At 76.0% G+C, this 43196-nt stretch carries 24 protein-coding genes and 1 riboswitch (1 of these 25 only partly in view); of the genes, 8 read left to right on the top strand and 16 right to left on the bottom strand.

All coding sequences use genetic code 11. The features are described from left to right. The 4 genes from BJP25_RS13990 to BJP25_RS14005 all read right to left on the bottom strand — a co-directional run. Positions 1 to 2189, bottom strand: partial view of a lantibiotic dehydratase gene (locus tag BJP25_RS13990; protein WP_075975375.1) — the 5' portion only. It extends 151 nt beyond the left edge of the window; only the first 2189 of its 2340 coding nucleotides appear in the window; the start codon lies at positions 2187 to 2189; the stop codon falls past the left edge of the window. A 94-nt stretch (positions 2190 to 2283) separates the two neighbouring features. Beyond that, positions 2284 to 3216, bottom strand: coding sequence for an ornithine carbamoyltransferase (locus tag BJP25_RS13995; RefSeq protein ID WP_075975332.1), 933 nt, complete (start codon positions 3214 to 3216; stop codon positions 2284 to 2286). Between the two features lie 11 nt (positions 3217 to 3227). Further along, a complete protein-coding gene (locus tag BJP25_RS14000; RefSeq protein WP_075975333.1) occupies positions 3228 to 4316 on the bottom strand; it encodes an aminotransferase class III-fold pyridoxal phosphate-dependent enzyme in 1089 nt (362 codons plus the stop codon). Between the two features lie 5 nt (positions 4317 to 4321). Then, on the bottom strand, positions 4322 to 7462 hold the full coding sequence (locus tag BJP25_RS14005; RefSeq protein ID WP_075975334.1) for a non-ribosomal peptide synthetase: 3141 nt from the start codon (positions 7460 to 7462) through the stop codon (positions 4322 to 4324). A gap of 169 nt (positions 7463 to 7631) precedes the next feature. Here BJP25_RS14005 and BJP25_RS14010 point away from each other — a divergent pair, with 169 nt between their 5' ends. Continuing rightward, the gene (locus tag BJP25_RS14010) at positions 7632 to 7829 is read left to right on the top strand and encodes an MbtH family protein (protein WP_075975335.1); all 198 of its coding nucleotides are present in this window, start codon (positions 7632 to 7634) and stop codon (positions 7827 to 7829) included. A gap of 287 nt (positions 7830 to 8116) precedes the next feature. On the opposite strand, the gene BJP25_RS14015 is transcribed toward BJP25_RS14010, so the two are convergent. After that, positions 8117 to 8722 (bottom strand): helix-turn-helix transcriptional regulator, encoded by a 606-nt coding sequence (locus BJP25_RS14015; protein WP_075975336.1) that lies wholly within the window; start codon positions 8720 to 8722, stop codon positions 8117 to 8119. A gap of 237 nt (positions 8723 to 8959) precedes the next feature. Here BJP25_RS14015 and BJP25_RS14020 point away from each other — a divergent pair, with 237 nt between their 5' ends. From BJP25_RS14020 to BJP25_RS14030, 3 genes are all read left to right on the top strand, one after another. After that, positions 8960 to 11857: a type 2 lanthipeptide synthetase LanM family protein gene (locus BJP25_RS14020; protein WP_075975337.1), complete on the top strand. Its 2898-nt coding sequence runs from the start codon at positions 8960 to 8962 to the stop codon at positions 11855 to 11857. 47 nt (positions 11858 to 11904) lie between these two features. After that, positions 11905 to 12129, top strand: coding sequence for a hypothetical protein (locus BJP25_RS14025; RefSeq protein ID WP_075975338.1), 225 nt, complete (start codon positions 11905 to 11907; stop codon positions 12127 to 12129). A 91-nt stretch (positions 12130 to 12220) separates the two neighbouring features. Next, the gene (locus BJP25_RS14030) at positions 12221 to 15130 is read left to right on the top strand and encodes an ATP-binding protein (RefSeq protein ID WP_075975339.1); all 2910 of its coding nucleotides are present in this window, start codon (positions 12221 to 12223) and stop codon (positions 15128 to 15130) included. On the opposite strand, the gene BJP25_RS14035 is transcribed toward BJP25_RS14030, so the two are convergent. From BJP25_RS14035 to BJP25_RS14050, 4 genes are all read right to left on the bottom strand, one after another. Beyond that, a complete protein-coding gene (locus BJP25_RS14035) occupies positions 15113 to 15838 on the bottom strand; it encodes a hypothetical protein (protein WP_143219062.1) in 726 nt (241 codons plus the stop codon). The two genes, BJP25_RS14030 and BJP25_RS14035, sit on opposite strands and share 18 nt — an antisense overlap. A gap of 471 nt (positions 15839 to 16309) precedes the next feature. Continuing rightward, a complete protein-coding gene (locus BJP25_RS14040) occupies positions 16310 to 16519 on the bottom strand; it encodes an MbtH family protein (RefSeq protein WP_075975341.1) in 210 nt (69 codons plus the stop codon). Further along, positions 16516 to 32016, bottom strand: coding sequence for a non-ribosomal peptide synthetase (locus tag BJP25_RS14045; protein WP_075975342.1), 15501 nt, complete (start codon positions 32014 to 32016; stop codon positions 16516 to 16518). Before BJP25_RS14045 ends, BJP25_RS14040 begins: the two co-directional genes overlap by 4 nt. Positions 32017 to 32077: 61 nt before the next feature. Continuing rightward, on the bottom strand, positions 32078 to 33082 hold the full coding sequence (locus tag BJP25_RS14050; protein WP_075975343.1) for an ABC transporter substrate-binding protein: 1005 nt from the start codon (positions 33080 to 33082) through the stop codon (positions 32078 to 32080). 151 nt (positions 33083 to 33233) lie between these two features. On the opposite strand from BJP25_RS14050, the gene BJP25_RS14055 reads away from it, so the two are divergent. The 3 genes from BJP25_RS14055 to BJP25_RS14065 all read left to right on the top strand — a co-directional run bounded on the left by BJP25_RS14055 (position 33234) and on the right by BJP25_RS14065 (position 36246). After that, positions 33234 to 34286 (top strand): FecCD family ABC transporter permease, encoded by a 1053-nt coding sequence (locus BJP25_RS14055; protein ID WP_233158072.1) that lies wholly within the window; start codon positions 33234 to 33236, stop codon positions 34284 to 34286. Further along, the gene (locus tag BJP25_RS14060) at positions 34283 to 35380 is read left to right on the top strand and encodes a FecCD family ABC transporter permease (RefSeq protein ID WP_233158073.1); all 1098 of its coding nucleotides are present in this window, start codon (positions 34283 to 34285) and stop codon (positions 35378 to 35380) included. Before BJP25_RS14055 ends, BJP25_RS14060 begins: the two co-directional genes overlap by 4 nt. Before the next feature lie 71 nt (positions 35381 to 35451). Beyond that, entirely contained in the window at positions 35452 to 36246 is a 795-nt protein-coding gene (locus tag BJP25_RS14065) for an ABC transporter ATP-binding protein (protein ID WP_198943483.1), read from the top strand. Positions 36247 to 36356: 110 nt separating this feature from the next. Here the strand turns inward: BJP25_RS14065 and BJP25_RS14070 are convergent, their stop codons facing one another. From BJP25_RS14070 to BJP25_RS14080, 3 genes are all read right to left on the bottom strand, one after another. Then, complete coding sequence (locus BJP25_RS14070) at positions 36357 to 36671, bottom strand: DMT family transporter (RefSeq protein WP_075975344.1); 315 nt, start codon at positions 36669 to 36671, stop codon at positions 36357 to 36359. 30 nt (positions 36672 to 36701) lie between these two features. Then, positions 36702 to 36767: riboswitch (guanidine-III (ykkC-III) riboswitch) on the bottom strand. A 15-nt stretch (positions 36768 to 36782) separates the two neighbouring features. Then, positions 36783 to 37898 carry a hypothetical protein gene (locus BJP25_RS36195; protein ID WP_075975345.1) on the bottom strand — a complete coding sequence of 372 codons (1116 nt, stop codon included), beginning with the start codon at positions 37896 to 37898 and terminating at the stop codon, positions 36783 to 36785. A gap of 67 nt (positions 37899 to 37965) precedes the next feature. After that, entirely contained in the window at positions 37966 to 38544 is a 579-nt protein-coding gene (locus BJP25_RS14080) for a TetR/AcrR family transcriptional regulator (RefSeq protein ID WP_075975346.1), read from the bottom strand. Between the two features lie 94 nt (positions 38545 to 38638). Between BJP25_RS14080 and BJP25_RS14085 the strand changes: the two genes are divergently transcribed. Beyond that, the gene (locus BJP25_RS14085) at positions 38639 to 39775 is read left to right on the top strand and encodes an FAD-dependent oxidoreductase (protein WP_075975347.1); all 1137 of its coding nucleotides are present in this window, start codon (positions 38639 to 38641) and stop codon (positions 39773 to 39775) included. A 27-nt stretch (positions 39776 to 39802) separates the two neighbouring features. Here the strand turns inward: BJP25_RS14085 and BJP25_RS14090 are convergent, their stop codons facing one another. The 4 genes from BJP25_RS14090 to BJP25_RS34150 all read right to left on the bottom strand — a co-directional run. After that, a complete protein-coding gene (locus BJP25_RS14090; RefSeq protein WP_075975348.1) occupies positions 39803 to 40930 on the bottom strand; it encodes a hypothetical protein in 1128 nt (375 codons plus the stop codon). A gap of 188 nt (positions 40931 to 41118) precedes the next feature. After that, entirely contained in the window at positions 41119 to 41529 is a 411-nt protein-coding gene (locus BJP25_RS14095) for a hypothetical protein (RefSeq protein ID WP_075975349.1), read from the bottom strand. 153 nt (positions 41530 to 41682) lie between these two features. Beyond that, entirely contained in the window at positions 41683 to 42225 is a 543-nt protein-coding gene (locus BJP25_RS14100) for a phage tail protein (RefSeq protein WP_075975350.1), read from the bottom strand. 12 nt (positions 42226 to 42237) lie between these two features. Beyond that, positions 42238 to 43196, bottom strand: a 959-nt coding sequence (locus tag BJP25_RS34150; protein ID WP_158075649.1) for a discoidin domain-containing protein, incomplete at its 5' end; no start/stop codon positions are given.

A 43196-nucleotide genomic window follows, 5' to 3' on the forward strand; every position in this document is an offset into this window, starting at 1 on the left:
GTGAACCGGGCGCCCGGGTCCTTGCGGGCGAGCCTGCGCACCGCCTTGGCCATGATGTTGACGTAGACCGGGCTGTCGAAGTCGACGAAGAACGGCCGCGGCTCGGCGGGCGAGACGACGAAGGCGAACCGGGGCAGCCCCAGCTCCTCGCGCCACCAGCGGGCCCGGACGAACCGGCGGGCCTCGTCCTTCTCCTCGGTGAAGCCCACCCCCGCCGCGTCGAAGCGCCACGTCTCGCGGGCCACGACCACCCGGTCGATGGTGATCCGCGGGGAGTGGTCGGCGTCGCCGCGGATGCTGAAGCGGTCCATGACCTTGTTGGTCAGCGCGTTGCCGAACACGTCGAGCACGTCGAACTCGGTGCCGTCGGGCAGCACCACCACCAGCTCCTCGCCGCGCGGCTCGACCACCGCGTCGGCGGCGGCGACGTTGCGGTCGTGCGCGGGGTCGCCGGTGTGGTCGACGTTGCCGACGAAGTAGTCGACCGGGCGGCCCAGGGCGGGCCTGCTGCGGGCCGACCAGCGCGGCGGCAGCTCCTTGGGCAGCATCGGCATCACCCGCGGCAGCGGGAAGTCCCGGTCGGTCTCGGCCAGCAGCGAGGCCTGGTCGGGGTGCTGGAGGACGAACAGCGAGGCGCCGATGGTGTTCATCGCCACGTGCATCTCCCCGACCAGCAGCTCGAAGTCGCCGCGCTCGACGTCGGCGGCGTCGCGCGCGACCACCAGCAGGTCCGGGCTGATGTAGCGGGCGATGTTCCAGCCCCGGGCGGGCTCGGCGAACAGCTCGCGCACCCGGTCGGCGATGTCGGCGCTGCGCAGCCGCACCCGCCGGGTGCCCTCCGGCGCGGCGATCAGCTCGGCCCACTTCGCGCGCAGCTCGGCCTGCACCTGCTCGACGTCGGCGGCGGTGTCCGGGTGCGGCACGGGGATGCAGGCGAACCACAGCGCGGCGATGTCCACCCGGCCGCGCTCGGCCAGGATGGCGTCGTAGGCGGTGCGCAGCCGGGCGCGGACGCGGTCGGCGACCTGGTTGGTCATCCAGCGCGCGGAGGTGAGCAGCAGGCCCAGCGGCTCCAGCTGGGAGTGGATGGCGGTGCCGAGGGTGGCCGTGGCCGAGCGGCGGGTGTCGGAGTACACCAGCGAGCGGCAGGGCGCGGTGCGCGCGCCCTTGGCGCGGGCGGCCGAGGAGTGGGTGACCTCGGCGAAGGTGGCCTCCATGGCGGCCATGGCCGCGGCCAGCGCCTCGGGGTCGCGGCCCGCGGCGGCGACCCGGGAGCGGGCGGCCTCGACCGCGTCGAGCTTGGCCAGCGCCCGCTCGCGCGCCCCGGCGTCGCCGATGCCCGCCAGGAACCGGCGCAGCCACCGCTCGGGGTGGGCGATCACCGGCACCTCGATGCGCCGCACGACGAGCCTGCGCTTGACCAGCTCGTCGACGGCCGCCTCGACGTCCTCGGCGGTGGTGCCGACCTCGGCGGCGATCGCCGCGGTCGTGCGGAGGCCGTCGGACAGGTCGAACACCCGCGCCGCCAGGCCCACCAGCGGCTGCGGCGGCCTGCCGGGCAGGACGACGGTCTCGCCGTCGCGGCGGACGTAGGAGAGCCGCCGCGGCGGCACCCAGGCCCGCACGGCCGGGTCGGCCTCCACCGCCTTGGCCACGCCGTCGAGCGCCCAGCTGGAGAAGTACACTGTGGACTCCGCGATGAACCCCTCCCCCGGGTCCACCGCCACGCCGCTGGTGCCCAGGTCCCACGAGCCCCAGCCGACCGGGCCGAAGAAGCCGATGGTGTCGTTCTTGACGCAGAACCGCTGCCAGTAGTGCGCCACCAGCTCCTCGCGCTGGCGGGGCATGCTGGTGCGGCCCGCCGCGGTCGGCGCCCAGTCCAGGAACGGCTTGATGCCGGAGGTGAGCACCTGCCGGTTCTGCCAGGCGACCGCGGCGCGGAAGCCGGGCAGCCGGGCGATGCGCTGCAACTCGTGCGCGGTGGCCACCGCGGCGTCGCCGAACAGCTCGGTGAAGGCCTCCCAGTCCGGGCCGCTCAGCGCGGTGCCCTCGTCGAACTTGTCGGCGGCCTCGGCCAGGCCGTCCGGGGCCAGCGCGAGCACCCCCTCGGCGGGGAAGCCGGGGCCCCGCAGCGCGAACTGGTTCCACAGCCGCCAGCCACCGGCGGCGAGCTCGACGTTGTCGGACATGGCCATCTCTCTTCTGCTCTGGGGCTTGTTCCACGAGTGGTGGGCGCCTGCCCGGGTGTCGTCGGGCCGGGTCGCCCCGTGCGGGGCGGGCTGGTCAGGCGGGGAGGCGGCCCGCGCACCACTCCAGGACCGCCCTGGCGCTGTGGTGCTTGTTCTCGGCCTGGGTGAAGGCGATGCTCAGCGGCCCGTCGAGGACCGCGGCGGTGACCTCCTCGCCGCGGTGGGCGGGCAGGTCGTGCATGAACACCGCGCCGGGGCAGGCGGCCATGACCGCGTCGTCGACCTGGAACGGCGCGAACACCGAGCGCCAGTCCGGGTCCGGCTTGCTGGTGCCGGTGGTCTGCCAGCGGGTCGTGTAGACCACGTCGACCTCGGGCAGCTCGGCCATGTCGTGCCGCTGCTCGACCAGCGCCCCGGTGCGCGCGCCGTGCACGGCCGCGCGCCGCAGGAAGTCCTCGCCGACGCCGTAGCCGGGGGGCGTGCGCAGGTGCAGCTCGGTGCCCGCGAAGCGGGACAGCGCGAGGGTGAGCGCGGTGGCGGTGTTGTTGCCCTCGCCCACGTAGAGCACCCGGATGCCCTCGACCCGGCCGAAGTGGCGCTGGAGGGTGGTCAGGTCCGCGAGGGCCTGGGTGGGGTGCTCCTCGGCGCTCATGGCGTTCACCACGGCCATCCGCTTCTGGTCGGCGAAGGCGCGCAGCTCCGCCTCCGGGCCCGCGGTGCGCGCGACGAGCAGGTCGAGCATCGACGACAGCACCGCCGCGGTGTCCTCCGTGGACTCCCCGGTGTTCTCCTGGAGGTCGTCGGGCCCGTAGGCGATGGTGTTGGCCCCCAGCCGCAGCGCCCCGGCGGTGAACGCGGTGCGGGTGCGGGTGGAGGTCTTGCGGAACAGGGTGCCCACGACCAGCCCGGCCAGGGTGCGCTCGCCGTCGGCGGCGCCCGCGGCGAACCGCGCGCCGCGCTCGACCACCGCGCGCAGGTCGTCGGAGCCCAGGTCGTCGATGGAGATGAGGTGCCGCCGCTCGGTCATGTCGTGTCTCCTCACGGGTGGTCGGGTCGGGTGGCGAGCAGGGCGCGGTGCAGCACCCGCAGCCCCCGGTCGAGGCGGGCCAGGTCGGTGGCCGGGGCGGGGGTGGCGGTGAGCACCGCCCCGCTGCGGCCGACGAGCACGCCGCCGGTGAAGGCCGCCGCGCGCACCGCCTCCGCGCGCACCGGCCCCAGCTCCAGGCCCAGCAGCAGGCCGCGGCCGCGCACGGCCACGCCGGGCAGCGCGGCGACCTCGGCGCGGAACCGCTCGACCCGGCGGGCGACGACGCGGCGGTCGGTGCCGCCCTCGGCCCACAGCTCGCACCCGGTGATCGCCGCCACCAGGGCCAGCTGGTCGCCCACGCCGTCGCCGAGCGGGGTGGCCCCGGGCAGCGCGCAGCCGCCGCGCAGCAGCAGCAACGCCAGCGGCGGGCCGTAGCCGCCGGTGGGGGCGCTGGTGATCACCACGTCGGGCAGCGCGCCCGAGTGCTGGAAGGCGAAGTACGGGCCGGTGCGCCCGCCCGCGGTGGCCGTCTCGTCGACCACGAGCAGCGCACCGGTCTCGTCGGCGGCCGCGCGCAGCCCCGCCAGCCAGCCCGCCGGGCCCTCGTGCAGCCCCTCGGCCTGCACCGGCTCCACCACGACCGCCGCGGGCGCCGGGTGGGCCAGGCGCGCCAGGTCGGCGCGGCCGTGCTCGATGAACACGGTGCCGGGCGCGCCCGCCAGCCGGTCGTGCGAGCCGGTGAAGGCGACCACGCCGTCGCGGCCGGTGCGCTCTGCGGCGAACCGCAGCGCCGTGGCCAGCGGGTCACCGCCGACCGGGTGCACGTCGAGGTCGAGCCCGGCCGGGGCCAGGACGGTGCGGGCGAAGGTGGCGCGCAGCTCGCGCTCGGTGCTGGTGGGCAGGCCCGCCCCCGCGCCGACGGCGTCGGCGGCCAGGTGGGCCAGCAGCCGCCTGCGCAGCCGCGGGTGGTTGTGCCCGGGGGTGAGCAGGCCGCCCGCCCCGGTGAGGTCGACGAACAGCCTGCCGTCCTCGGCGCGCAGCTCGGCGCCCCTGGCCCGGTCGAAGACCGGCGCGCCGGTCGCGGTCGTCGCAGCGGTCACCGCGCTCACCTGACCCCGGCGCGGCGGCGGGCGGTGAGCGCGGGGACCGCCGAGCGCTCGGCCACCGCGGGGTAGCCGCCCAGCGCCGCGGCCAGCGCGGCGACGGTGCTGTGGTCGAACAGGCCGCGCACCGGCACGTCCACGCCGAGCCGGGCGCGCAGCCGCACCGCGACCCTGGTGGCCAGCAGCGAGTGCCCGCCCAGCTCGAAGAAGTCGTCGTGCGCCCCCACCCGCTCGACGCCCAGCACCTCCTGCCACACCTGCGCGACCGCGCGCTCCTCGGGCGTGGCGGGCGCGGTGGCGACCTCGGCGGCCCGCGCGCGCGGCAGCGGCAGGCGGGCGTGGTCGACCTTGCCGTTGGGGGTCACCGGGAAAGCGTCGAGCACGACGAACGCGGCGGGCACCATGTAGTCGGGCAGCCGGTCGAGCAGGGACGCGCGCAGCTCGTCCACCACCACCTCGCCGCGCGGCACCACGTACGCGGTCAGCTGCGGCTCCCCGGTCGGCGTCGGGGTCGGGCGCACGACGGCGGCGCGGACGGTGCCGTGGCGCAGCAGCGCGGCCTCGATCTCGCCGGGTTCCATCCGGTGCCCGCGGATCTTCACCTGCCGGTCGGCGCGGCCCAGGATCTCCACCGACCCGTCCTGGCGCCTGCGGGCCAGGTCGCCGGTGCGGTAGAGGCGGCCGCCGGGGGCCGTGGCGTACGGGTCGGGCACGTAGCGGTCGGCGGTGGCGGCGGGCCTGCCGCGGTAGCCGGTGGCCACGCCCCGGCCGCCGATGTAGAGCTCCCCCACCGAGCCGACGGGCACCAGCTGGAGGTCGGCGTCGAGGAGGTGGATGGTGTAGTTCGCCAGCGCGGACCAGTCCGCGACGGTGCCGTCGGCGCGCATCCTGGCGGCGCTGGCCCACACCGTCGCCTCGGTGGGGCCGTAGAGGTCCCACACGGTCGCGCCGCCCGCGGCCAGCCGCCGCACCAGCTCGGCGGGCAGCTTCTCCCCGCCGGAGAGCACGCGCATGCCCGCGCGCGGCAGCCACCCGTTGTCGGCCAGCATCCGCAGCGTCACCGGGGTGGCCTGCAGGACGGTGGGCCGCTCCCGCTCGACCAGGGCGATCATCCGCTCGGGGTCGCGGGCCTGCTCGGCGTCCGCCAGCACCACGGTCGCCCCGACCAGCAGCGGCGAGTACAGCTCCAGCACCGACGGGTCGAACGAGATGGTCGTCAGCGCCACCACCCGGTCCGCGGCGGTCATCCCCGGGCGGGCCGTGGCGGCGGTGGCGAAGGCGGTGAGCGCGGCGTGGTCGACCACGACGCCCTTGGGGGTGCCGGTGGACCCGGAGGTGTAGATGGCGTAGGCCGGGTCGTGGCCGGTGGGCCGGTGCGCGGGCGGGGTGGCCGGGCGGGCGGCGATGGCGGCGCGCTCGGCGTCGACCAGCAGCACCCGGGCGGTGGTGGCGGGCACCCGGTCGCCGAGCCCGGTCTCGGTGAGCACCAGGCGGGCGCCGGAGTCCTCGACCATGAGCGCGACGCGGCCCGCCGGGAAGTCGGGGTCGACGGGCACGTACGCGGCGCCGGTCTTGAGCACGGCCAGCAGCGAGGTCAGCAGGTGCGGCCCGCGGTCGAGCAGGACCGCGACCAGCTCGCCCGGCCCGGCGCCCAGGGCCGCGAGGTGGTGGGCGAGCCGGTTGGCGCCCGCGTCCAGCTCCGCGTAGGTGGTGTCGCCCGCGGCGCTGGTGATCGCGGTGGCGCCGGGGCTGAACAGCGCCTGCGCGGCGACCAGGTCCACGATGGTGCGGTCCGGCAGCGCGGTGGTGGTGTCGTTCCACTCCCCCAGCAGCTTGTCCCGCTGGCCCTCGGGCAGCAGGTCGACCACCGCGGCGAGGCTCTTGGCGCTCGCGCCGGGCCGCTCGACCGCCGCGGCCAGCACCCGCACGAACCCGTCGGCGATGCGGGCGGCGCGGTCGTGGTCGAACAGGGCGGCGGCGAAGTGCAGGCGGGCGTTGACCGTGCCGTCGCGGCGGACGTTGACGTCGAAGAACAGGTCGGTGGGCGTGCCGGTGGCGGGCGGCTCGACGAACTCGGTGGCCAGGCCCGGCAGCGTGGTCGGGGCGCCGACCTCCAGCAGGGAGAACGACACCTGGTAGACGGGGTTCCTGGACAGGTCCCGCTCCGGGGACAGGGCGTCGACGACGCGCTCGAAGGGCGCCTCGGCGTGGGTGAACGCGCCCAGCGCGGCCGCTCGCACCCTGCCCAGCAGCTCGTCGAAGGTCGGCGCGCCGGACAGGTCCGCGCGCAGCGCCACGGAGTTGACGAACAGGCCGATCACCTTGTCCGCGCCCGCTTTGAGCCGCCCGGCGACCGGGGTGCCGACGGCGAAGTCGTCCTGGCCCGCAGCCCGGCCGAGCACGGCCTGGAGCGCGGCGAGCAGCACCATGTACCGGGTGCAGCGCCGGGAGCGGGCGAAGCGGTCGGCGGCGGCCAGCACCTCGGCGGGCAGGTCGAAGTGCACCACGCCGCCCGTGCCGTCCCAGGTCGCCGGGCGCGGCCGGTCGGTGGGCAGGTCCAGCGGGGGCACGCCGTCGAGGGTGGTGCGCCAGTAGGCCAGCTGCTTCTCGCTGCGCGCGCCGCTGAACCGCTCGCGCTGCCACCGCGCGTGCTCCACGTAGGACGGTGCGGGGGCCAGGTCGGGGGCGGTGCCGGTGGTGTGCGCGCGGTAGCCCTCGGCCAGCTCCGCGGCGAAGATGCCCCAGGAGGTGCCGTCGAAGGCGATGTGGTGGACGACGACGATCAGCAGGTGCTCGTCGTCGGCGACCCTGGCGAGGGTGGCGCGCAGCGGCGGGCCCGCGGCGAGGTCGACCGGGCGGCGCACCTCGGTGGCGAGCGGGTCCGGGTCGTCGCTGCGGTGCAGCACCACCTCCACGCGCTCGTCCACCACCGCCACCGGGCCGCCGTCCACGGCGGCGAACCGGGTGCGCAGCGCGTCGTGGCGGTCGACGACCCCCTGCAGGGCCGCGGTCAGCGCCGCGACGTCGAGGTCGCCGCGCACCCGCACGGCCAGGGTCAGCAGGTAGTCGGGCGCACCGGGCTGCAACTGGTCGAGGAACCACAGCCGTTCCTGCGCGAATGACACCACTCGTGCGCTGTCCACCGGTGCACCTCCACGGATCTGTCCTGCTGTGGCACCGAGCGTCGCCCCTGGGCGGGCGCGCGGACAGGGAAGGAGCCGCAGTGGCCGGACTGCGCGTTCGTCCCTACGACCCGCCCGGGCGGCGGGGGACGCTCGTGGGGCCAGGAACCCCAGCCGCAGGAGGACAGACATGACCGACGACGGTGTCTACCGCGTCGTGCGCAACGACGAGGACCAGTACTCGATCTGGTGGGCCGACCGCGACCTGCCGCTGGGCTGGACCGCCGAGGGCACGACCGGCACCAAGCAGGAGTGCCTGGACCACATCAACACCGTGTGGACGGACATGCGCCCGCGCAGCCTCCGCGAGCAGATGGCGGGCGCCTGAACCACGACCACCCTGGGGCGCGCGTCGCGCCGGGGAGCCGGGGGTGAGGGGGACAGGGGCGCGGACCGTCCCCCTCATCCGCCCCCGGACCAGGTAAGCACCGAGGAAAGCAGCCGAGCACAGCGGAAGGGGCGCACCGGATGTCCAGCACGCCCCTCCCGGCCGTGTTCCCACGACCCGCCGCCCACCCCCTCGTCCCCTTCCGGCACCGTCCCCGACCCGGCGCCGGGGCCGCCCGCCCCGCGCACCGGCGGACGAGCGGGCGCCCCTCGCTGGGTGAACGGGTCCTAGAGCAGACCCGCCCGCAGGGCGTAGGCCACCGCGTGCGCGCGGTTGCGCAGCCGGAACCGGTGGGTGATGCCGTGCACCACGCCGGTCACCGTGCGGGCCGAGTAGCACAGCCGCTTGGCGATCTCGCCGGTCTCGCAGCCGTCGGCCACCAGCCGCAGCACCGCCCGCTCCCGGTCGCTGAGCCCGCCGCCCGCGGGGTCGGCCAGCGGCGCCGCCCGGTGGGTGAGCAGGGCGGCGAGCAGGTCGGGCGGGGCCGTGCAGTCGCCGGACGCGGCGGCCAGCACCGCCCGCGCCAGCCGCGGCCGGTCCGCCTCGCGCCTGCGCAGCAGCCCGGACGCGCCCGCCACCACCGCGCGCACCGCGTCGGCCGGGGCGAGCTCGGTCGCCACCAGCACCACCTCCGGGGCGTGCGCGGCGGCGCGGGTGGCGCGCACCAGGTCGAGCACGCGCTCGTCCACGGCGTCGACCACCACCACGGCCACCCCGGCGGGACCGCCGGGCGCGACCACCTCCAGGTCGGGGGAGCCGCGCAGCGCGCCGACCGCCCCCACCTCCAACACCGGGTCCAGGGCCACGACCCCGACCCGCACCAGACCGGACATGCGTCCTCCCGCCTCGCGCCTACTGGGCGGCCCCAGCCTCGCCCGCGGTGCCGAGGACCCGCATCCGCAGCGGACCCGCACATTCCAGCGGCGGCCCGCAGCCGCCCCCACCGGCCCCGACACCACCGCTGACCTGCGCAGACGACACCGGCCCCGCACCAGCGCCGCGGGCCGGTGGGCAAATGTGCGGGCATCGCACGCATGACCCGCGGGTCGCGCCGCGGATACGTTCCCGCCGTGAGTTCAGCGACTTCGACCACCGCGGCGGACCGGCCCCAGGCCCGTCCCACCCAGGCCTGGTGGGCCTGCGGCCTCGCGGTGCACGAGCGGGGCACGGCCCCCGGCGACCCGGCCACCGGGGCGGGCAAGCCCGCCTGGGCCGAGGTCACCGAGCGCGCCGTCGAGCGCGCCCGCTTCGCCCTGGTGGGCGAGGTCGAGTGGCGCGCCGGGTTCGCCGAGCTGCTGGCCCCCTTCGCCGACCTCGCCGCCGAGCGGGTCAGCGCCGCCGCGGGCGCCGACGTCGACGCCGCCGCCGTCGCCGGTGGGGTGCGCGCCGAGCTGTCCCGCCGCCTGGTGGCCATCGCCGCCCGCACGCTGGTCACCGAGCTGCACCGGCTGCGCGCCGAGGGCGCCCTCGACGGCGCCGACGGGGCCGCCCGCTTCCAGGACTTCCTGCGCCGCACCGGCACCCCGGACGGGCTGGCCGGGCTCTTCGGCCGCTACCCGGTGCTGGCCCGGCTGCTCGCCCAGGCCGCGTCGAGCACCGCGGCGGCCACCGCCGAGCTGCTGGGGCGGCTGGCCGCCGACCGCGCCGACCTGGTGGCCGCGCTGCTCGGCGGCACCGACCCCGGCCGCGCGGTGGCCGTGGTGGCCAGCCGGGGCGACCGGCACGCCGGGGGCCGGTCGGTGGCGTTCGTGGAGTTCGCCGACGGCCGCTCGGTCGTCTACAAGCCGCAGGACCTCACCCCGCACGTGCGCTTCGCCGGGCTGCTGTCCACCCTGGGCGGCGACGGCCTGTTCCCCGGCACCGCCGCGGTGCTCGCCCGCCCCGGCTACGGCTGGACCGAGTTCATCACCGCCGCCCCGCTGGCCGACCGCGCCGCCGCCGACCGCTTCCACCACCGCCAGGGCGCGCTGCTGGCGGTCCTGCACGCGGTGCGCGCCACCGACGTGCACTACGAGAACCTGATCGCCCGCGGCGACGAGCCGGTGCTGGTCGACATCGAGACCCTGTTCCAGCCCGCGCTGTCGGCGGCCGGGTCCGGCGACCCCGCCGCCGACGCGCTGGCCGAGTCGGTGCACCGCACCGCGCTGCTGCCGGTGACCTTCGTCGGTGAGCAGGGCGTGGCCGACCTGTCGGGCACCGGCGGCGACGCGGGCGCCTCGCCCGCCACCGTCGTCGACTGGCTGGACGCGGGCACCGACCGGATGCGGCTGACCCGCCGCCCGGCCACCATGGCGGCCGCGGCCAACCGGCCCGTCCTCGACGGCGCGCCGGTCGACCCGGCCGCGCACGAGGCCGCGCTGCTCGCGGGCTTCCGCGCGGGCTACGACCGGCTGGTACGCGGGCGGGCGGCGCTGGTGGAGTTCCTGCGCGGCTGCGCCGACGTGGCGGTGCGCGTGGTCGTGCGGCCCACCTGGGTCTACAGCACCCTGCTCGACGAGACCACCCACCCGGACCTGCTGGCCGACGCCGCCGCCCGCGACAGCGCGCTCACCGTGCTGCACCAGGGCCGGGTCGGGCACCCGCTGCTGGAGCAGTTCCTCGCCCACGAGCTCACCGACCTGTGGGCGGGCGACGTGCCGCTGTTCACCGCGGTCGCGGGGACCGGCGAGCTGCGCGCGGCGGGCGGCGCGGTGCTGCCGGTGCCGCTGCCGCTGACCGGGCTCGCCGCCGCGTTGGAGACCGCCGACCGGCTCGGCGCGGTCGACCGGCGCGACCAGGAGTGGGTCATCTCCGCGTCGCTGGCGACCCGGGGCGCCGCCGAGGGGCACCCGCAGGCGCCCGCGCTGAGCGGGCCCGCCGAGGGCGCCGCCGGGCTGCCGGACGAGCTGCTGGCGGCCGCGAGCGGCATCGCGGACCGGATCGTCGCGGGCGGCATCGCCGCGGGCGGGCGGGTCAACTGGCTGGGCCTGGAGGCGGTCGAGGACCGGCACTGGCTGGTCATGCCGCTGGGCGCGGGCCTGGGCAGCGGGCACCTGGGGGTGGCGCTGTTCCTGGCGCAGCTGGCCGAGGTCACCGGGATAGGGCGCTACGCCGACCAGGCGCGCGCGGCCACCGCGGGCGCGCCCGCGTTCGTCGCCGCCCTGGCCACCCGCCCCGACCTCGTCGCCGCCATCGGCCCCGGCGGGCTGCACGGGCTGGGCGGCATCGCCTACGGCCTGACCCGCCTGGGCGCCCTGCTCGACGCCCCCGAGCTCACCGACGCCGCCGCCACCGCCGCCGGGCTGGCCGCCGCCGCCGCGACCGCCGGGAGCGAGCCCGGCTGGGCCGGGGGGCTCGCCGGTGGCCTGGCCGCGCTGACCGCCGTGCACGCCGAGCTGGGCCTGGCCGAGGCCGCCGCGGGCGCCCGCCGCTGCGCGGACCTGCTCGTCGAGCACCCGGGGGTCGACGGCGGCGGCTTCGCCGACGGGGCCGCGGGCGTCGGCTACGCCCTCGTCCAGCACGGCCCGGACGACGCCCACCGCGGCGCGGGCCGCCACCTGCTCGCCACGGCCGCCCGGGGCGGCGACGGCGCGGACCTGCCCGCGGGCTGGTGCCGGGGGGCGGCCGGGTTCGCGCTGGCCCGCGCCGCGGCGCCGGTGTCGTCCCGGTTGGACCCGCCCGCGGCGTTCGCGGGGGGCCCGGTGCGCCGCGACCTGTCGCTGTGCCACGGCGAGCTCGGCACCACCGAGGTGCTGGCCGCGCTCGCAGGCGCGGCGGACCGCACCAGCGCCACGGCGACCGCGCTGCGCAAGCGCACCGGCCTGGTGCTGGGCACCCTGCGCAGGCACGGCCCGCTGTGCGGCGTGCCCGGCGAGGTCACCACGCCCGGGCTGCTGACCGGGCTCGCGGGCATCGGCCACGGACTGCTCCGACTGGCCGCCCCCAAACGGGTGCCGTCGGTGCTGCTTTTGCAGAAGACCCCCGCGTAAAGCGGAAACCAACCCTGCCAGAAGAATCGCGAAAAGAGGAGAATCCCATGTCGACCTCCATCCCGAACAACCCGCAGGACTTCTCCTTCGAGCCCGCCGGGGCGCTGCGCCTGCTGCCCTCGGTGTCCTTCGCCACCCGCGCCGCCGCGCTCGCGGGCGCCGCCCTGCCGGTGGCCATGCTGGCCGCGGCGGTGGTCGGGAAGGGCCAGACCACCGGCGTCGAGCACGTCGCCGCGCTCAACACCACCTGCTGCCCGCCGCCCGCCAGCTGAAAGATCGCCACCGCCGGTGACGATCACCGCCGGAAAACCCGCGTAAATCGAGTCTGGTCGGTTATTCGTCCGGATGAGTAACATCCGGACGGTGCGCCACCGTTCCACGGGCCTGTTCGGCCGCGACCGCGAACTGCGGATGCTCGACGCGGGCCTGGCGTCGGCCAGGTCCGGTCGCGGGGGCGCGGTGTTCCTGGTGGGCGAGAGCGGCATCGGCAAGTCCCGGCTCGCCGCGGCCACCACCGAGTCCGGGTACACCGCGGGCATGGCCCTGCTGCGCGGGCGGGCCAGCTCCACCTGCCTGACCACCCCCTTCCGGCCGCTGACCGAGGCCATCCTGTCCCTGCTGCGCACCGACCCGGTCGAACCGGCCGACCTGGGCCCCTACGGCCCGATCCTCGGGCGGCTGGTGCCGGAGTGGGGCACCCCGGAGACCGGTCGCGACGGCGAGTCGCTGGTGGTGCTCGCCGAGGCGGTGCTGCGGCTCATCGGCCTGGTCGGCCGCGGCCGCGGCTGCCTGCTGGCGCTCGACGACCTGCACGAGGCCGACCCCGAGACGCTGGCGGTGCTGGAGTACCTGATCGACAACGCCGAGCAGCAGCCGCTGCTGCTGCTGGGTTCGGTGCGCGACGAGGACTGCCCGGCCATGCCGCTGGTGCGGGCCGCCGCCCGGCGCGGGGCGTGCGAGCTCGTCGAGCTCGACCGGTTGCCGCGCCCGGCGTTGAGCGCGGTGGCCGGGGACTGCCTCGGCATCGACCCCGCCGCCGTCCCGGCGCCGGTGGTGGAGCTGCTGTGGGCGGGCAGCTTCGGCAACCCGCTCATGGTCGAGGAGCTGGTCACCGCGCTGGTGTCCGACGGGGCGCTGGTCGACGACGGCGGCACCTGGCGGTTGGCGGGCGAGGGCCGCACGGCGGTGTCCACCGGCCTGGCCCGCCCGCTGGCCAGGCGGGTCGCCCAGCTCGGCGCGCGCACCAGGGAACTGCTGGCGGTGGCGGCGGTCTTCGGGCAGCGCTTCCCGCTGACGGTGGTGCAGCGCGCCACCGGCCTCGGTGACCGCGACCTGCTGACCCTGCTGCAGGACGACGGCGCCGCGCAGCTGGTGGCCCCCGACGAGCAGACCGCCGACTGGTACGCCTTCCACCACGACCTCAGCCGCGAGTCGGTGCTGGCCACCCTCGACCGCGACGAGCACGCCCGGTGCGCGGGCGCGCTGGCGGACGCGGTGGAGGCGGTGCACGCCGGGCTGCCCGGCGAGTGGTGCGAGATCGCCGCGCGGCTGCGGCTGGAGGCGGGCGACCGCACCGCCGCGGGGGCGCTGTTCACCGAGGTCGGCAGGCGCGCGCTGCAACTGGGCGCGGCCAGCTCGGCGGTGGCCCTGCTCGACCGCGCGCTCGAACACCTGCCCGGCGAGTCGGCCGAGCGGGCGGGCGCGCTGGAGTCGCTGCTGCACGCCCTGGTCGAGGCGGGGCTGGTGGAGCGGGCGCTGGCCTCGGTCGACGAGCTGGAGCGGGTCAGCGACCTGGGGCCCACCCGGCGCGCGGAGCTGCACACCCGGCTGGCCTGGGCGGCGGCGGTCGCGGGCCGCACCGAGGACGGGCTGTCGCAGGTGGAGGTGGCCAGGGCGCTGCTGGGCCGCGACGCCCCGGCCGCGGACGTGGCGCCGATCGACGTGGTGGCCGCGCACCTGGCCCTGGACCAGGCCGGGCCGGGCAGGCTGGACGAGGCCGAGGCGCTGGCCCGCAAGGCCGCCGAGGTGGCCGAGGCGGTGCCGCTGCCGGTGGTGGCCTGCCAGGCCTGGCAGCTGCTCGGCGCGATCACCCGCCACCGCGACCCGCAGGAGGCCACCGCCTGCCTGGAGCGGGCGCGGTCGATGTCGCTGCGGCACAGCCTGCCGATCTGGGAGATCCACGCGCTGATCCGGCTGGGCAACGACGACGCGCTGCGCGCGGGCGAGCTGGGCAGGCTGCGCCGGGCCCGCGACCAGGCCACCCGGGTCGGCGCGGTGACCGCCCGCTACCAGGCCGAGGCCAGCATCGCCCTGCACGCCACGCTGCGCGGCGAGCACGAGGAGGCCGCGGAGCTGACCGACGCGGTGCTCAGCGCGACCACCCGGCTCAAGCTGCTGGAGACCACCCAGTACGCCCTGCTCAACCGCGCCGTGCTCGCCGGGCACCGGGGCAACCGCCGCGACCTCGACACCGCCCTGGACGACTTCGCCCGCTGGGGCGGCGACCTGGACCTGCACGCCCCGCGCGTGCACGGCCTGGCGTCGGCGTTCTGCTCGCTGCTGGAGGAGGACGTCCCCCGCGCCCTGGCCGACCTGGAGGTCGTGGCCCGCCGCGAGGCCAGCGGCACCGGCGTCTACTTCCTCTCCGGCCGCTACGGCCTGCGCGTCCTGCTCCGGGTGCTCACCGGCGACGCCGACCGCGGCGAACTGGCCGCGGTGGCGGTCAACCCGGCCAGCGCCCTGCGCTGGGACCGCCAGTTCCTGCTCTTCGCCGAGGCCGTCCTGCACGGCCGCGCGGGCGACCCGACCGCGGCCGCCACCGCCGTCGAGGCGGCCCTGCGCGAGGGCGAGCCCTACGCCATGAGCCGCCACCTCGCCCTGCGCCTGATCAGCGAACCCGCCCTCACCGACTCCTGGGGCGACCCCGTCACCTGGCTGCGCATGGCCGAGGACCACTTCCACCGCGCGGACGTCCCCGCCGTCGCGGGCGCCTGCCGGGCCCTGCTGCGCAAGGCGGGCGCCCGGGTCCAGCAACGCCGCACCGGCGCCGACGGCATCCCGGCGGAACTGCGCTCGGCGGGGGTGACCGTCCGCGAGTACGAGGTGCTGACCCTCCTGGTCGGCAGGCTCGGCAACCGGGAGATCGCCGACCGCCTCCACCTGTCCCCGCGCACGGTGGAGCGCCACGTGGGCAACCTGATGACCAAGATGGGCCTGCCCAACCGCATCGCCCTGGGCGAGTACGCCGCCGACCTGTCAGACGGCGCCGCCTGACCCCCGCGCGCTCAGCCGCCTCCCCACCACGACGACCACGACGACCGCGACCCCTCCCACCGCCGCCAGGGCAGCGAGGGCAGCCGAACCCGCCGCGGAAGCGGACAGCGTCACCCCGAGCAAGGCCCAGGCACCGGTCACCCCCGCCGCGATCCGAGCGGCGGCGGTCCGGCAGACGAAGACGATCAGCACCAGCGTGCTGACCACCGCCCCCGACAGCAGACCGGCGAGCACCGCGGAAGACGGGCGGTCCAGCACGGTGGCCACGTTCAGCCACACCGCCGCCGCGCTCCACCCCGCGTACACCCCCAGCACCGCCTCGACCAGCACCTGGTCAGACCCCGCCCGCGCGGGCGCACGCCGCAGCGCGATCACCAACATGACCAGCATCAGCACGAACACCGGCACGGTCAGCACGGGAACCCTGGCGGCGAACACGAGCCACAGCACGAACCCGACCTGGGCCACCGTCAACGGCACGTGCAACCTCCGGAACCCCGGGTCCCCCGCCCTCCCCAGCCCCCGCACAGCGACCACGAGGCACCCGAGCAGCACGAGCCCCCACACCGCGAAGAACGGCCCCGGCGGCACCACCACGGGGTTGTCCGGCCGCCCCTGGTCGAACCCGGCCCACAGCGGACCCACCGCCTGGAGCACCGCGGTGACCAGCAACCCCCACGCCCCCACACGCCCCTGCCCGCCGGTCATGACAACCGCCCCTCCTCGCGACCCTTCGACCATCGAAGCATAAGTCGCCACCCCCCACCCCGCCCGCTCACTGCGGTGGTCTTTCCCCACAACGCCACACACACAACCAGCAGCCGCCTACAACACTGCCCGGTGCCGTGGTCTTCTCCCACAACGCCACCCACACACAACCAGCAGCCGCCTACAACACTGCTCGGTGCGGTGGTCCTCTCCCACAACGCCACCACCCACATAACCGCCGGCCCGGCTACGCCCCTGCTCGATGCGGTGGTCTTGTTTGGCCGGGGAAGGCGATCATGTGCTACCCACGACCGGGGGGTGGGGCCGAAGGCCTCACCTTTCCCCACCCCGAGCACATGATCGCCGCAGGGGCCCCGGCCAAACAAGACCACCGCATCGAGCCAGCCCCCAAAAATCCCGGCCTTTCACCCGCCGAAGCCGAAGGCGAGGCGACTCAGCAGCGCCCAAAGATCACGAATCCATGCGCGCCCGAAGCGAAGCAGGCCGCAAGTCCGTCCAGTGCTCCTCCACATAGGCCAAGCACGCCTCCCTGCTCGCCCCCGCCAGGGCGACCCGCCACCCCGCGGGCACCTCGGCGAACGCGGGCCACAGCGAGTGCTGGTCCTCGTCGTTCACCAGCACGTGGAAAGTCCCGTCAGCGTCATCGAACGGATTGGTCATCGCGCGTTCTCCTCCAAGGTCGACACCAGTGCGGCAGCCACGGACTCAACAGTGGATCGATCGTAAACACCTGTCCGGTAATGCAGGTAGCAGTGAACCGGGTGCCCCACCGGTGACTGGTAGAACGCCAGGCTCAGGTCCGACGCGCTCACCCCGACCGGCACCACGGTGACCCCCGTGCCGTCCAGCGCGGCCTGCTCGTGGTGGACCACCATCAGGCGCGGCGGCGCCGACGCCAGGTCCGAGTAGGGCAGCAGGCGGTTGTCCAGCGCGTCGAGGTTGTCCACGCGCACCCGCGACAGCGTGTCCCGGAAGTCGGGGAGCACCCGCGTCCGCAGCACCACCGTGTTGAAGAAGCAGCCCACCAGGTCTGCCAGTTGCGCGTCCTCGCGCCCGGCGACCAACGTCCCCAGCGGCAGGTCCGGGCCCTCGCCGAACTCCTGCAAGCACGTGGCGAACGCGGCCTGCAACACCATGAACATGCTCGTCCCGGTGCTCTCGGCCAGCTCGTCCACGGCGGCCCGCAGGTCGGCGCCCAGCACCAGCGGCACGAAATCCGCCGCGGGGTCGGACGGCTCGACCTGCCAGCGCACGCCGTCGAGCCGCCGCCGCCAGAACGCCAGCTGCTCGTCGCGGACCGGGGCCAAGACCTCCGCCGACCAGGCCGCGTAGTCCGCATAGGACACGGGCAGGTCGGTGAACCCCGGCTCCTGGCCCGCCACCCTCGCCTCGTAAGCGGTCCTGAGGTCGCGGAACAGCGGCACCACCGACCACTCGTCCACCGACGAGTAGCGCATCCGCAGCGCCAGCGCGTCCCCGTCCCACTCCGCCACGAACCCGGGCGCAGACAACCCGTGCCGGGCCGCGACGTCGTCCACCGCCGCGGCGAGCGCGGGTGGGGAGTCCATGCGCAGCACGAAGTGGTGGTCGTCGCCGGGGCGGTCGAGCCACTGCGCGCGCACCGGGGCTTCCACCGCCGGACCGGAGCGGCGGGTCAGCGGCGGGCGGCCCGCCGTCGCGCCCGCGAGCACGCCCGCCAGGCCCACCACCGTCGGCGCCTCGAACACCTCGCGCACCGAGACGTCCACGCCGAACTCGCCGCGCAGGGCGCCGACCAGGCGCATGGCGGCCATGGAGTGACCGCCGAGGGCGAAGAAGTTGTCGTGGGCGCCGACGGCGGGCAGGGACAGCACCGCGGCGAACACCGCGGCCACCCGGGCCTCCAGCTCGGTCGCGGGCTTGTCGTCGCCCGCGAGCGCGGCCCAGTCCACCGGGGGCAGGGCGCGCTTGTCGACCTTGCCGTTGGGGGTCAGCGGCAGCGCGCCGTCGAGGAGCACGACCGCGGAGGGCACCATGTGCTCGGGCAGCGCGGCCGCGGCGTGGGCGCGCAGGTCGAGCCCGCCGCCCGCCTCCCGCACGCCCGCCTCCGCGACCACAGCGTAGGCGACCAGCCGCGGCGACACCCCGCCGCGGTCGACCACCACGACGGCCTGGCGGACGGCGGGGTGGGCGGCCAGCACGGCCTCCACCTCGCCCGGTTCCACCCGCACGCCCCGGATCTTGACCTGGTCGTCGACGCGGCCGAAGAAGTCGAGGGTGCCGTCGCGGCGCCAGCGCGCCCGGTCGCCGGTGCGGTACACCCGCTCCCCCGGCGCGCCGAACGGGTCCGCGACGAACCGCGAGGCGGTCAGCCCCGGCTTGCCGAGGTAGCCGCGGGCCAAGCCGCGGCCGGTGACGTACAGCTCCCCGACGACGCCCGGGGGCACCGGGCGCAGCGCCTCGTCGAGCACCCGGACCCGGGTGTTGGGGTCGGGCGCGCCGATCGGGACGGTGCCGGGCCAGTCCGGTTCCGCGGGCCACAGCGTCGAGTTCACCGTGGCCTCGGTGAGCCCGTAGGCGGCGAGCACGTGCAGGCGCCCGGCGAAGCGGGCGATGAGGTCCGGCGGCACGGTCTCGGTGCCCACCAGGATCGTCGCCCCCTCGGGCAGCTCGCAGCCCTCGGGCAGGGCCGCGACCAGCGACGGCGGCAGGATGAGGTGGGTGACGCGCTGCTCGGCGAGGAAGTCGGTCAGCTCCCGGCCCGCGGTGCGCACCTCGTCGGGGGCCACCACCAGGGTGCCGCCGACGCAGACGGCCATGGTCAGCTCGAAGACGGCGACGTCGAAGCCGACCGAGGCGTACTGGAGCACCCGGCTGTCCTCGCGCAGCCCCATCCGGTCGACGGCGGTGGCGGCGAGGCTGGCGATGCCGTCGTGCGGCACCAGCACGCCCTTGGGCCTGCCGGTCGACCCGGAGGTGTAGATGACGTAGGCGGTGGAGGCCAGCGTCGCGGGACCGCTGCCCACGGGGCTGTCGTCGGTGGGCAGGTCGTCGAGCAGCACCACCTCGGCGGGCACCGAGCCCGCGGCGGCCGGGGTGGACAGCACGACGCGCGCTCCGGCGTCGTCGAGCATGTAGGCCAGCCGGTCTGAGGGGTGGGTCAGGTCGAGCGGCAGGTAGGCCGCGCCCACCTTCACCACCGCCAGCGACGCGGCCGCCATCTCCGCCGAGCGCGGGATGGCCAGCCCCACCACGTCCTCCGGGCCGACGCCGCGGTCGAGCAGCAGCCGGGCGATGCGGTTGGAGCGCGCCTCCAGCTCCGCGTAGGTCCACACCACCCCCCGGTCGACGACGGCGGGGGCGTCCGGCTTGCGCTCGACGACCCGCGCGAACAGCTCCGGCATGGTCAGCTCGGGCACCTCGCGGTCGGTGTCGTTGAAGCCCACCAGCACCTGCTCGCGCTCGTCGGCGGTGAGCAGGTCGACGCTGTCGAGCCGCGCGCCCGGGTCGGCCACCACCGCCGCGAGCAGCGCGGTCAGCCGCTCCCCGAGGCGGACGGCGGTGTCGTGGTCGAACAGGTCGGTGGCGTACTCCAGGGTGCAGTCGAGGCGGCCGGTGCCCGCGTGCTCGGCGAAGCTGAACACCAGGTCGAACTTGGCCGTGGTGGTCGCGAACCCGACCGGCGTGGCGGTGGCGCCGGGCAGCGGCACCGCGTCGGTGCCCGCGTGGTGGCCGACCATCACCTGGAACAGCGGGTTGCGGCCCACCGCGCGGGCCGGGTTGACCCGCTCCACCACGGACTCGAACGGCACGTCGGCGTGGGAGAACGCGGCGAGGTCCACCTCGCGCACCACGGCCACCAGCTCGGTGAACGACATCGCCCCGCGCACCGGGGTGCGCAGCACGAGGGTGTTGACGAAGAAGCCCACGAGGTCGTCGAGGGCGGCGTCGACCCGGCCCGCGATGGGGGCGCCCAGCGGGATGTCCGAGCCCGCGCCCAGCCGGTGCAGCAGCGCGGCGACCGCGGCGTGCAGCAGCATGAACGTGCTGGCGCCGGTGCGCGCGGACAGCTCACGCAGCCCGGTCGCGGTGGCGGGCGGCACGGTGAGCTGGTGCGCGCCGCCGCGGAAGGACGGCCGGGCCGGGCGGGCGCGGTCGGTGGGCAGGTCGAGTTCCTGCGGCACCCCGTCGAGGACGCGCTCCCAGTGGTCGAGCTGGCGGGCGGCGACACCGGAGTCGAGCAGGGCCCGGTGCCAGAGGGCGTAGTCGGCGTACTGCACCGGCAGCGGCTCGAACCGCGGCGGGAGCCCGCGCAGCCGGGCGGCGTAGGCCTCGGTCAGGTCGCGCAGGAAGGGCCGGTCGGACCACTCGTCGGTGGTGATGTGGTGCAGCAGGATGACGACCAGCGTGCTGTCGGCGGAGGGCTTGCTCAGCGTGCAGCGCAGCGGCGGCTCGGTGGACAGGTCGAACGGGCGGTCCACCGCCTCCTGCACCAGGCCGTCGTGGTGGGGCAGCACCTCCACGACCGGCACCGTGCCCGCGGGCAGGATGACCTGGTGGGGCTCGCCGCCGTGCTCGACGAATACCGTGCGCAGCGCCTCGTGCCGGTCGGACACGTCGGTGAGCGCCGCGCGCCAGGCGTCGACGTCCAGTGCCCCGTCGACGCGGAACACCAGCGGGAAGTTGTACGCCGAGGACGCGCCCTCGAACTGCTGGAGCACCCACAGCCGCTGCTGGGCGTGCGAGAGCGGCAGCAGCGCGGGCCGCGCCACCGGCACCAGCGGCGGCCGGGTGGCGGCACCGGCGGAGTCCACCCTGGCGGCGAGCCCGGCGGCGGTCGGCGCCTCGAACAGGTCGCGGATGGCCAGGTCGGCGCCCAGGTCCGCGCGGACGCGGCTGATCAGCCGGGTGGCCAGCAGCGAGTGCCCGCCCAGTTCGAAGAAGTCGTCGTCCGCGCCGACCGCGGTGCGGCCGAGGACGGCGGCGAACAGCTCGACCAGCGCCCGCTCGGTGGGGGTGGACGGCGCCCGGCCGCTGCCCGCGGCGAGGTCGGGCACGGGCAGGGCGCGCACGTCCAGCTTGCCGTTGACCGTCAGCGGCAGGTGGTCCACGGCGGTGATCGCCGCGGGCACCATGTAGTCGGGCAGGCGCCGCTTCAGGTGCTCCCTGAGCCCGTCCACCCCGCCGACGACGTAGGCGAGCAGGCGCTTGGCGCCGCCGTGCTCGGTGGCGACGACGGCGGCGTGCCGCACGCCGGGGTGCGCGGCGATGGCGGCCTCGACCTCGCCCAGCTCCACCCGGTACCCGCGGATCTTGACCTGGTCGTCGGTGCGGCCCAGGAAGTCCAGGTTGCCGTCGGGGCGCTGGCGCACCAGGTCGCCGGTGCGGTACATGCGCTCGCCGGGGGCGCCGAAGGGGTCCGCGACGAACCGGGCGGCGGTCAAGGCGGAGCGGGCGTGGTAGCCGCGCGCCAGGCCGATGCCCGCGATGTACAGCTCACCCGGGGTGCCCGGGGGCACCGGGCGCAGCCTGGCGTCGAGGACGTGCGCGCGGGTGTTCCAGATCGGCTTGCCCACCACGGGGGTCGGGGAGTCCGCTGTGGACGCGCCGAGGGTGTTGATCGTGTACTCGGTCGGCCCGTAGAGGTTGTAGCCGGAGGTGCCGGGGGTGTCGCGCAGCCGCGTCCACACCGCGTCCGGCACCGCCTCGCCGCCGAGCAGCACCAGCGGCGGCACGTGCCCGTCGAGCAGCCCCTCCTCGAACAGCAGCTGCGCGTACGTGGGGGTCACGTTGACGACATCGATGCGGTGCTCGGCGCAGTAGGCGACCAGGGCGGTGGCGTCGCGGCGCAGCTGCTCGTCGCAGACGTGCACCTCGTGGCCCTCGACGAGCCAGAGCAGCTCCTCCCAGGACATGTCGAAGGCGAACGAGACGGTGTGCGCGATGCGCAGCCTGCGGCCCGCGGCGGCCACCACGGGGTCGAAGATCTCCGCGCGGTGGTTGAGCTGCATGTTCGTCAGGCCCCGGTAGGGGGTGACGACGCCCTTGGGCCTGCCGGTGGACCCGGAGGTGTAGATGACGTACGCCGGGTGCTCCAGCCTGCCGGGCACCCCGCGGGCGAACAGCGGCCGCTCGGAGTCCGCGACCGGGTGGTCGGGGGTGGTGTCCAGCTCCGCGCGCAGGGTGGGGTCGTCGAGCAGCACCGCGCCCGCCGACAGCCGTTCATCCACAGTGGACATCGAGAGCAGGCACACCGACCCGGTGTCGGCCACCATCATGAGCAGCCGGTCGACCGGGTGGTCGAGGTCGAGCGGCAGGTAGGCGGCACCGGTGCGCAGCACGGCGAACAGCGCCACGACCATCTCCGCCGAGCGCGGCAGCGCCAGCGCCACGACGGCCTCGGGCATCGCCCCCCGCGCGAGCAGGTGCCTGGCCAGCTGGTTGACCCGGGCGTCGAGCTGGGCGTAGGTCAGCCGCTGGTCACCGAAGACCAGCGCGACCTCGTCCGGCACCAGCGCGGCCCGCTCCGCGAGCAGGTCGGCGATGGTGTCGTCGGGGACGTCGTGGGCGGTGGCGGTCCGCTGCGCGGCCAGGTCGGCGTGCTCGGCGGGCAGGAGCAGGTCCAGCGCGCCGACGGGTGCGTGCGGGTCGGCGGCGAGGGCGTCCACCACGGCGGTGAACCGGTCGAGGTGGGCGCGGGCGGTCGCGTCGTCGAGCACGTCGGGCCGGTACTCCAGCTTCACCCGCAGGGTCTCGGCCGGGGTGATGACCAGGGTCAGCGGGTAGTGCGTGGCGTCGGCGCTGCCCGCCGGGGTGACGCCGAAGCGGTCGCGCAGGGCGGTGAAGGCGTCGGCGTCGAGGAAGTTCTGGAGCACGTAGAGCGTGTCGAACAGGCGGGGGTGGCCCGCGACCTGCTGCAACTCGCCCAGGCCCAGGTACTCGTGCGGCATGAGCGCGGTGCGCTGGTCCTGGATGCGGCGCAGCAGCAGCGCCACCGGCTCGGCCGGGTCGAGGTCGACGCGCACCGGCACGGTGTTGAGGAACATGCCCAGCGCGGACTCCACGCCCGGCACCTCGGTGGGCCGCCCGGCGACGGTGGTGCCGAACACGACGTCGCCCCGACCGGTGGCGGCCGAGAGCACCAGCGCCCACGCGGCGTTGAGCAGGGTGTTCAGCGTGACTCCGGCGGCGCGGGCGGCGGCCTGCACCCGGTCGCGGTCCAGCTCGGTGAGGTGGCGGCGGGGGGCGACCGGGCTCAGGGCCGTGTCCGCCCGGCCGAGCAGCGTCGGCTCCGCGAGCCCCGACAGGGCCGCGCGCCAGGCGTCGCGGGCGGCGTCGGCGTCCTGCCGGTCCAGCCAGTCCAGGTAGTCGCGGTAGGAGCCGGGCTCGGGCATGCCCCGGTCGTCGCCGCCGCGCTCGTAGAGCGACAGCAGCTGCTCCAGGAACCGGCCCTCCGACCACCCGTCCCACAGGATCAGGTGGTGGGTGGTGACCAGCCGGTCGGTGCCGTCGGGGAAGCGGAGGACGAGCATCCGCACCAGCGGCGCGGCCGACAGGTCGAACCGCACGGCCCGGTCGGCGGCCATCAGGTCGGCGGCGTCGGCGCGGGTGGCGACGTCGACGACCTCGACCGCCACGGCGGCGTCGGCGGAGATCACCTGCACCGGCCCGCCCGGCCGGTCCTCGAACCCGGCGCGCAGGCTGGGGTTGCGGGCGAGCAGGGTGGCGCAGGCCGCGCGCAGCGCGTCGAGGTCGAGGCGCCGGTCGAAGTCCAGCGTGCTCTGCGCGGTGTAGACGTCGAGCCCGGTGGTGTCGTAGGTGGCGTGGAAGTACAGGCCCTCCTGCAGCGGCGAGAGCGGCCACACCTCGGCGGCCGGGCGCCCCACCAGCTCGCCCACGGCGGCCGCCCAGTGCCCGGCCAGCTCGCGCACCTCGTCCTCGGTCAGCTCGCAGGCCCAGGAGAACGTGGCCCGCAGGCGCGCCCCGGCGGCGGTCTCGGCGCACACCGTGTCGACCTGCAACGCGTGGGACATGCCCAGGTCCGCGTCGGGCAGCAGGACGGGCGCGTCCGGGGCGGGCAGCCAGTCCTCGGCGCGCGCCTCGGGGAAGCGGCCGAAGTGGTTGAACAGCACCTGCGCGGGGGGCAGCTGGGCGAGCAGGGGGGCGGTCTGGGCGTTGAGGTAGCGCAGGATGCCGTAGCCCAGGCCGTCGCCGGGGACGGCGGCGAGCGCGGCGCGGACGAGCCCGAGCTGCTCGGCCGGCTCGTCGGCGGCGGGCAGGCGCACCGGGTGGAAGCTGGTCAGCCAGCCCACCGTGCGGGACAGGTCCAGCTCGTCGGGGCGGCCGTGCCGCTCGACGTCGACGACCAGGTCAGCGCCGCCGCGCCAGCGGGTCACCGCGACGCGCAGGGCGGCCAGCAGCACGTCGTCGGGCACGGCGCGGGCGTCGGCCACGGGCAGCTCCACCACGTGCGCGCGCAGCCCGGCGACGGTGCCGGGGCGCAGCCCGGGCCGCAGCTCGGCGCCGGGGGCGAGGGCCCGCGCCCAGTGCTCCAGCTCGGCCAGCCGGTCCGCGGCCTGGGCCTGCCCGGTGACGTGTTGGGCGAAGCGGCGCAGCGAGGTCGGCACGGGCGGCAGCGGGGTGCCCGCCCACGCCGCGGCGAGGTCGTCGAACAGCACCCGCCAGGACACCCCGTCCACGGCGAGGTGATGTGCCAGGACGAGCAGCTTGCCCGGTCCCGCGCCGCCGTCGCGCCACAGGAACCGCAGCACGCGCCCGGTCTCCGGGGACAACCCCGGCTCCACGCCGTCGAAGCCGTCCACCCGCTCGACGACGACGGGCGCGCCGGGGGCGTTGGTGCGCAGCGACCACAGGACCGAGGCCACCCTGGTCAGCTGCACGCGCAGCCCGTCGTGGTGGTCCACGACCGCTTGCAGGGTCCGGGTGATCTGCTCGGCGGTGGCACCGGCCGGGGTCTGCACCAGCATCGACAGGGTGAAGCCGTCGACCGGGCCGCCGCGCTCGCGCAGGTGGTGCACGACGGGCAGCAGCGGGACGTCCCCGACGCCGTCGTCGGCGGACCGGGCGGGCGGACCGGCGGGGGCGGCGGCCGCGGCGAGGGCGGCGGGGGTGCGGCGCTCGAAGACGTCCTTGGGGCTGACGTCGATGCCCGCCTGCCGGGCCCGCGAGGAAGCGGTGATGGACAGGATGCTGTCGCCGCCGAGGGCGAAGAAGTCCTCGTCCGCGCCGACGGAGTCCAGCTTGAGCACGGCGGCGAAGATGTCCGCCAGCACCGCCGCGGCACCGGCCCCCGCGGGCGCGGCCGTCCGCGCGGCGCGGGTGGGGGCGGGCAGCGCGGCGCGGTCGAGCTTGCCGTTGGGCGTGCGGGGCAGCGCGCCCAGGGCGATCACCTCGTCGGGCACGAGCGCGGGCGGCAGGTCGCGGGCCAGCGCGGCGCGCACGCCCTCGGGGTCGGTGGTGACGACGTAGGCCAGCAGCCGGGCGCTCGGGCCGGAGTCGTCGAGCACCGCGGCAGCCTCGCCGTGGGCGCGCAGGTGCGCCTCCACCTCGCCCAGCTCGACGCGGTGGCCGCGCACCTTCACCTGCTGGTCGGCGCGGCCCAGGTAGACCAGGGCGTCGCCGTCGCGGCGCACGAGGTCGCCGGTGCGGTACATCCGCGACCCCGGCGCGCCGAAGGGGTCGGCGACGAACCGCTCCGCGCTGAGGCCGGGGCGGCCGTGGTAGCCGCGCGCCAGCTGCGCACCCGCCAGGTACAGCTCACCCGTGGTCGCGGGGCGCAGGTAGTGGTCCAGGACGTAGGCGCGGGTGCGGTCGACCGGGCGGCCGATGGGCACCGGGCCGCTGCTCGCGGTCGCGGGCCACCACGTCGCCTGCACGGTGGTCTCGGTGGGCCCGTAGACGTTGACCAGCTCACCGCCGGTCGCCGCCCGCCACCGCGCGGCGAACTCCCCGCCCATCGCCTCGCCGCCGCCGAGGACCCGGCGCAGGCCGCGCAGGCCGTCGACGTCGGAGGACAGCAGGGCCTCCAGCAGCGACGACACGGCGACCGCGGTGGTCACGCCGTGCTCGCGGATGGTGGCGACCAGCGCTTCGGCGTCGCCGTTGTCCTCGGCCACCACCACGGCGGCACCGCTGGTCAGCGGCCACAGCACCTCGACCATGGCGGGGTCGAAGCTGGGCGAGATCTGGTGCAGCACCCGGTCGTCGGCGGCCAGCGGCAGCTCGGCGCGCAGCCAGGCGAGCTGGCTGGCCAAGGCGGAGTGCGGCACCAGCACGCCCTTGGGCCTGCCGGTGGACCCGGAGGTGTAGATCAGGTAGGCGCCCTGGGCGGGGTCGGTGTCGACCGCCGGGGCGGGGACGCGGGTGCGGGCGGCGCGGATGTCGTCGGTGGTCAGCACCGCGCGGGCGCCGGAGTCCTCGCGCAGCAGGGCTCGCCGCTGCGGCGGGTACGCGGGGTCCACGGGCAGGTGGACGCCACCGGCCCTGAGCACGCCGAGCAGGCCCACGACCTGCTCGACCGAGCGCGGGGCGAGCACCGCCACGACGTCCTCGGCGGCGATGTCGAGCCCGGCGGCGACCTGCGCGGACCACCGGTCCAGCTCGGCGTAGGTGAGGCGCTGGGCGCCGATCACGGCGGTGGCGCCCGGGGTCGCGGCGGCCTGGCGCGCGAACGCGGTGACCACGCCCTCGGGCGCGGTCACCGGGTCGGCGCCGACGAGCGGTGCGGCGTCCGACAGCGACACCCGGGCCACCGGCCGGTCGACCTCGGCGCGCAGGGCGGCGAGGAACTGCGCGCCGATCGCGGCGGCGCCGGGGATGCGCGCGGGGTCGTACTCCAGCTGCACGCGCAGCTCGTCACCGGGCAGCACGATCAGCGCCAGCGGGTAGTGGCCGCCGCCGGAGTGCTCGAAGCCCACCACGTCCGGCAGGGCGTCGAGCGGGTAGTTCTCGAACACCACCAGGGTGTCGAACAGGGGACCGGTGCCGCGCTGGAGGTCCGCGAGGGCGACGTGGTGGTGCGCGGACAGCTCGGCCTGCTCGGCCTGGGTGCGCGCGGCGACCTCGCCCACGGTGTCGGTGGACCGCCAGCGGACCCGCACGGGCAGGGTGTTGGCGAACAGCCCGATCATGGATTCGATGCCCGGCACCGCCGAGGAGCGCCCGGACACGGTGGTTCCGAAGACGACGTCCTCGCGGCCGGTGAGCCTGCCCAGCACCACCGCCCACGCCGTCTGCACCAGCGTGCTGGTGGTGACGCCGAGCCCGCGTGCGGCGGCGTCGACCCCGGCCTGCGGCAGCGACAGCTCCAGCCGCTGCGGCGCACCGGCGGCCGCGGCGGACCCGAGCAGCGTGGGCTCGGCGCCGTCGAGGGCCGAGCGCCACGCCACCAGCGCCTCGTCGGCGTCTTGGCGGGCGAGCCACTCGTGGTAGTCGCGCAGCGGCGTCACGGGGTCGAGCGCGACGCCCGCGCACCGGTCCAGCAGCTCGCGCACGAGGATCGGCGCCGACCAGCCGTCGGTGGCGATGTGGTGCAGGGTCAGCACGAGCCAGCGGCCGCGCACCAGCGCCACCCGCAGCACCGGCGCCGCCGCCAGGTCGAACCGGGCCTCGCGCTGGGCCCGGGCCACCTCGGCGGGGTCGTCGTCGGTGGCCAGCCAGGGCACCTCGACGCCCGCACGCACGGCCTGCACGACGCGCCCGTCCGCGAGCTGGTGGAACGACGCGCGCAGCGGGGCGTGCCGGTCCAGCACCTCCTGCGCGGCGCGGTGGGCGGCCTCGGGGTCCAGCGGCGCGCGCAGCTCGACGACCTGCTGCACGGCGTAGACGTCGGTCTCGGCGGCGTCGAACGCCTCGTGGAAGTAGAACCCGGCTTGCAGGGGCGTCACCGGGAGCACGTCGACGACGTGGCCCAGCTCGTCCACTTCGGACTGCGTGAGCCCGGCCAGGGGGAAGTCGGACGGGGTGTGCCCGCCGCTGTCGAGCGCGGCCAGGGCGCGCAGCTCGTCGGCCCACAGCGCGGCGAGCGCGGGCACCCGGTCCGCGGCGAAGACCCCGGCGGGCCAGGACAGCGCCGCCGTGAGGGTCGGGCCCGCGGGGGTGTCGACGGCGGCGGCGTTGACCTCGACGGCGTGGCCGAGGGGCATGGCCGGGTCGACGCCCGCGCGCAGCGGCGCGTCGAGCCGGCCGAGGTAGTTGAACAGGACCTGCGGCCTGCCCGCGGGCAGGTCGAGCAGGCCGGCCCCGATGCCGTGGTCGGGCACCGCGCGCACCTGCTCCTTGACGCGCTTGACGGCGGCGGCGAGGTCGCCCGCGCCCGGGTCGAGGCGCAGCGGGTAGGTGGTGGTGAACCAGCCGACGGTGCGGGACAGGTCGACGTCGCCGACGACCTGCTCCTCCCGGCCGTGGCCCTCCAGCTCGACCAGCACCGCCCCGCCGGTGCCGCGCCAGCGCCCGATCGCGCGGACCAGCCCGGTGAGCAGCACGTCGGCGGCGGAGCCGTGGAAGGCGGCCGGGACGCGGCCCAGCAGCGGCGTGGCGACCTCCGGCGGCAGGGTCAGCTCGTGGGTGCGCGCCGTGGCGGCGGTGTCGGCGGCGGTGAGCGGGCGGGTGCCCAGCAGCGGGTCCGGGCCGTCGAGCTGGCGCTGCCAGAAGGCGCGCTCACCCGACCTGTCCACTGTGGTCAGCTCGGTCGCCCAGCGGCGGAAGGACGTGGTGCCCGGCAGCGGCTCCTGGCCCGCGGCGAGGCGGGCCACGTCCTCGGCGATGATCCGCCAGGACACCCCGTCCACGACGAGGTGGTGGGCCACCAGCGACAGGCCCCCGGGGTGGCGGACCGCGACGAGCACCCGCCCCTCGCGCGGCGCCAGCAGTGACACGGGGTCCACATCGGACGGCGAGAGCACGACCGGGTCCACGGTGCCCGGCGGTGGCACCTCGAACGTCCAGTCGTCGTTGAGGCGGGCGCGCAGCATGTCGTGGTGGTCGAGCAGGCGGCGCACCAGGGCCACCGCGTCGACCTCGGCGGCCAGCGGCAGGTCGACGGCCTGGTGGTAGGCGTCCACCGGCCCGTCGACCCGGCTGAGCCAGCGCACGACGGGCGTCGTCGGCACCGTGCCGGTGCCGTCGTCGGTGGCGCGCGCGGCGGTGGTCGGGGTGGCCACGGCGGCCAGCGCCTCGACGGTGCGGTGGCGGAACACGTCCCGGGTGGTGATCGCGTACCCCGCGGCCCGCGCGCGGCTGACGAGCTGGATGGCGACGATGCTGTCGCCGCCCAGCTCGAAGAACCCGTCGCGGGTGCCCACCTCGGGCAGGTTCAGCACGTCGGCGTACACCGCGGCGAGGGCGCGCTCGGCGTCGGTGCGGGGCGCGCTGCCGACCCCGGCCAGGCCCGCCCAGTCCGGGTCGGGCAGCGCGCGGGTGTCGAGCTTGCCGTTGGGGGTCAGCGGGAGCGGGCCGTCGAGCGGCAGGAACACCGACGGCACCATGTGCGCGGGCAGCTCGGCGTCCACCGCGGCGCGCAGGGTGGCCACGTCGACCCCGGTGCCGGACAGGTAGGCCACGAGCCGGGGGGCGCCCCGGTGGTCGCGGCGCAGCTGCACGCTGGCCTGGGCGATCTTGGGCTGGCGCAGCAGCACGCTCTCGACCTCGCCCGGCTCCACCCGGTGCCCGCGGATCTTGACCTGGTTGTCCGCGCGCCCCAGGAACTCCAGGTCGCCCGCGGCCGTCCAGCGCACCCGGTCTCCGGTGCGGTACATCCGCTCCCCCGGCCCGGCGAACGGGTCGGCGACGAACCGGGCCGCGCTCAACCCCGGCCTGCCCAGGTAGCCGCGGGCCAGGCCGCGCCCGCCCACGTACAGCTCCCCCGCGACCCCGATGCCCACCGGTCGCAGCACCGGGTCGAGGACGTAGAGGCGGGTGTTCGGGTCGGGGCCGCCGATCGGCACCTGGCCGCGCCAGCCGGGGCGGGCCGCCCACAGCGTCGAGTTCACCGTGGCCTCGGTGAGGCCGTAGGCGACGACGACCCGCAGCGTGGGCGTCCACCGCGCCACCAGCTCCGCGGGCACGGACTCGGTGCCCACCACCAGCACCGCCCCGGCGGGCAGCGCGCACTCCTCGGGCAGCGCGGTGACCAGCGAGGGCGGCAGGATCATGTGCGTGGCGCCCTGCTCGGCCAGGTAGTCGGTGAGCTGCGGGCCCGCGACGCGGCGGTGCTCGGGCACCACGACGACGCGCGCGCCGGTGCCCAGCGCCATCACCAGGTCCCACACGGCCACGTCGAACCCGACGGAGGCGAACTGGGCCACGCGGCTCTCCGCGGACACGCCCAGGCGCTCGACGGCGGTCGCGATGAGCGAGCCGATGCCGTCGTGGGTGACGACGACGCCCTTGGGCTTGCCGGTCGACCCTGACGTGTAGATGACGTAGGCGGCGTCGTCGAGGGTCAGCGGCACCCCCGGGTCAGCGGCGGACAGGCCCGCCGGGTCCACCTCGTCCAGCGCGATGCGCTCGGTGGGCGGCAGGTCGGCCGCGAGCGCGGCGGTGGTGAGCACGAGGCGGGCGGCGGAGTCGGTGAGCATGTGCGCGATGCGCTCGGCGGGGTGGTCGAGGTCGAGCGGCAGGTAGGCCGCGCCTGCCTTCATCACCCCGAGCAGCGCCACCACCAGCTCGACCGAGCGGGGCAGCGCGACGCCCACCACGTCCCCGCGGCCGACGCCGTGGGCGGCGAGCAGGTGGGCCACCCGGTTCGCGGCGACGTCCAGTTCGGCGTAGGTCAGGCGCACGTCCTCGCAGACCACCGCGACCGCCTCCGGGGTGCGCGCGGCCTGGCGCACCACCAGCCCCGGCCACGTCACCTCGTCCACCTCGACCGGGTCGGTGCCCAGTCCCGGCGGCAGCTCGGCCAGCTCGACCGCGCGCAGCGGCAGGTCGGGGGTGGCCACCAGCGCGTCGAGCACGGCGCGCAGCCCGCGCTCGTGCGCCGCCAGCTCCGGCTGCCCGCAGACCGCGGCGTCGCCCTCCAGGGTCAGCCGGTAGGCGGTGCCGCCCGGCTGCTCGACGGCCGAGATCGCCAGGTCGTGCACCGGGCCCGGCCACACCGTGCGCAGGTCGGGCACCAGGTCGCCGAAGTCGAGGTCGCGCAGGAAGCCCACGACGTTGACCGTGGGGCCCACCAGCGCGTCCACCCCGTCGAGGCCGTGCGCGCGGGCGAACTCCTCGGCGCGGTGGCGCCCGTGCCGGGTGGTCGAGGCGACCTCCGCGACGACCGCGGCCACCAGGTGCGACAGCGGCGCGTGCGGGTCCACCGCCACGCGCAGCGGCGCGACGTTGGAGGTCATCCCGGGCACGTCCCAGGACGTGCGGCCCGCGGTGGGCAGGCCCAGCACCAGGTCGGTGGCGCCGCTGACCCGGTGGGCGTAGCCCACGGCCGCCGCCACCAGCAACCGCGACGCGCGGGTGCCGCACCGCGCGGCGGCGGCGTGCAGCGGCGCGGCGTCGACCAGCACGTCCCGCCGCGCCAACCGGGTGGGCGGGGCGGGCGAGCGGTCGAGCAGGCGCACCGGCTCCGGCGCGCCCGCCAGCCGCCGCTCCCAGAAGGCGCGGTCGGCGGCGTGCTGCTCCCCCGCCAGGTACTCGCCCTCCTCGCGCACCAGGCGGGCCAGCGACCAGTCCACCGGCCCCGGGTCGCGGCCGGTGCAGCGCGCGGCGACCCGGGCGGCGAGCATGGCGATCCCCACCGCGTCGATGACGAGGTGGTGGAACCGCATGGCCCACCGCACGTGGTCGTCGGCGAGCACCAGCAGGGCGTTGCGGTGCAGCGGGCCCGCGGCCAGGTCGATCGGGCGCACCCGGTCGGCCAGCTGCCAGGCCAGCGCGGCCGACCCCGGGTCGGCCTCGGCGCGCAGGTCGACCACCTCCACCGGTCCGGTGGGCGGGGGCACCGGCACCTGCCGGGGCACCCCGCCCTCGACCACCACGCGCACGTGCAGGCCCTCGGCCTCGGCGAGGGTCGCGCCGAGCGCCGCGGCCAGCCGCGCCACGTCGACCGGCCCCCGCAGGTCCACGGCGGCCGCGATGTGGAACTCCGTCGCGTCCGGCTCGGCTTGCTGGGCGTACCAGACACCGGCCTGCGCGCCGGTGAGGGGCAGACCAGTGCCCATGGTGGTTCGACCGCCTTCTCTCGGTGGGGGGGACGAGCAGCTCGCCAGCGGGGCGCGGCGCCTACTCGGCGGGCAGCAGCGCGACCGCCTGGTCGACCGCCCACGGCACGCTGAGCACCGTGTTGAACGACAGCGCCGCACCGATCGGCGGCTTGGAGTAGGACATGTAGACGACCTTGTCCGCCTTGAACGCCTTGAGCGCGGCGAAGGTGGGCAGCGCGCCCAGCCCCTGCTTGGCCGCGGCCACGTCGTCGACGAGCACCACGATGACGTCGGTGTCGATCAGGTCCAGCCGCTCGTAGCTCAGCTCGGCGGCGTTGTTGTTCGCCGCCACCGCGGCGTCGGTGATCGCCTGCGGGACAGTGAAGCCCAGCTGCTCCAGGAAAGCGGCCTTGGGGTCGGTGTCGGCGAAGGCGACGATCTTGCCCGGCTGCGACGGGTCGATCGCGGCGATCGTCTTGCCCTGCCACCGCGGGTGCGCGGCGCGCACCTGGGCGAACTTGTCCTCGATGCCCTTGATCCTCTCGTCGGCCGCGGCGGTGGCGCCCATGGCCTTCGCGATCGCCCTGGTCATGTCCTGGTACGGGGCGCCGTAGTCGGCGAAGCCCTTGGGCTGGCCCAGGGTGGGGGCGATCTTGGACAGCTCGTCGTACTGCTGCTGGGACATCCCGCTGTACTCGGCCACGATCAGGTCGGGCTTGAGCGCGAGCACCTTCTCCAAGTTGTAGTCGTCGCGCTCGCCGACGACCTCGGGGCGCGCGTCGCCCCACAGCGCGTCGGTCCACGGCCAGACGCCGTACGGGCGCTCCTTGAACCAGTCGATCGCGCCGACCGGCTTGCCGCCGAGGGCGAGCACGGCGTCCTGGTCGGAGAGGCCGAGCGTGACGATGCGCTGCGGCTTGGCCGGGATGGTGGTCGTCCCGTACTTGTGCTCGACCGTGACCGGGAAGGCGTCGGCGGCGGCCGGCGCGGTCCCGTTCGCGGGGGCGTTCGCGGGCGCCTCGCCGACGCCGCAGCCGGCGAGGGCGAGCAGCAGCAGGGCGGCCGCGACCTTGGGTGTTCTCATGGGGTTCCTCTTCGCTCCGGGCAGGCGGGAGCCACGCACCGACGTAAGTAAGGGCAACCTAACACGAAGGTTCGCCGCTGAGGTATCCCTAACCTAACAACTCGCGGGGTAGGGTCATCCGCGTGGCGACGGCGGCGAGGGGGTGAGCGGCGTGGGAACCGGGGCTGCGGAGGTCCACACGCACCAGGTGGCGGCGGCGGTCACGCCCGCGCGCGCACCTCGGCGCGGGGTCGCGTGGATCACCGCCGCGCTGCTCGCGCTGGTGGTGGTCTGCTTGCTGTCCTTGGCGATCGGCACGCGCGACATCCCCCTGGGTGAGACGATCGCCACGCTGTTCGGCAGCGGCGGCGAGGACGCGGTCATCTGGGGCAACCGCTTCCCGCGCACGCTGCTGGGCATCGTCGTCGGCGTGGCGCTGGGGCTGTCCGGCGCGGTGATGCAGGCGCTGACCCGCAACCCGCTGGGCGACCCCGGGTTGCTCGGCATCAGCGCGGGCGCGGCGTTCGGCGTCGTGGTGGCGGCGGTGACCGTGGGCGCCACCACCCTCTACGGCAACATCTGGTTCGCCTTCGCCGGGGCGCTGGGCGCGAGCCTGGTGGTGTACGCGCTCGGCAGCGCGGGCCGCGGCGGCGCCACCCCGGTGAAGCTCGCCCTCGCGGGCGTCGCGATCACCGCCCTGCTGACGTCGCTGACCAGCGGGCTGACGCTGTTCGAGCCGGAGGCGCTCAACCGCTACCGGTTCTGGGCGTCGGGATCGCTGGCCGGGCAGGGCACCACCGTCGTGGTGCAGGTGCTGCCGTTCGTCGCTGCGGGCGCGCTGCTCGCCCTGGCCTCGGCGTCGGCGCTGAACAGCCTGGCGCTCGGCGACGACGTGGCCCGGTCGCTGGGCAGGCGGGTGGGGCTGGTCCGGGTGACCGGGGTCGTCGCGATCACGCTGCTGACCGGCGGCGCGGTGGCGGTGGTCGGGCCGATCGTGTTCGTGGGCCTGGTGGTGCCGCACGTGGCCCGCGCCGCCACCGGCCCGGACCACCGGTGGCTGCTGCCGATGAGCGCGGTCCTCGCGTCCGCCCTGGTGATCGGCGCGGACGTGGTCGGCCGGGTGATCGCCCGACCCGGCGAGACGGAGGTCGGCGTGGTGGTGGCGTTCCTGGGCGCGCCCTTCTTCATCGCGCTGGTGCGCAAGCGAAGGCTGGCGGAGCTGTGACGGCCAGGACCGCGGTGGCGGACGACGTCGTCGTGGCGGGCGCCGCGGGCGGGGTGCGGCGCGCCGGGGTCGTCCTGCGGGTCGGACCGGTGTCGACCGTCGTGCGGCCGCGGTTGCTGGGCGCCGCGATCGGCGTGGGAGCGCTGGCGTTCCTGCTGTTCTGCGTGGGCATGACCGTGGGCGACTACCCGCTGTCCACAGGGGACGTCGTGGCGGCGCTGTTCTCGCAGGGCGACTACTACGACCGCGTCGTGGTCTACGACTGGCGGATGCCGCGCGCGCTGGTGGGCCTGTTCGTCGGCATCGCCTTCGGCATGGCGGGGGCGCTGTTCCAGACCGCGACCCGCAACCCGCTGGCCACCCCGGACATCATCGGCGTGTCCGCGGGCGCGACGACGGCCGTGGTGCTGGGGGTGGTGCTCGGCTTCGGCGCGGGCCTGGGCACGCAGTCGCTGGGCATGCTGGGCGCGCTGGTCGCGGCCGCGCTGGTGCAGGTGCTCGCGCTGCACCGGGGCAGCACCGGGTACCGCATCCTGCTGGTGGGCGTCGGCGTGTCGTGGGCGTGCACGAGCACCACCACCTACCTGCTGGCGCGCGCGGACCTTCGGCAGGCCCAGCAGGTCGTGGGCTGGATGGTGGGCAACCTCAACGACAGCACCTGGGCCGAGGCGACCCCGCTCCTGCTCGCCTGCCTCGTGCTGGTGCCCGCGACCCTCGCCCTCACCGGCTGGGTCCGGGCCATGCACCTCGGCGACGACGTGGCGACCGGCCTGGGCACCCCGGTGGCGCGGGCCAGGGCCGCGCTGCTGCTGGCCGGGGTGCTGCTGGTGGCGGTGGGGACCGCGGCGGCGGGCCCGGTGGCGTTCGTGGCGCTGGCCGCGCCGCAGATCGCGACCCGGGTGGCCCGCACCCCGATGCCCCCGCTGCTCACCTCCGGGCTCACCGGCGGCGCGGTCGTCCTCGGCAGCGACCTGCTGGCCCGGCTGCTGCTCCCCGACACCCAACTCCCGGTCGGCATCGTCACCGGCGTCCTCGGCGCCCCCTTCCTGCTCTGGCTGCTGGCCAGGGCCAACCGCACCGGCACGGGGGGCTGACGCGGTGGCACCGCGCCGCTCCCCGCGCCCACCCGGGCCGCGCACCGGGTCCGACCCCACCGGAGGCTGACGTGGCAGACCTGCGAGCGGCGAACCTGCGCCTCGCCTACGACGACCGGGTCATCGTCGACGACCTCGACGTGGCCATCCCGGCGGGCCGGATCACGGTGATCGTCGGCGCCAACGCCTGCGGCAAGTCCACCCTGCTGCGCGCCCTGGCCCGGCTGCTCAAGCCCCGCGCGGGCGCGGTCCACCTCGACGGCCGGTCCGTGCACGCGCTGCCGACCCGCGAGGTCGCCAAGGCCCTGGGCATCCTGCCCCAGTCCCCCACCGCCCCCGCGGGCATGACCGTCGTCGACCTGGTCACCCGCGGCCGCTCCCCGCACCAGACCTGGTGGCGCCAGTGGAGCACCGGCGACGAGCAGGCCGTCGCCGACGCCCTGCGCGCCACCGCCATGACCGACCTGGCCGACCGCCCCGTCGACGAGCTCTCCGGCGGCCAGCGCCAGCGCGCCTGGATCGCCATGGCCGTCGCCCAGCACACCCCCGTCCTCCTGCTCGACGAACCCACCACCTACCTCGACCTGGCCCACCAGATCGACGTCCTCGACCTCGTCGTCGACCTCAACCGCCACCAGGGCCGCACCGTCGTCATGGTCCTGCACGACCTCAACCAGGCCTGCCGCTACGCCGACCACGTCATCGCCATGAAGTCCGGCCGCATCGCCGCCGAAGGCGCCCCCGAGGACATCATCACCCCCACCCTCGTCCACGACGTCTTCGGCGTCACCTGCCAGATCACCCCGGACCCGCTGACCGGCACGCCCATGGTCATCCCCACCAGCCGCCACCACACCCCCGCCTGACCCTCGCGCACCGTGGAGGGCCAGGGAGCAGCGCGACAACCCCGACGACCGCGCGGGAAGTTCGCGGGCCCCTGGGAACCGAGCTTGGTGAGCGTGGCAGAGCAGCAGTGTCAGTGCAGGAACTTGAGGCCGACGACGCCTGCGACGATCAGGCCCAGGCAGAGCAGGCGGGCGCCGGTGGCGGGTTCCCCCAACGCCACGACCCCGTACGCCGCGGTTCCCACCGCACCGATGCCCACCCACACCGCGTAGCCCGTCCCCACCGGGATGGTGCGCAGCGCGTAGGCCAACCCCAGCATGCTGCCCGTCAGGGCGACCAGGAACAGCGCGGTCATCCCGAGCCGGGTGAAGCCGCGGGTGGCGTGCAGCAGCGCGACCCACACGGTTTCCAGGATTCCGCTCAGCACCAAGACGACCCAAGCCATGACAAGACCTCCACCAGGAGTACGGGCAACAACCCGTCGTCTTGTCCTCACCGGGTACGACGAACTCGTCCGGGGTGGCCGAGAAGGGGCCACCGGGGTCGAGGGTACGCGTCAGCGCAGGGCGGCGGCCAGCATGGTCGGGTTGACGCCCAGGGTTTCGGCCAGCTCGGCCACGGCCGGGGGGATGGGTGACAGGGGGTGCTTGCTGCGCGCGGTGGGCAGTTCGCCTTGGCAGAGGGTGGAGACCGCGGTGCCGACCGGGGAGAGCTGGAAGGTGCGCCAGAGCTTGGGGTTGGACTCGCCGAGGACCAGGGTGCGGTCCACGCGCAGGATGACGGTGGACTTGGCGGTGGTGCGGGCCAGGGCGGCGGCCCGGGTGCCCGCGATGTCGACGATGCGGGCGGCGAGGCGGCGGCTGTTGGCGGTGCCCTCGGTGACCCAGACGCCGTCGAAGCGCTGGACGTCGAGGCCCTCGGCCTCGAAGGCGGCGGTGAGGGTGGCGTCGGGGTCGTCGGGGGCGGTCTGGGCCAGCTCCACCACCGCGTCGACGCCCGCTTCGGTGGGGACGCGGGCGTAGGGCTGCGACGGCGTGCGCAGGTAGTGGGCGACCACGGCCGGGTCGGCGAAGGCGGGCCACTCCCCCGCGGCGTCCCAGGTGCGGCGGATGACCAGGTCGGCGCCGGACGAGCCGTGCAGGGTGGCGTCCTGGAACAGCAGGGCCAGGCCGACCGCCAGCAGCGAGCTGACGTGGTCGAGGGCGCGGCCGGGCAGCGCGGCCTGCTCGGCGTCGGTGGGCACCAGGGCGGTGACCAGCTCACCGAGGACCTCCCGCCACGACTCGTCCTCGCCCCAGACACCCGCGGCGAGCAGTTCGACGTGCAGGTGCGCGGCGGTGAGCCGGACCTCGACCGGGGCACCCGGGGACAGCTCGGCGCGCCACCGCTCGGCCCAGCGGCGCCAGGCGTCCCTGGCCGAGGCGGTCACCGGGCGGGAGGCGGGCTCGGGGCGGTCCGGGCCGGTGCCGGGCAGCACCGCGGCGCGCAGGCCGGGGCCCAGGCGGGCGTCCACCCCGGCCAGCCACCCGGCCCAGTCCCCCTGGGCGGCGGGGGTGGTGGCGCCGAGGGCGCGCAGCACGTCCGCGCCGAAGCGGGCGGCGAAGTCGGGATCGGTGATCAGGTCGAGTCCGAAGCCTGCGCCCGCGGCCGCCGCGGTGTCCGGGTGATCCACGCCCCCGATCCTTCCACGACCCGACCCGGCCGCGGCGGGGTGAGCGCGTGACGGGCCACACCCGGGGTCAGTGCGGCCAGCCCGACCGCAGGAGGGCGAAGACCTCGTCGACGGCGGCGGCCGGGTCCTGGGCGCGACGGGCGGTGTCGCAGGCGGCGAGCACGGCGTGGGCGAGCCAGGACGCCTGGGCCGGGGTCAGGTGCGCGGGCTCGGCGGCCAGCAGGGCGGCGGCCAGCGCCTCGGCGTGGGCGAGCCAGGTGCGCTGGGCGTAGGCGTCCAGCTCGGGGGTGCCCGCCACCAGCTCCCGGAACCGGGCGAAGTCCGGGTCGCCCGCTTGGCGCACCGAGCGCGAGCCCAGGGCCCACCCGCGCAGCGCGTCGAGCACGGGGGTGCCCGGTGGCCGCTCGGTGACGGCCGCGAGCAGACCGCGCTCGACGTCGGCGGACTCGTCGAGGACCAGCGCCTCCTTGCCGGGGAAGTGCTTGAAGATCGTGGTGACCGCGACGTCGGCCGCCTCCGCGACGTCCTTGAGGCTCACCGCTTGGTAGCCGCGGGCCAGGAACAGGCGCAGGGCGGCGTCGGCGATGGCGGCGCGGGTCGCGGCCTTCTTGCGCTCGCGGCGGCCCGGCTCGGCGGTGCTGGTCACACCGGCCAACCTACACCAGCGGTTTCAAAAGTGTAGTCATTGCACTTTTGCAGTGATTACGCTCTACTGGGCGCACCACCCCGAGGAGGACCCCATGACCACCAGGACACCCCGCGTCGCCGTGATCGGCGCCGGACCCGGCGGGCTGGCCTGCGCCCGCGCGCTCCAGCGAGCAGGCGTCGACGTCACCGTGCACGAGCGCGACGCGTCCCGGTCGGCCCGCGACCAGGGCGGCACGCTCGACGTGCAGGTCGGCACCGGGCAGGTGGCGCTGCGCGCGCTCGGCCTGTTCGACGGCTTCCTGGCCATCGCCCGCCCCGAGGGGCAGGACATGCGCGCGCTGGACAAGCACGGCACCGTCCTGCGCGAGCGGATCTGCGAGCCCGGCGACACCGAGGCCCCGGAGATCGATCGGGCCGAGCTGCGCGACCTGCTGCTCGACTCGCTGGCCCCCGGCACCGTGGCGTGGGGCAGGGCGTTCGACTCGGCCACCCCGCTCGGCGGCGGCAGGCACCGGCTGGCCTTCGCCGACGGCAGCACCACCGAGGTCGACCTGCTGGTCGGCGCGGACGGCGCCTGGTCGCGCGTGCGGCCGCTGGTGTCGGGGGCGCGGCCGTCCTACGAGGGGGTCGTCTTCGTCGAGGTGCGCCTGCGCGACGTGGACGCCCACCACCCGGAGGTGGCCGCGCTGGTGGGGCGTGGGTCGATGTTCGCCATGCAGGACAACCTCGCGCTGATCGCCCAGCGGCAGTCGGGCGGCCGGGTGCGGGTGTACGCGGCGTTCCGCGACGGGCTGGGCTGGGCACGCCGGTGCGGCGTCGACCTCGACGACCCCGCCGCGGCGCGGGCGCACCTGCTCGACCGGTTCGACGGCTGGTCGCCCGAGCTGCGCAGGCTGCTCGTGGAGTGCGACGACCTGTTCCTGGAGCGCCCCGTGTTCGCCCTGCCCGTGCCGCACCTGTGGAACACCCGCGCGGGCGTGACCCTGGTCGGGGACGCCGCGCACCTGATGTCGCCGTTCTCCGGGCTGGGCGCCAACACCGCCCTGCTCGACGGCGTGGAGCTGGCCCAGGCGGTGCTGCGCGAGCCGGACCTGCTGACGGCGGTGGCCGAGTACGAGCGCGTCATGCTCCCCCGCGCCGCCCGCAACGCCGCAGGTGCGCACGAAGGCCTGCACTCGGCCATTTCCGACGGCGCCCCGGACGACGTCGAGTTCGACGCCACGGCCTAGTTACGCGGCCGTGTCAGCGCCGGGGTGTCAGGGCATCCGCCCGGCGATGGCCTTGGCCAGTGGCTCCAAGCGCTGGCGCATGTCGGCGGGGGTCCAATCGGCGTTGCCGTTGGAGAGTCCGCAGTCGATCTGCACCAGGTGCACGCCGGAGGTGAAGAGCAGGGTGAACCTGTCGCCGCGGATGCCGAACACGGCGGCGTCCCCGACACCGGGGAGGTCCTGCTGCGCTTCGACGGCCTCGCGCTCCTCGGCGAAGCGGGACGCGGCGGCGGCGGGGTCGGCCTGCTCGGAGATCCGCACGGCGGGCGACATCGCGCCGTCGAGGATGGTGGTGCCCTCGGCCGCGTCGATGCCGTTGTTGCGGGACGCGGTGGTCCGGGTGCAGGACGTCTCCTGGGGACCGTCGCCCGTGCGGTAGGTGCGCACCACCGACAGCGGGCTGACGGTGTACTTCGTGGCCTGCTGGAAGTCCTCGCCGGTGAAGACCTCGCACGCGTCGTCGACCACCCGCTTGCCCCCGCTGGACTCCTCCCCCAGGTCCGCGCGCGGTCCCGGCGGGGTGGCCAGCGCGTCGTCGACGGCCTTGGCCGCCGTGGCCAGGGTGGCGTCGGGGATGTCGGGCTTGCGGGTCGTCCAGGACACGTCCAACCGCGCCTCGACGTTGCCGCGCGCCCAGCGCACCACGGCCCCGCCCGCCTCGTGCTCGACGCGGGCGCCGTCGAACCCGGCCAGCGGGTCTCCCCCGGCGGGCCGGTCGGCGTCGCGGTTGCCGTACTGCACCAGCTCGACGGTCGCGGTGCGGAACGCCGCGCCCTCGCCGTCGACCGGGGTGACGTCGCAGCGCGAGCGCAGCCCGTAGGTCCAGGTGGGCGGTCGCTCGCCCGTGCTGGGGGGCAACGGGTCCGCGTACGTCTCCCCCACCCGCACCCCCGCGCCGCCCACGTCCCCGAGGCGCGCGGCGACGTTCGACGGGGGGAACACGCCGCAGGCGTTGGCGTAGGGGTAGCGGCCGACGCAGTAGTCGCCGGTGCAGTCCCCCCGCGCACCGCCGCCGGGTCCGCCCCCGGCCGCACCGCCGGAGTCGCGGAACACGAGGAAGTACGCGGTGACCCCGCCCGCCACCAGCAGGACCACCACGCCCAGGATCGCCCACACCAGACCGTTGCCCTTCTTCGGCGGCGGTGGTGGCGGTGGCGCGCCGAAGCCGGGGCCCGCCGGGTATGGGGTCCACGGTTGCTGCCCGGGGTACGGGCCCTGAGGCCCCTGCGGATAGGGAGGCGGGCCTGACGACATGGCCACCACCTAAGCACACCCGACCGCCGCGCATCGGCCGAACGGGTGACTCAGCCGCGGGACCTGCGCCGGGTCAACGACCACACCACGGCGGCCACGAGGCAGGACGGCACGACCCCGAAGGCGAGCATCAGCACCTCCGGCTCCGGCAGGGCCACCCGCGCCTCGGAGTGCAGCAGGTGGAACGCGCCGAGCAGGGCCAGCGCCCACAGCGCGCCCGCCGCGCAGGCCCGCAGCAGCGCCCCGCGCAGGGTGCGGTGCTGGGCGCCCGCGGGGATGCCGCCCAGGAACGACACCAGGACCACCACCACGTAGGCGACGGCGGACAGGCCCAGCGCCACCCCCGTCAGCGCCCCGGCGACGAGCGGCCCGCCGACACCCTCCCACACCCGTCGGGGCGCGGACATGTCGGTGAACAGCGGGACCGCGTCACCGCGCGCCGGGATCGATCGCTGCGCCATGCCTGACACCCCGTCCGGTCGGTGCTTCCCCTGTGCGGCAAGGACCCCCTGAGGTTAGCCACGCGCGGCGCCGTCGTGAAGGGCACGAGCAAGACCCGTGCGCGCCGCGGCCGAGCCCCGCCGGTTTCGCTCACCGGGTGCGGGAAGCGGCGGTCAGTCGAGGTGGTCGACCACCTCCACCCGGTGCGGCACGTGCGCGGGCTTGAGGGCGCGGACGAGCCGGTCGACCGCGCGGGTGTTCTCCTCGCTGCCCTCCGCGGCGGGCACGCGCACCACCAGCACACCGTCGCCGACGTCCGGTCCGGTGGTGGTCGGGTCGACCGACCAGGTGCAGCGGGTGGGGTCGACGACCCGGGTGCGGCAGGGCGCCACCAGGTCGAGGTACCACTGCACGCCCCAGGTGGTGCCCTGGTGGCGGTGCAGGTCCACCGCGTGCGCCACCAGGGAGCGCAGGTGCCGCTCGGTCCAGTTCTCGTCCGGGTCGACCCCCACCCACCCGGCGAGCCAGCCGAGGAAGTCGGCCGGGGTGAGCGCCGGGTCGAGGTAGGCGGGCAGGCAGTCGAGCACCGCGATGGCCGGGCCGAGCACGTCGTCGAGGCCCTGGGTGAGCCGGACGACGAACGGGTCCTCCTGCAGCGGGGTGGGCAGCAGGTCGGCCAGCGGGTGCGGGCTGGGCAGGGCGGCGGTTCCGCGCACGGGGCCCTCCTCTCAGAGCGCGCTGAAGAACTCCATCTCGGCGATCGCCACGTCGGCGTTGCCCTCGGCCGGGTAGACGCTGATGACCTCGATCTTCACCGAGGACGCGGCCAGGCCGTTGGTGAGGGTGAACTCCTGGGCGTCCGGGGTGTCCTTGAGGATGATCGTGTCGGACTTCTCGTTGGAGTAGGACAGGTTCACGATCGACGCGCGGGGGTGCTTGGCGAAGTCGGCGCCCGCCCCGTTGTGCACCACGACCTTCACCAGCGCCTTCGTCCCGCCCAGGTCGGCGGAGGTGATCGGCTGCCGGTCCTCCGACCACGGCGCGGCCCAGTAGGTGTTGGAGAAGCTGTCGAACAGCAGCGCCGGGCCGTGCCCGGGCACCTCGCCGGACGCGGTCACCTTCGCGGGGCGCACCGGGTCGTAGGTCTTCTCCAGCGCGGTGTCCACCTTGGACCGCCAACCGTCCACCGTGTCGACGATCCAGCTGCGCAGGGGTGGGTAGAAGCCCGCCACGAGGCTGAACGCGGTGATGCCGACGGCGATGACGACCCTGGCCTTGCGGCGCACCTCGAACACCCGGCGCTTGCCCTTGCCCGCGGTGGCCTTGGTGGGGCGCTTGTCCGCGCTGACGAGCTTGACACCCCGGCGCCGGAACAGCCGACGCCACCACTTCGCGCGCACGACCTCGGCGGTGGTCAGCGCCTCGCCGCAGCGCAGGCAGAACTTGCGGGTGGGCCCGTTGACCTCGCCGCACTCGCCGCACACCAGGTCGCCCGCCACCGGCTTGCGCGACGGCTCGGCCAGCCGCTTCGGCGCGATCTTGGGCGCGGCCTCCTGGGGCAGCACCTCGGCGGGCTCGGCCTCGACCGGCTCCACCGGCACGACCAGCGCGCTGCCCGTCGGCTTCGGCAGCTCCTGCTGCGCGGGGGGCGGCGGGGGCGGGGGTGCGGCAGCCGCAGGCGGCGGGG

It is taken from the genome of Actinokineospora bangkokensis, from assembly GCF_001940455.1.
Taxonomy (GTDB): Bacteria; Actinomycetota; Actinomycetes; order Mycobacteriales; family Pseudonocardiaceae; genus Actinokineospora; species Actinokineospora bangkokensis.

What these genes read in the sequence shown, in the direction of transcription:
- BJP25_RS14035 (WP_143219062.1), bottom strand. Translation starts at nt 15,838, where the DNA reads ATGACCGGCGGGCAGGGGCGTGTGGGGGCGTGGGGGTTGCTGGTCACC.
- BJP25_RS14015 (WP_075975336.1), bottom strand. Translation starts at nt 8,722, where the DNA reads ATGTCCGGTCTGGTGCGGGTCGGGGTCGTGGCCCTGGACCCGGTGTTG.
- BJP25_RS14085 (WP_075975347.1), top strand. Translation starts at nt 38,639, where the DNA reads ATGACCACCAGGACACCCCGCGTCGCCGTGATCGGCGCCGGACCCGGC.
- BJP25_RS14045 (WP_075975342.1), bottom strand. Translation starts at nt 32,016, where the DNA reads ATGGGCACTGGTCTGCCCCTCACCGGCGCGCAGGCCGGTGTCTGGTAC.
- BJP25_RS14050 (WP_075975343.1), bottom strand. Translation starts at nt 33,082, where the DNA reads ATGAGAACACCCAAGGTCGCGGCCGCCCTGCTGCTGCTCGCCCTCGCC.
- BJP25_RS14010 (WP_075975335.1), top strand. Translation starts at nt 7,632, where the DNA reads ATGACCGACGACGGTGTCTACCGCGTCGTGCGCAACGACGAGGACCAG.
- BJP25_RS14040 (WP_075975341.1), bottom strand. Translation starts at nt 16,519, where the DNA reads ATGACCAATCCGTTCGATGACGCTGACGGGACTTTCCACGTGCTGGTG.
- BJP25_RS14070 (WP_075975344.1), bottom strand. Translation starts at nt 36,671, where the DNA reads ATGGCTTGGGTCGTCTTGGTGCTGAGCGGAATCCTGGAAACCGTGTGG.
- BJP25_RS14025 (WP_075975338.1), top strand. Translation starts at nt 11,905, where the DNA reads ATGTCGACCTCCATCCCGAACAACCCGCAGGACTTCTCCTTCGAGCCC.
- BJP25_RS14095 (WP_075975349.1), bottom strand. Translation starts at nt 41,529, where the DNA reads ATGGCGCAGCGATCGATCCCGGCGCGCGGTGACGCGGTCCCGCTGTTC.
- BJP25_RS13995 (WP_075975332.1), bottom strand. Translation starts at nt 3,216, where the DNA reads ATGACCGAGCGGCGGCACCTCATCTCCATCGACGACCTGGGCTCCGAC.